At 70.5% G+C, this 57,671-nt stretch carries 50 protein-coding genes, 1 pseudogene and 1 riboswitch (1 of these 52 running past the window's edge); of the genes and pseudogenes, 36 read left to right on the forward strand and 15 right to left on the reverse strand.

Translation table 11 applies throughout. From position 1 onward, the window contains the following. Together ACIA8K_RS07360 and ACIA8K_RS07365 are read right to left on the reverse strand one after the other, a co-directional pair. Positions 1-398 carry the beginning of an ArnT family glycosyltransferase gene (locus ACIA8K_RS07360; RefSeq protein ID WP_396055994.1) on the reverse strand. Its footprint begins 1,267 nt before the window's first position, so the window shows 398 of its 1,665 coding nt (coding positions 1-398); its start codon is at positions 396-398; its stop codon lies beyond the left edge, outside the window. Positions 399-441: 43 nt separating this feature from the next. Next, entirely contained in the window at positions 442-984 is a 543-nt protein-coding gene (locus ACIA8K_RS07365; RefSeq protein WP_396055996.1) for a Uma2 family endonuclease, read from the reverse strand. Positions 985-1,119: 135 nt separating this feature from the next. On the opposite strand from ACIA8K_RS07365, the gene ACIA8K_RS07370 reads away from it, so the two are divergent. Genes ACIA8K_RS07370 through ACIA8K_RS07385 form a run of 4 tightly spaced genes read left to right on the forward strand, consistent with a single transcriptional unit; the run spans position 1,120 to position 4,845 of the window. Then, positions 1,120-2,352: an efflux RND transporter periplasmic adaptor subunit gene (locus ACIA8K_RS07370; protein WP_396055998.1), complete on the forward strand. Its 1,233-nt coding sequence runs from the start codon at positions 1,120-1,122 to the stop codon at positions 2,350-2,352. Further along, a complete protein-coding gene (locus ACIA8K_RS07375) occupies positions 2,349-3,086 on the forward strand; it encodes an ABC transporter ATP-binding protein (protein WP_396056000.1) in 738 nt (245 codons plus the stop codon). The genes ACIA8K_RS07370 and ACIA8K_RS07375 overlap by 4 nt, the downstream gene beginning before the upstream one ends. Then, complete coding sequence (locus tag ACIA8K_RS07380; RefSeq protein WP_396056002.1) at positions 3,083-4,279, forward strand: ABC transporter permease; 1,197 nt, start codon at positions 3,083-3,085, stop codon at positions 4,277-4,279. The genes ACIA8K_RS07375 and ACIA8K_RS07380 overlap by 4 nt, the downstream gene beginning before the upstream one ends. Before the next feature lie 11 nt (positions 4,280-4,290). Continuing rightward, positions 4,291-4,845: a hypothetical protein gene (locus ACIA8K_RS07385; protein WP_396056004.1), complete on the forward strand. Its 555-nt coding sequence runs from the start codon at positions 4,291-4,293 to the stop codon at positions 4,843-4,845. A 133-nt stretch (positions 4,846-4,978) separates the two neighbouring features. Here the strand turns inward: ACIA8K_RS07385 and ACIA8K_RS07390 are convergent, their stop codons facing one another. Next, entirely contained in the window at positions 4,979-5,329 is a 351-nt protein-coding gene (locus ACIA8K_RS07390) for an anti-sigma factor antagonist (RefSeq protein WP_396056006.1), read from the reverse strand. Positions 5,330-5,513: 184 nt separating this feature from the next. Here ACIA8K_RS07390 and ACIA8K_RS07395 point away from each other — a divergent pair, with 184 nt between their 5' ends. The 9 genes from ACIA8K_RS07395 (at position 5,514) to ACIA8K_RS07435 (ending at position 14,076) form a co-directional block, all read left to right on the forward strand. After that, positions 5,514-6,383 carry an STAS domain-containing protein gene (locus ACIA8K_RS07395; RefSeq protein ID WP_396056007.1) on the forward strand — a complete coding sequence of 290 codons (870 nt, stop codon included), beginning with the start codon at positions 5,514-5,516 and terminating at the stop codon, positions 6,381-6,383. Beyond that, the gene (locus ACIA8K_RS07400) at positions 6,383-6,805 is read left to right on the forward strand and encodes an STAS domain-containing protein (protein ID WP_396056009.1); all 423 of its coding nucleotides are present in this window, start codon (positions 6,383-6,385) and stop codon (positions 6,803-6,805) included. Before ACIA8K_RS07395 ends, ACIA8K_RS07400 begins: the two co-directional genes overlap by 1 nt. Before the next feature lie 2 nt (positions 6,806-6,807). Continuing rightward, entirely contained in the window at positions 6,808-7,227 is a 420-nt protein-coding gene (locus ACIA8K_RS07405; RefSeq protein WP_396056694.1) for an ATP-binding protein, read from the forward strand. Between the two features lie 37 nt (positions 7,228-7,264). Next, a complete protein-coding gene (locus ACIA8K_RS07410) occupies positions 7,265-8,260 on the forward strand; it encodes a SpoIIE family protein phosphatase (RefSeq protein ID WP_396056011.1) in 996 nt (331 codons plus the stop codon). Further along, positions 8,257-9,618 (forward strand): sensor histidine kinase, encoded by a 1,362-nt coding sequence (locus ACIA8K_RS07415; RefSeq protein WP_396056013.1) that lies wholly within the window; start codon positions 8,257-8,259, stop codon positions 9,616-9,618. The genes ACIA8K_RS07410 and ACIA8K_RS07415 overlap by 4 nt, the downstream gene beginning before the upstream one ends. Then, a complete protein-coding gene (locus ACIA8K_RS07420) occupies positions 9,618-11,174 on the forward strand; it encodes a SpoIIE family protein phosphatase (RefSeq protein WP_396056696.1) in 1,557 nt (518 codons plus the stop codon). Before ACIA8K_RS07415 ends, ACIA8K_RS07420 begins: the two co-directional genes overlap by 1 nt. Positions 11,175-11,327: 153 nt before the next feature. After that, complete coding sequence (locus ACIA8K_RS07425) at positions 11,328-11,864, forward strand: PadR family transcriptional regulator (RefSeq protein ID WP_396056015.1); 537 nt, start codon at positions 11,328-11,330, stop codon at positions 11,862-11,864. Then, a complete protein-coding gene (locus ACIA8K_RS07430) occupies positions 11,861-12,544 on the forward strand; it encodes an ABC transporter ATP-binding protein (RefSeq protein ID WP_396056017.1) in 684 nt (227 codons plus the stop codon). Before ACIA8K_RS07425 ends, ACIA8K_RS07430 begins: the two co-directional genes overlap by 4 nt. Beyond that, positions 12,541-14,076 (forward strand): FtsX-like permease family protein, encoded by a 1,536-nt coding sequence (locus ACIA8K_RS07435; RefSeq protein WP_396056019.1) that lies wholly within the window; start codon positions 12,541-12,543, stop codon positions 14,074-14,076. Before ACIA8K_RS07430 ends, ACIA8K_RS07435 begins: the two co-directional genes overlap by 4 nt. Before the next feature lie 3 nt (positions 14,077-14,079). On the opposite strand, the gene ACIA8K_RS07440 is transcribed toward ACIA8K_RS07435, so the two are convergent. After that, positions 14,080-15,339, reverse strand: coding sequence for an FAD-binding oxidoreductase (locus ACIA8K_RS07440; RefSeq protein WP_396056021.1), 1,260 nt, complete (start codon positions 15,337-15,339; stop codon positions 14,080-14,082). A 118-nt stretch (positions 15,340-15,457) separates the two neighbouring features. Between ACIA8K_RS07440 and ACIA8K_RS07445 the strand changes: the two genes are divergently transcribed. Together ACIA8K_RS07445 and ACIA8K_RS07450 are read left to right on the forward strand one after the other, a co-directional pair. Further along, positions 15,458-17,542 carry a S9 family peptidase gene (locus ACIA8K_RS07445; protein WP_396056023.1) on the forward strand — a complete coding sequence of 695 codons (2,085 nt, stop codon included), beginning with the start codon at positions 15,458-15,460 and terminating at the stop codon, positions 17,540-17,542. A gap of 53 nt (positions 17,543-17,595) precedes the next feature. Next, positions 17,596-18,171: a DUF4352 domain-containing protein gene (locus tag ACIA8K_RS07450; RefSeq protein WP_396056024.1), complete on the forward strand. Its 576-nt coding sequence runs from the start codon at positions 17,596-17,598 to the stop codon at positions 18,169-18,171. A gap of 99 nt (positions 18,172-18,270) precedes the next feature. On the opposite strand, the gene ACIA8K_RS07455 is transcribed toward ACIA8K_RS07450, so the two are convergent. Continuing rightward, positions 18,271-20,331, reverse strand: coding sequence for a SpoIIE family protein phosphatase (locus ACIA8K_RS07455; RefSeq protein ID WP_396056026.1), 2,061 nt, complete (start codon positions 20,329-20,331; stop codon positions 18,271-18,273). Between the two features lie 150 nt (positions 20,332-20,481). Here ACIA8K_RS07455 and ACIA8K_RS07460 point away from each other — a divergent pair, with 150 nt between their 5' ends. Together ACIA8K_RS07460 and ACIA8K_RS07465 are read left to right on the forward strand one after the other, a co-directional pair. Beyond that, positions 20,482-24,906 (forward strand): HAMP domain-containing protein, encoded by a 4,425-nt coding sequence (locus tag ACIA8K_RS07460; protein ID WP_396056028.1) that lies wholly within the window; start codon positions 20,482-20,484, stop codon positions 24,904-24,906. After that, positions 24,906-25,460 (forward strand): two-component system response regulator, encoded by a 555-nt coding sequence (locus ACIA8K_RS07465; protein WP_396056030.1) that lies wholly within the window; start codon positions 24,906-24,908, stop codon positions 25,458-25,460. Before ACIA8K_RS07460 ends, ACIA8K_RS07465 begins: the two co-directional genes overlap by 1 nt. A gap of 1,302 nt (positions 25,461-26,762) precedes the next feature. Here the strand turns inward: ACIA8K_RS07465 and ACIA8K_RS07470 are convergent. After that, positions 26,763-27,083: an STAS domain-containing protein gene (locus ACIA8K_RS07470; RefSeq protein WP_396056032.1), complete on the reverse strand. Its 321-nt coding sequence runs from the start codon at positions 27,081-27,083 to the stop codon at positions 26,763-26,765. A gap of 140 nt (positions 27,084-27,223) precedes the next feature. Between ACIA8K_RS07470 and hemL the strand changes: the two genes are divergently transcribed. The 6 genes from hemL to ccsB are packed head-to-tail and all read left to right on the forward strand — an operon-like array spanning position 27,224 to position 33,165. Then, positions 27,224-28,555: a glutamate-1-semialdehyde 2,1-aminomutase gene (gene hemL / locus ACIA8K_RS07475; protein ID WP_396056034.1), complete on the forward strand. Its 1,332-nt coding sequence runs from the start codon at positions 27,224-27,226 to the stop codon at positions 28,553-28,555. A 4-nt stretch (positions 28,556-28,559) separates the two neighbouring features. After that, complete coding sequence (locus tag ACIA8K_RS07480; protein WP_396056036.1) at positions 28,560-29,213, forward strand: histidine phosphatase family protein; 654 nt, start codon at positions 28,560-28,562, stop codon at positions 29,211-29,213. Then, on the forward strand, positions 29,213-29,788 hold the full coding sequence (locus ACIA8K_RS07485) for a TlpA family protein disulfide reductase (protein ID WP_396056038.1): 576 nt from the start codon (positions 29,213-29,215) through the stop codon (positions 29,786-29,788). Before ACIA8K_RS07480 ends, ACIA8K_RS07485 begins: the two co-directional genes overlap by 1 nt. Further along, positions 29,781-30,578 carry a cytochrome c biogenesis CcdA family protein gene (locus ACIA8K_RS07490; RefSeq protein WP_396056040.1) on the forward strand — a complete coding sequence of 266 codons (798 nt, stop codon included), beginning with the start codon at positions 29,781-29,783 and terminating at the stop codon, positions 30,576-30,578. The genes ACIA8K_RS07485 and ACIA8K_RS07490 overlap by 8 nt, the downstream gene beginning before the upstream one ends. A 47-nt stretch (positions 30,579-30,625) precedes the next feature. Next, entirely contained in the window at positions 30,626-32,155 is a 1,530-nt protein-coding gene (locus ACIA8K_RS07495; RefSeq protein WP_396056698.1) for a cytochrome c biogenesis protein ResB, read from the forward strand. Then, positions 32,155-33,165 carry a c-type cytochrome biogenesis protein CcsB gene (gene ccsB, locus ACIA8K_RS07500; RefSeq protein ID WP_396056042.1) on the forward strand — a complete coding sequence of 337 codons (1,011 nt, stop codon included), beginning with the start codon at positions 32,155-32,157 and terminating at the stop codon, positions 33,163-33,165. Before ACIA8K_RS07495 ends, ccsB begins: the two co-directional genes overlap by 1 nt. Before the next feature lie 88 nt (positions 33,166-33,253). On the opposite strand, the gene ACIA8K_RS07505 is transcribed toward ccsB, so the two are convergent. Beyond that, positions 33,254-33,904, reverse strand: a complete 651-nt coding sequence (locus ACIA8K_RS07505) for a hypothetical protein (protein ID WP_396056045.1) — start codon at positions 33,902-33,904, stop codon at positions 33,254-33,256. A gap of 180 nt (positions 33,905-34,084) precedes the next feature. Between ACIA8K_RS07505 and ACIA8K_RS07510 the strand changes: the two genes are divergently transcribed. The 3 genes from ACIA8K_RS07510 to ACIA8K_RS07520 are packed head-to-tail and all read left to right on the forward strand — an operon-like array spanning position 34,085 to position 37,045. Beyond that, positions 34,085-35,533 (forward strand): menaquinone biosynthesis decarboxylase, encoded by a 1,449-nt coding sequence (locus ACIA8K_RS07510; RefSeq protein ID WP_396056047.1) that lies wholly within the window; start codon positions 34,085-34,087, stop codon positions 35,531-35,533. After that, positions 35,530-36,426 carry a menaquinone biosynthesis prenyltransferase MqnP gene (mqnP, locus tag ACIA8K_RS07515; RefSeq protein WP_396056049.1) on the forward strand — a complete coding sequence of 299 codons (897 nt, stop codon included), beginning with the start codon at positions 35,530-35,532 and terminating at the stop codon, positions 36,424-36,426. The genes ACIA8K_RS07510 and mqnP overlap by 4 nt, the downstream gene beginning before the upstream one ends. Position 36,427: 1 nt before the next feature. Further along, positions 36,428-37,045, forward strand: coding sequence for a UbiX family flavin prenyltransferase (locus ACIA8K_RS07520; RefSeq protein ID WP_396056700.1), 618 nt, complete (start codon positions 36,428-36,430; stop codon positions 37,043-37,045). Here ACIA8K_RS07520 and ACIA8K_RS07525 read toward each other — a convergent pair. Then, positions 37,038-37,304, reverse strand: coding sequence for a BldC family transcriptional regulator (locus ACIA8K_RS07525; RefSeq protein WP_396056051.1), 267 nt, complete (start codon positions 37,302-37,304; stop codon positions 37,038-37,040). The two genes, ACIA8K_RS07520 and ACIA8K_RS07525, sit on opposite strands and share 8 nt — an antisense overlap. 224 nt (positions 37,305-37,528) lie before the next feature. Between ACIA8K_RS07525 and ACIA8K_RS07530 the strand changes: the two genes are divergently transcribed. Together ACIA8K_RS07530 and ACIA8K_RS07535 are read left to right on the forward strand one after the other, a co-directional pair. Continuing rightward, on the forward strand, positions 37,529-37,978 hold the full coding sequence (locus ACIA8K_RS07530; RefSeq protein WP_396056053.1) for an Lrp/AsnC family transcriptional regulator: 450 nt from the start codon (positions 37,529-37,531) through the stop codon (positions 37,976-37,978). Next, the gene (locus tag ACIA8K_RS07535) at positions 37,975-39,078 is read left to right on the forward strand and encodes a PLP-dependent cysteine synthase family protein (protein ID WP_396056055.1); all 1,104 of its coding nucleotides are present in this window, start codon (positions 37,975-37,977) and stop codon (positions 39,076-39,078) included. The genes ACIA8K_RS07530 and ACIA8K_RS07535 overlap by 4 nt, the downstream gene beginning before the upstream one ends. 76 nt (positions 39,079-39,154) lie before the next feature. Here the strand turns inward: ACIA8K_RS07535 and ACIA8K_RS07540 are convergent, their stop codons facing one another. Both ACIA8K_RS07540 and ACIA8K_RS07545 read right to left on the reverse strand, forming a co-directional pair. Beyond that, the gene (locus ACIA8K_RS07540) at positions 39,155-40,990 is read right to left on the reverse strand and encodes a DEAD/DEAH box helicase (RefSeq protein ID WP_396056057.1); all 1,836 of its coding nucleotides are present in this window, start codon (positions 40,988-40,990) and stop codon (positions 39,155-39,157) included. Positions 40,991-41,220: 230 nt separating this feature from the next. Continuing rightward, on the reverse strand, positions 41,221-42,225 hold the full coding sequence (locus ACIA8K_RS07545; protein ID WP_396056059.1) for a hypothetical protein: 1,005 nt from the start codon (positions 42,223-42,225) through the stop codon (positions 41,221-41,223). Between the two features lie 37 nt (positions 42,226-42,262). On the opposite strand from ACIA8K_RS07545, the gene ACIA8K_RS07550 reads away from it, so the two are divergent. Both ACIA8K_RS07550 and ACIA8K_RS07555 read left to right on the forward strand, forming a co-directional pair. Then, on the forward strand, positions 42,263-42,967 hold the full coding sequence (locus ACIA8K_RS07550; RefSeq protein ID WP_396056061.1) for a hypothetical protein: 705 nt from the start codon (positions 42,263-42,265) through the stop codon (positions 42,965-42,967). 135 nt (positions 42,968-43,102) lie between these two features. Next, on the forward strand, positions 43,103-43,702 hold the full coding sequence (locus ACIA8K_RS07555; RefSeq protein ID WP_396056063.1) for a hypothetical protein: 600 nt from the start codon (positions 43,103-43,105) through the stop codon (positions 43,700-43,702). A gap of 422 nt (positions 43,703-44,124) precedes the next feature. Here ACIA8K_RS07555 and ACIA8K_RS07560 read toward each other — a convergent pair whose 3' ends face one another. After that, positions 44,125-45,609, reverse strand: a complete 1,485-nt coding sequence (locus tag ACIA8K_RS07560) for a C40 family peptidase (RefSeq protein WP_396056065.1) — start codon at positions 45,607-45,609, stop codon at positions 44,125-44,127. A gap of 300 nt (positions 45,610-45,909) precedes the next feature. Between ACIA8K_RS07560 and ACIA8K_RS07565 the strand changes: the two genes are divergently transcribed. The 6 genes and pseudogenes from ACIA8K_RS07565 (at position 45,910) to ACIA8K_RS07590 (ending at position 51,538) form a co-directional block, all read left to right on the forward strand. Beyond that, the gene (locus tag ACIA8K_RS07565; protein WP_396056067.1) at positions 45,910-46,605 is read left to right on the forward strand and encodes a hypothetical protein; all 696 of its coding nucleotides are present in this window, start codon (positions 45,910-45,912) and stop codon (positions 46,603-46,605) included. Positions 46,606-46,672: 67 nt separating this feature from the next. Then, positions 46,673-47,005: a DUF4229 domain-containing protein gene (locus tag ACIA8K_RS07570; protein ID WP_396056069.1), complete on the forward strand. Its 333-nt coding sequence runs from the start codon at positions 46,673-46,675 to the stop codon at positions 47,003-47,005. 125 nt (positions 47,006-47,130) lie between these two features. Next, positions 47,131-48,426, forward strand: a pseudogene (locus ACIA8K_RS07575) (M14 family metallopeptidase); the annotation flags it as partial. Between the two features lie 85 nt (positions 48,427-48,511). Beyond that, a riboswitch (cobalamin riboswitch) is annotated at positions 48,512-48,555 on the forward strand. 93 nt (positions 48,556-48,648) lie between these two features. Beyond that, positions 48,649-49,587 (forward strand): ABC transporter substrate-binding protein, encoded by a 939-nt coding sequence (locus tag ACIA8K_RS07580; RefSeq protein WP_396056071.1) that lies wholly within the window; start codon positions 48,649-48,651, stop codon positions 49,585-49,587. Beyond that, positions 49,584-50,600, forward strand: coding sequence for a FecCD family ABC transporter permease (locus ACIA8K_RS07585; protein ID WP_396056073.1), 1,017 nt, complete (start codon positions 49,584-49,586; stop codon positions 50,598-50,600). Before ACIA8K_RS07580 ends, ACIA8K_RS07585 begins: the two co-directional genes overlap by 4 nt. 17 nt (positions 50,601-50,617) lie before the next feature. Further along, on the forward strand, positions 50,618-51,538 hold the full coding sequence (locus tag ACIA8K_RS07590; RefSeq protein ID WP_396056702.1) for an ABC transporter ATP-binding protein: 921 nt from the start codon (positions 50,618-50,620) through the stop codon (positions 51,536-51,538). Between the two features lie 59 nt (positions 51,539-51,597). Here ACIA8K_RS07590 and ACIA8K_RS07595 read toward each other — a convergent pair whose 3' ends face one another. The 4 genes from ACIA8K_RS07595 to ACIA8K_RS07610 all read right to left on the reverse strand — a co-directional run bounded on the left by ACIA8K_RS07595 (position 51,598) and on the right by ACIA8K_RS07610 (position 57,573). Next, a complete protein-coding gene (locus tag ACIA8K_RS07595; protein WP_396056075.1) occupies positions 51,598-52,353 on the reverse strand; it encodes a VOC family protein in 756 nt (251 codons plus the stop codon). Positions 52,354-52,403: 50 nt separating this feature from the next. Next, a complete protein-coding gene (locus ACIA8K_RS07600) occupies positions 52,404-53,657 on the reverse strand; it encodes a hypothetical protein (RefSeq protein WP_396056077.1) in 1,254 nt (417 codons plus the stop codon). 93 nt (positions 53,658-53,750) lie between these two features. Continuing rightward, on the reverse strand, positions 53,751-55,553 hold the full coding sequence (locus ACIA8K_RS07605; RefSeq protein WP_396056079.1) for a glycoside hydrolase family 15 protein: 1,803 nt from the start codon (positions 55,551-55,553) through the stop codon (positions 53,751-53,753). Positions 55,554-55,593: 40 nt separating this feature from the next. Continuing rightward, entirely contained in the window at positions 55,594-57,573 is a 1,980-nt protein-coding gene (locus ACIA8K_RS07610) for a HelD family protein (RefSeq protein ID WP_396056081.1), read from the reverse strand. Between the last annotated feature and the right edge of the window lie 98 nt (positions 57,574-57,671).

Raw genomic sequence — 57,671 nt, forward strand, 5'->3', positions numbered from 1 at the left:
AAGCAGAGCAGCGCGGGCAGCCGTACCGACCACCACCCGGTGCCGAGCACCCGCACGAACGGCGCGGCGAGGAATGCCTGAAGCGAGCCCATGAACCGCGCGCTGTCCAGGAAGAGCGGCAGCTCAGCCCCCTGGGCGATGCGCAACGCGGCCAGCCCCGCGGCCGCCTCGGCACCGTCGCCCGGCGGCACCTCGCCCCGCACCAGTGCCAGCCGGTAGCCGAGCCCGGCGAGCCCGAAGAACACGGCCCACCCGGCCGCCGCCTGCCGCACCGGACTGTCCGACGGCCGTCGATGCCCTCGCGGTATCGCGCGCCCAGTGAGCACCGGCACGCGCCCCGCCGGACGCTCGTAGTCGTCCCGGAGCGCGCCTTCCGGCACGGCCGTCACGGCGCTCACCGGTCGAGTTTGCCACACCCCACCGGCACATATTGAGGTTTGGCTATCGGTTGAGGAGATCGCCCATACGAAGCGTGACGGCGACCGGGTCGGTCATCTCAAGTGAGTCGGTGGTCAGCGCGTGCTCCACGTAATGATCACCGTCCAGTCGTAGCAACCGCATGCTCTTCGATTCGGGTTCCACCAGAAGGTACGTGGGGATGCCCGCGGCCGCGTAGAGCTGAATCTTGATGACACGGTCGGTAGCGGCGTTGCTCGGCGAAACGATTTCAACGAGCATCCGCACCTCGCCGGCCTCGACCGTGCCACCCTCCTCGTCCGTGTCCGCCACGACGATGTCCGGGATCACGATGCGGCCCGGCCGCAACCGCACGTTGATCGCCTCGATGACCAGCAGACCTGTGGCCTCGGCGGGCGGTTCCAGCAGATTGGCGAGCCGTCGCGAGATTATCTGGTGCTTTTTGCTGGCGGACGGGCTCACCAACAAACTCCCATCGATCAATTCGACGCGCGACGGGCTCTCGCCAAGCGCGAAATAGTCGTGTTCGGTCCAGGGGCCGTCGTGGTCCAGCACGGCTGCGGTCATGGATGTCGCCTTTCCCCGTGGCAGCGGGACCCGGCCAGTGTCGCATCCGCTCCCGATCAACAGGGGGAAGCGCTTCTCAGTCGGCTCCGAGGTTGTCATGGGGCTGTTTCGAGTGGGGGCGGCGACGCTACGCGCATGTCTGTGCGACGACCCTTCTTCGCCCGGCGCCCCTCCTTGATTGTCAATATCGGCCTCGGCCTGGCAATCGTCGGTGTCGGCGTGTGGGCCTATCTCTCCTTCGCCACGCCCGCGCGCAGCGAGGCGAGCACGAACACCGGCACGACGCGGACGCTCACCGTGCAGCAGGGCACCGTGACGTCGACGGTCAGCGCGGACGGGACCGTATCTAGCGCGATCACGGCGAGTGCGAGCTTCGGCACGTCCGGCACCGTCACCGAGATCAACGTCAAGGTCGGCGACGCGGTCAAGAAGGGCCAGGTGCTCGCGAAGATCGATCCGACCGCGGCGAACCGGGACCTGACGGCCGCGAAGGCGGATCTCTCGGCCGCGCAGGACGCGCTGTCCCGGGCCGAGGAGGAGGACGGCGACACGGCCTCCGCGGAGACGCAGGTGACCCAGGCCGAGTTGGCGGTCGAGGAGGCGGAGGACGCGGTGGCCGGCGCCACGCTCACCGCGACCATGGACGGCACCGTCATCACGATCAACGGCAGCGTCGGGGGTACGGCGAGCGGTTCGTCCTCGTCCAGCGGCTCGTCCGGAGCAGCTCAGGGTGGGCAGAGCGGCGGCAGTTCAAGCTCCAGTTCCAGCGCGTTCGCCGAGATCGCGGACCTGAGCACACTGCAGGTCACCGCCGCGTTCGCGGAGGCGGACGCCACCAAGCTTGAGGAGGGCCAGACCGCGACCGTCACCTGGAACGCGCTGACCGGCACCACCGCCACCGCGAAGGTCGCCTCGATCGACCCGAATTCGTCCAGCTCCAGCACCGGCGGCGGCAGCGGTAGCGGCGCGTCGGTCACCTACGGCGCCACGCTCACGCTCGACGAGTTTCCGGCCGGGGCGAAGTCCGGCCAGACCGTGTCGGTCTCGGTCACCACCGGCACCGCGGAGAACGTGGTGATGGTGAACTCGGCCGCGGTCACGTCCAGCGGGCGGGGGCACACGGTCACCACTGTGGTCGACGGCCAGCAGGTGTCCACGGCCGTGGAGATCGGCCTCGAGGGCGACACGATGACCGAGATCACCTCGGGTCTGGCCGTCGGCGACCAGGTGCTCTACACGATCGAGGAGAGCAGCAGCAGCGGCGGGCAGGGCGGCTTCCCGGGCGGCGGCACGGGCGGTCTGACCGGCGGCGGAGGCCCCGGCGGTGGCGGCTTCACAGGCGGCGGAACCCGGGGCGGCGGCCGATGACGACCGCCGCGACCTTCCGCTGGTCCGAGGGGACCGCGACCGTGACCAAGCCCGTGCTTGAGGTGCAGGAACTCCGCAAGGTGTACGGCGAGGGCGAGGCCACCGTGCACGCGCTGGCCGGCGTCTCGCTCACCGTGGACCGCGGCGACTACGTGGCGATCATGGGTTCGTCCGGCTCCGGCAAGTCCACGCTGATGAACATCCTGGGCTGCCTGGACATCCCGTCCACCGGCCGCTACCTGCTTGACGGTGTGGACGTCAGCCGGCTCTCCGACAAGCAGCTCGCGCTGGTCCGGAACCGCCTGATCGGCTTCATCTTCCAGTCGTTCAACCTGATCCCGCGTACCACAGCGCTTGCGAACGTGGAACTGCCGCTCGCCTACGCCGGCGTCAAATCGGCCGAGCGGCGGAAACGGGCGCTGGCGTCGCTTGACATGGTGGGCCTGGCGGACCGGGCGGGCCACGAGCCGAACCAGCTCTCCGGCGGTCAGCAGCAGCGGGTGGCGGTGGCCCGCGCGCTGGTCACCGAGCCGGCGTTGCTGCTCGCGGACGAGCCGACCGGAAACCTGGACAGCCGTTCCACAGAGGACGTGCTGAAGATCTTCGCCGACCTGAACGCGCAGGGCCGCACGATCGTCCTGATCACGCACGAGGCCGAGGTGGGTGCGCGGGCCAAGCGCCTGATCCGCCTCTTCGACGGCCGGGTCCGCTCCGACGAGAGAAACAAGCGATGAGCACCTGGGAGATCCTCACATTCGCGGTGAAGGGTGTGAGCGCGAACAAGCTCCGCTCCGCGCTCACCATGCTCGGCATCCTGATCGGCGTCGCGGCCGTGATCCTGCTGGTCGCGGTCGGTAACGGCTCCGCGCAGGCGATCACGAGCCAGATCTCCGCGCTCGGCACGAACACGATCACGGTGATGAGCACGAACCGCGGCGGCACCACGAACACCGGGCTTACCACCGAGATCGCGGAGGCGCTGCGTGACGAGACGCTGGCGCCGGACGTGAAGTCGGTCTCGCCGGTGGTCAGCGCGTCCGGCACGTTCACCTACGACGGCACCGACCACGAGGTCGGGCAGTTCATCGGCACCGGCACGAGTTATCTCGGCGCGCAGTCGTACCAGCTGAGCAGTGGTTCGGCCTTCACTGACGCGGATGTGAGCCAGGCCCGCCGGGTGACGGTGATCGGGCAGACCGTGGCGGAGGAGCTGTTCGAGCGTGTCGACCCGGTGGGGAAGCAGGTCACGGTCGGCGGCGCGCTGTTCACGGTGGTCGGCGTGCTTGCCGAGAAATCCTCGTCGGGCGTCCAGGATTCAAACGATCTGGCCATCGCGCCGCTCACCGCCGTGCAGCAGACGCTCGCCGGGTACGGCTCGCTCAGCTCGATCGTGGTAGAGGCGACCGCTGCTGACCGGGTCACCGCGGCGCAGAACGAGATCGGCACGATCCTGGACCAGCGGCTGAAGGTCTCCGACGGCGGCACCGCGCCGTACCGGATCCAGAACGCCTCGCAGCTGCTGGAGACGCAGACCGAGACCGCGGACACGTTCACCGTGCTGCTCGGCGCGGTGGCAGCCATCTCGCTGCTTGTCGGCGGCATCGGCATCACGAACATCATGCTTGTCACGGTCACCGAGCGGACCCGGGAGATCGGCATCCGCAAGGCGCTCGGCGCACCCCGCCGGGTGATCCTGACCCAGTTCCTCGCCGAGGCCACGATCCTCAGCCTGACCGGCGGCGGCCTGGGCGTGTTGATCGCGGTGATCGGCGCCCGGTTCGAGATCGTCGGCGTCCAGCCGGTCATCGTGCCGAGCTCGGTCTTCCTGGCGCTCGGCGTCTCGGTGGCGATCGGCCTGTTCTTCGGCGGCTACCCCGCGAGCCGGGCCGCGAGCCTCCGCCCGATCGACGCACTCCGCTACGAATGAGGAACTCAGAGATGGCCTTCAGAAGATCGAAGCACCGGGGTACGGCCGACAGCGGCGACACGGCAGTGCTTGCAAAGGTTCCCGCCGACACCAGCGGCCTGGCTGCGGAGCTGGCCGCCGCCGCACCGCAGCGCTACTGGAACAGATGGACCATCTACCTGGCCGGTGTGCTTCTGGTCGCGGGCGGTGTGATGGCCGGAGTCCAGATCCAGCAGCGGTGGGGCAGCACTGCCACCTCGGCAACGGGCTTCCCCGGCGGCATGCAGGGCGGCTTCGAAGGCGGCGGCCGCGGCATGCAGGGCGCCGGCGGGGTGCCGGCCACCGCGCAGGCCCAGCCCAGCGGCGGCAGTGCCACCGAGGGCACCGTCAAGCTTGTGAACGGCACCACGATCTACATCGTGACCTCGGACGGCCGGACCATCACGGTCAAGACGTCCGACGGCACCACTGTCAAGGTCGCCACGGACGGCACCCTCAGCGACCTCGCCGAGGGTGACACCGTCACTGTCGACGGCGCCGTCGCAGACGACAACTCGGTGACCGCGACCGCGATCACCGAGAAGTAGGACCGCCGGGGAGGTTCCGGCCGGCGCCCCGCACCGCCGGCCCGACGTCGCGAGGCCGCCCGGTGGACACCGATTCTCCGCAAGCGACGAGGTCGTTTGCGGAGAATCACCGTCTGCGGGCGGCGGCGTCGAACTAGGCTGACGCCGGGGCGCCGTCCACGGCCTCGTCGACCGTCGGGAACGTCTGCAGCACCTCGACGAGCCCGCTCACCTCGAGGATCCGCAGCACGCCACGCTGCGGCGCCGCGAGCCGGACCAGGCCGCCGCTGTCGTCAGTGCTGTTCTTGGCCCGGACGAAGACGGAGAGGCCGGTCGAGTCGCAGAACGAGACCTCGGCCAGGTTGAAGACGAGCCGGGTGCGGCCCTTCTCCAACAGGTCGGTGATCTGATCCTGCAGCTGCGGCGCGGTGGCCATGTCGAGCTCACCAGCGACCGACACGACGACCACGTCATCGCGCTGTTCGGTGTCAACCGTCAAGGACATTTACCCGACCTCCTGTTATGGGCGAAACGCTACTCCACCGACGGCGTGCTTGCAGTGCGAGGCCGATGCCAAATACTTGGCGTCACGCAACTAATGGTCGATGCTCCGGTGATAGTGTCCCACCGGTCGGTCAACGCGGTGATCCCCAGGTGACAGACCAGGGGCCCGGCACATGGAGGCGAACGTGGCGCTCAGCACGGAGTCGGCGGGTCGGCTCGTCGCGCTGCTCGACGCGCATCAGGACAAGATCTCCGAGCTGTGGGTGAGCCAGGTGGCCACCACCCTGCGCGGACGTCTCAGCCAGGGCGAGCTTGACCGACAGGTCCGGGAGCTGTTCCGGGCGCTCCGCGACGCCCTCGCGGGTGGCTCGGTGGATCTGCAGGCCGGCGACGGCGCCGAGATTCGCGCGTTGCTCGCCGAGTTGTCCCGCGCCCGCGCGCTGCAGGGGTTCACCTCCACCGAGACGTCGATCAGCGTCTTCGCGCTGAAGGATGCGTTCGGCACCGCTACTGACGTGTACAACGCGGACACCGAGGCGTTGCGGGACTTCATCGGCTTCGGCTCTTTCGTCGACGACCTGGGTCTCTTCACCTTCGCCGCGTACGCGCAGGCGCGCGAGGAGGTCATCGCGGACCAGGCCGAGCAGCTGCTCGAGCTGGCCACCCCGGTGGTCAAGCTGTGGGACGGCGTGGTCGCGGTCCCCCTGGTCGGCACGCTCGACTCGGCCCGCGCCCAGGTGGTGATGGAGCGCCTGCTGCAGACCCTGGTGGACACCGGCTCGCCGTACGCGATCATCGACATCACCGGCGTCCCGGCCGTGGACACGCAGGTCGCTCAGCACGTGCTCAAGACCGTGGTGGCGGCCCGCCTGATGGGTGCGGAGTGCATCATCTCCGGCATCCGGCCGCAGATCGCCCAGACGATCGTGGCGCTCGGCATCGAGTTCGGCGACATCGCGACCAAGGCGACGCTTGCCGACGCGCTGCGCCACGCCCTGCGCCGCAGCGGCTCGGCCGACCTGGCCCGCCGCGGCAGCGCCCGCCGGGAGCAGTGATGGACCGGGTTCCGGTCCTCAAGATCGGGGATTTCCTGCTGGTGTCGATCCAGGTCGACATGGAGGACCAGATCGCGATTCAGCTGCAGGAGGACCTCTCCGACCGGATCGTGACGACAGGCGTGCACGGTGTGATCATCGACATCACCGCGCTTGACATCGTCGACTCGTTCGTCGGCCGGATGCTCTCCACGATCGCCGCGATCTCCAAGGTGCTTGACGCCGAAACCGTGGTGGTCGGCATGCGCCCGGCCGTGGCGATCACGCTTGTCGAGCTGGGCCTGTCTCTGAACGGCATCCGCACCGCGCTGAACGTGGAGCGCGGTATGGAACTGCTTGCCCGTGCGCGCGAGGAGGAGTTTCTCGACCTCGGGGACGACGAGGAGGGGTCCGCCGAGGACGGGACGGCGGTGACGTCGTGACCATCGGCTTCGCCGGCGCCGCAGATGCCGGCGAGACGCTCGCCATCTCCGCCGACGAGGACGTGGTCCGCGTCCGGCAGCTCACCCGCACGGTCGCGGTGAAGGTCAAGCTTTCCCTGGTGGACCAGACGAAACTCGTCACGGCAGCCAGCGAATTGGCCCGCAACACATTGGTCTACGGTGGTGGCGGCACGGCCGAGGTGACCATCGTCGACAACGGGCGACGGCGGGGTGTACGAATAGTGTTCAGTGATCAGGGTCCCGGCATCGTGGACCTCGGCCTCGCCCTTACCGACGGCTACACCACCGGCGGTGGGATGGGGCTCGGGTTGAGCGGTTCCCGGCGCCTGGTGGACGAGTTCGACATCGAAACCGCGGTCGGCCAAGGCACCCGCATCACGGTGACCAAGTGGGCGCGCTGACGCGCCCCCTCGGGCGCTGAACGTCAGAGGGGCGCACATGTCCGACGAGGGCACCTGGTTTCGCATCGACAACGCCAGCGTGGTGTCCACGGTCCGGCGCGCCACCGACCGCCTCGCCGAGAGCCTCGACCTCTCCGAGAAGCGCACGGCCGACCTGGCCATCGTAGCGGCGGAGCTGGCCGGCAACCTGCTCAAGCACACGAACGAGGGCACGCTGCTGCTGCGCCCGGTGCGCAGCGGCGACGTCGCCGGCGTGGAGCTGCTCGCGGTCGACTCCGGCCCCGGCATGGCAGATCTGGCCCGCTTCATGCGCGACGGACATTCCACGTCCGGCACGCTGGGCATCGGGCTGGGCGCGATCGTCCGCCAGGCCGGCTGGACCGATGTCCACTCGGTGCCGGGCAAGGGCACCGCGTTCGCCGTGCAGGTGTGGCCGGCTGAGACTCCCGAGCCGGCCTGGGCCGCCGCGGTCACCCGCCCGATCACCGGCGAGGAGATCAGTGGCGACGCCTACGAGATCCGCGTCGCCGACGGCAGGCACCAGGTGATGGTCGCCGACGGCCTCGGGCACGGGCCGCTTGCGGCAGCCGCCAGCCATGCCGCGGTGAATTCGTTCCGTAACGCTCCGGCCGTACCCCCGGCTGCTCTGCTTGAGATCGTGCACCGTGAGATCTCGCACACGCGCGGCGCCGCGCTCGCCATCGCGGAGCTGGACGCGGCGGCCGGTGTGGTGCGCTATTCCGGGCTGGGCAACATCGCGGGCACCATCATCGAGGGCATCAGCCGGCGCGGCCTGGTCTCGCTGCCGGGCATCGCCGGTCACCAACGGCGGCAGATCCGGGAGTACGACTACCCGATCAGCCGCGGCGCCGCCCTGGTGATGCACTCGGACGGCGTCGTGGACCGCTGGCAGCCCGGCGACTACCCGGGCCTGAGCTCGTCCTCGCCGGTGCTGATAGCGGCGACAGTGATGCGCGATGCCGGCGTGCGCCGCGACGACGCGTGTGTGCTTGCCGCGAGGCTGCCGTCATGAGCAACGTGCTGCTCAGGATGGCCCTGCGCCGCGAGCACGACATCTTCGTGATCCGGCAGCGCGGGCGCGAGGTGGCGGCCGCGGTCGGCGTGGAGCACCAGGACCAGATTCGGCTGGCGACCGCGCTCAGCGAGCTCGGCCGCACGCTGCTCGCCGTTCCCGGCGGCGCGGACGTGGCATTTGTTGCGGAACCGGGTACACCTCCTAGGCTGGTGGTAGAGATTGTCGCCGGACCGGAGGCGGCCGCCGTACTTGCCGGCGTCCCGGTGGTGACCGCCGTAAGGCGTCTGGTGGACGGGTTGGAGACCGATGGTGGCGAGAGTGCGACGCGTGTGCGGCTGTCTCGCCGTCTCCCGATCGGCGCCGCGCCTTTGACCAGCGAGCGCATCGCAGCGCTGCGCGAGCAACTGGCCGCCAACGAGCCTGGCACGCCGCTCGACGAGCTGGCCGTGCAGAACCGTGAGCTGCTTGCCGCACTTGACGAGGTCCGCTCCCAGCGCGACGAGCTTGCCGAGACGAACAGCGGCGTCATGGCGCTCTACAACGAGCTGTCCCAGGAGCTCGAGGAGACCAACCGCGGCGTGGTCGCGCTCTACAACGAGCTCGACGAGAAGTCCGCGCAGCTCAAGGCCGCCAGCGAGGCGAAGAGCCGGTTCCTGGCGAACGTCAGTCATGAGCTGCGCGCACCGGTCACCGCTGTCATCGGCCTGACCCGGTTGCTCGCCGACTCCGGCTCCGACCCGCTGACGCCCGAGCAGGCGCGGCACGTGGATCTGATCCGCGGCTCCGCCACCGACCTGCTCACGCTCGTCAACGACCTGCTCGACCTGGCGAAGGCGGAGGCCGGGCGGCTGGAGCCGACCTGGACCGAGGTGGATCTGCGCGCGCTCTTCGGCCAGCTTCGCGGTACGTCCCGCGCGGTGATCACCCGTCCGGAGGTGGAGCTGCTGGTGGAGGACCCGCCGCCCGGCTCGATTGTCGTCTCGGACGAGGCACTGCTCGCCCAGGTGCTGCGCAACCTGCTTACCAACGCGATCAAGTTCACCGAACGCGGCACCGTCGAGATGTCGCTGCGCGCGGCGACCGGGCCGAACGACTGGGAGATCGAGGTCTCGGATACCGGCCGCGGCATCCCGGCGGAGCTGCACGAGCGTATTTTCGAAGAGTTCTACCAGGTGCCGGGCAGCTCAACCGGGCGCACCGGCACCGGCCTCGGCCTGCCATATGCGCGGCGGCTGGTCACGCTGCTCGGCGGCTTCCTGCGGATGGCGAGCGAGCCCGGCAAGGGCAGCGTGTTCACTGTCGTCCTGCCTCGCCGGCCCGCTGTGCCGGCGTCGGCAAAGCGCGACGAGGGGTGATAAGGGTGCAGGTCGATCCGGCGACGGTGCTTGTGGTCGATGACAACCCCACCAAGCGCTACCTGCTGGTGAGCTGGCTCAGCCGCGCCGGTTACACAATCGTGGAGGCGGAGACCGGTGCCGAGGCGCTGGTGATGGTCGATGCCAAGCCGATCGACCTGGTGGTGCTTGACGTGCGGTTGCCGGACATGTCCGGCTTCGACGTCTGCGAGCAGATCAAGGGCAATCCGAAGCACGCGGCGCTGCCGGTCGTGCACGTCTCCGCGCACGCGGTCGACGTGTCCGATCGCGCGCACGGCCTGAACCGGGGCGCGGATGCGTACCTGGTGGAGCCGATCGAGCCGGAGGAACTGGTCGCCACCGCGCAGGCGGTGCTGCGTTACTACCGCGCCCGCAAACAGGCCGAGCTGCTCGCCCAGCGGATGGCGCTGCTCGCCGAGACCACGCTCGCGATCAACTCCGCGCCCGACTTCCTCCGACTGCTCGAGGCCGCGGCCTCGGGCACCGCGAAGATCTTCGAGGGGCCCGCCGCGGTGGTCACCGCGACCGGCGACGGCGACTTCTGGGCGGCGACCAGCGACGGGCCGGAGCAGCAGCCGACACTGCGCCAGTGGACCCCGGAGCCGGGCCGGGAGCCCTCCGTCGGTACCTCGTTCCGCAGTGACCCGCCCGAGGCCTGGCCGCTGCTGGCCTGGCCGGAGAACGACGAGGTCGGCGTGGCCGCCACCCGCATCCGCCCGGACCGCCCGGCGGTCTACGTCGCGGTCCCGGCCTCCTACAACATCCCCGGTGCGCCGGTGCTGCGCCAGCTCGCCCAGGCGATCGCGGCCGCGGTGGAGGCACAGCGCTCCTACGACGAGGAGCACCGGATCGCCATCACGCTCCAGCGCAGCCTGCTGCCCCGCAGTCTGCCGATCGTCGCCGGCCTGGACCTGGCCCGCCGCTACGAGCCGGCCAGCGCGCACACCGAGATCGGCGGCGACTTCTACGAGCTCACGATGATCGACGGCCGCCTCCTGGTCGCGATCGGGGACGTGTCCGGCCATTCGCTGCACGCCGCCACCGTGATGGCGGAGCTGCGTCACGCGCTGCGCGCCTACGCGGTCGACGGACACGAGCCCGGCGCCGTGCTCACCCGGATCAACCATCTGATGCTGACGCTGCTCCCCGGCGAGGTCGCCACCGTCTGCCTCATGTTCATCGATCCGGCCAGTGGTCACGTCCAGATGGCCAACGCCGGCCACCTGCCGCCGCTGCTCATCGCGGACGGCCGCGCGACCTACATAGAGGAGCGCGGCCCACTGCTCGGGTTGCGCGCCGACCGCCCGGCCGACGCGGAGTTCGTCGTGCCGCCGGGCGCCACGCTCGTGCTCTACACGGACGGCCTGATCGAGCGGCGCGAGGCCGTCATCGACGAGGGTTTCAGCGCGCTTGCCGGGGTGGCGCTCTCCGGCATCGACGATCGCCTGGACGACTTCTGTGACAGGTTGCTGACCGAGCTGACCGGCCCGGAGATGAGTGACGACATCGCGGTCATCGCACTGCGCCGGCTTTGAGCGCTGCGCCGGCTTTGAGCGCTGCGCCAGCTTTGAGCACTGTGACATCGGCGTTGAGCACTGTGACATGGCGGCCTGTCGGGCCGCTGAGCTGCGCTTTCGTACCCCCGGATCGGTTGACAGCTTCTATTCGCTGAGTGAATAGTAGCGGCCATGTCCACAAGCCACGTGCTCCTGGGGCTGCTCGCCGAGGGACCCAAGCACGGATACGAGCTCAAACGCGCCCACGACGCCTGCCTGCCGCGGGCCAAGCCGCTGGCGTTCGGCCAGGTCTACGCAACGCTCGGCCGGCTCCAGCGGGACGGCCTGGTGGCCGAGGGCGACCGCGACCGGGACAGCGGCCCGGAGCGGACCAGTTTCGCGCTCACCGACCAGGGCCGCGAGCGGCTTGAGGCCTGGCTCGCCGAGGTGGAGGCGCCCGCCCCGTTCGTGGCGAGCGCGCTGCTGGCCAAGGTGATGGTGGCGCTGCTTGCCGCGGACGGGCGACAGGCGGGGCGCTACCTGACGGCGCAGCGGGCCGCGCACCAGCAACGGCTGCGCGAGTTGACCGCGGCGAAGCTCGACCCGGAGTCCGGCCTCGGCGACGTCATCGCCGCCGACTTCGCCATCTCTCATCTCGACGCCGACCTGCGGTGGATGGACACCACAATCGCGCGCGTCGCCGATCCGAACCGGGGTGTTCGATCATGAACGAGGCAATCCTCTCCGCACGCGGGCTGGTCAAGTCGTACGGCGCCTCGCCCGCGATGCGCGGTGTCACGTTCGACATCGCGGCCGGCGAGATCGTCGCGGTGACCGGCCCGTCCGGGTGCGGCAAGTCCACGCTGCTGCACTGCCTGGCCGGCATCCTCCGGCCGGACGCCGGCGAGGTCGTCTACCGGGGGCAGCGCGTCGACCTGATGCCCGAGTCGGCCCGCGCCCGGCTGCGCCGCTCCGACCTGGGCGTGCTGTTCCAGTTCGGCCAGCTCGTCGCGGAGCTCACCGCGGCGGAGAACGTGTCGCTCCCGCTTCTGCTCGCCGGCACGGGGCGGCGAGCGGCGCGGACCGCGGCGCTGACCTGGCTGGAGCGGCTCGGCGTGGCCGATCTGGCCGGCCAGCGCCCGGGTGAGGTGTCCGGCGGTCAGCAGCAGCGGGTGGCGCTGGCCCGCGCGCTTGTCACCGAGCCGCGCGTGCTGTTCGCGGACGAGCCGACCGGCGCGCTTGACACGCTCGCCGGCGAGCAGGTGATGGGCCACCTGGTCCGGCTGGCCCGCGCGCACCGGACCGCGGTCGTGCTCGTCACGCACGAGCCCCGGATCGCCGGGTACGCGGACCGCGAGATCGTCATGCGCGACGGCGAGCTGGCCGACGCGATGGCGGTGGTCCGGTGAGGCCCGGCGCCGCGGTCCGGCTCGCGCTGGCCGGCACCCGCACCGACACGCTCCGGGTCGCGCTGACCGGCGTCAGCGCCGCACTGGCCTCGGTCGCCGTGCTCAGCGCCGCGACCGTGCTCTCCATCCGTGGGGGCGACGCGCCCTGGTACCAGTCCGACCTGCTCCAGCAGCCCGGCCTGCGCCCGGGCGTCGCGATCGCGTTGTTGCTGCTCTGCGTGCCGGTGCTGGCGCTGGCCGCGCAGTGCACCCGGCTCGGCGCGCCGGCCCGCGACCGGCGGCTGGCCGCGATCCGGCTGGCCGGGGCAACGCCCGCGCAGACGCTCGCGGTGGTTACGGTCGAGGCCGGCCTGGCCACGCTGATCGGCACGCTCGCCGGTCTGGGGCTCTTCTTCGGCGGCCGGGTGGTCCTGGACCGGCGGAACGCGGCCGGCGAGCTGTGGCTGCCCACCGACGTGCTGCCGCCGGTCTGGGTCGTCACCGCGGTCGGCCTGGCGCTGCCGGCGATCGCCATGCTGCTCGGCGCGCTGCTGCTACGCCGTGTGCGGGTCACGCCGTTCGGCGTGGCCCGGCAGTCGGACCGGCTCCGGACGCCCCGCACCTGGCCGGCGCTGCTGCTGGTGATCGGCGTGGGTGTCGCCGCCGCGTCCGGGCCGCTGGCCTCGACGCTCGACCGTGGCGTGGTCGGCCGGATTCCGGCGCAGGTGATCCTGCCGGTGCTGTTCGCGGTGTCGGTGGGCCTGGCGGTCGGCGTGATCGCCGGAACCAGCTCCATCTCCTATGTGGTGGGCATCGTGCTGCGGCGCTGGGGGCGCACTCCGGCCATGCTGCTGGCCGGCAGCCGGCTGATGACCGATCCGTGGAGCGGCAGCCGGGTGCTCGCCGCGCTGCTGGCCGCCGTGCTTGTCGGCGGCGTCTCGATCGGCGTCCGTGCCCAGTTCGCCGCGCAGTACGCGGCCGACGTGGAGGCGGACCGGCTGTGGATGGCCGCGGTCGGCGAGACGATGATGGCGGACCCCGCGGCGAACGACTTCTACATGAACGCGATGGACCTGGTGAACCTGGCGATCGCGATGGCGGTAGGCATCGCGGCGGTCGCGCTGCTGGTCGCGGCCGGGGAGAGTCTGGTCTCGCGCCGCCGCGCCTACGCCTCCCTGGTCGCCTCCGGCGTGCCGCGCGGCGTGATCGGCCGGTCGGTCGTCTGGCAGCTCTTCGCGCCGGCAGTGCCGTCGGTGCTGATCTCGGCAGTGGTCGGCTGGCTGATGACGCGAAGCACCGGGAACACTGTGACGTCCGGCGGTACGAACGGCACGATCTGCCTGACCGAGGGTCCGGTTTGCAGTGACCCGGTGCTTGGCGCGCCCTACCTACGGGAGGTCGACCTGGACCTGATCGTGCACGCGGTCCCGGTACCCGTGGAGGGCCTTCTGCTGCTCACCGGCGGCGCGCTTCTCGCGGTCCTGGCGACCGTCGCGGTCAGCATGTTCTTCCTGCGCGCCAGCACCGCGGCCGACGAGCTGCGGGCCGCGTGACGGTCAGGGTCCGCACGGGTTGACGACCGCGCGGACCGGAGCCGGGGCGGAGAGCACGGTGCAGGAGCCGTCGCGGGCCAGCAGGATGCCGCGGAGCACGTCGATGAGGGCGGAGACGCGTGCGGGCGTCAGGCCGGCGGGGAGGGCGGCGTGGATGACGCCGACGCCGGCCCGGCCGCGGACCGGCACCGGGGCGCCGAGCGCGTCGCGCAGTGCGTAGACCGCGGCGTGCAGGTCGGCTGGTGGCACGTCGATGCGCAGCCCGATCTCGCCGGTGTCGAACGGCACCCGGCCCCACCAGTGCGGCGGCGCGCCGGACGTCTTCGCATCGCCGCCGAGCAGGTCGACAAGGACCGCCGAGCGGACGCCGACCGGCGCCGGATCGCCCTCAAGCAGGATCGAGAGCGTGCCGGCGATGTCGCGGGTGCCGCGCTGGCGGGGGATGCCTGCGGGCCGCCCGGCCGGCAGGTCCAGCTCGACGGCGTCCGGATGGACGGGCGAGGCCCGGATGCCGAGGACCAGGTCGCGCGCCTCAAGCGGGCTGGACACGGTGCGGGAGACCCAGAGCCGGGCGCCCGGGCGGGGCAGCACCCGCAGCGTGGCGGCGGTGATGATGCCGGGTAGCGGGTCGGCGCAGCCGGACAGACGCGCGGGGCGACGGGGATAGCCGCCGAGCAGGCCCGCGTGACCGAACGCGCCGGGAAAGCCGCCCGCGTCGCCGAACGCGCGGAGCGCATCGCCGGTCAGCTCAAGGAACTCGCCGTCGAGCGTGACGCAGCGGAGGCTGAGCACCTGCTCGCGCGGGGAGCCCCAGCGGTGCCGGAGCGGGCCGGTCTCGTCCGCGGCCAGGACGCCGCCGATCGTGGGCCCTTCGGACGGTGGGTCGAGGGCGAGGCGGCGGCCGACGCCGGCCAGCACCGTCTGGACGGAGCGCAGCGGCGTGCCGGCGCCGACCTCGACCAGCAGATCGGCCTCGGCGTGGCGGCGCAGACCGGCCAGCCTGCCGATGTCCAGGACCAGATCCAGACCGTCCGGCGGTACGCCCCAGTCGATCTTCGTGCCGGCGCCGCGTGCGGCGACCGAGAGGCCGTCCCGGGCGGCCTGGCTCAGCAGGTCCCCGGTGGCCTCCGAGTGCGGTGGGGCCGCGACCCAGCGGGGTTCGACGCCCGCGACCGCGTCGGCGGGGCCACCGGCGCGGGCGAACTGCGGGCCGCAGATCTCCAGCAGGCGGCGCAGCACGGTGTCACCGGTGCTCGCTCCCATGACCATCCCCCACCCGTCGGCAACCGCGGTTTATCGTACACGTGTTCGAACGACTTTCCGCAAGATCTCTGTGCACGGTTCCGGGCGCGCCCGTGCACGGCCGGTAACGTGGGGAGGCGTGACCACCGAGACACCCCGACCGCCGATCGCGAAGCGCGTGCCCACCGAGCGCACGCACCACGGCGACACGGTCGTGGACCCCTATGCCTGGCTTACCGACAAGGACGATCCGGAGACGATCGCCTACCTCACCGCGGAGAACGAGTTCACGGACGCGGCCACCGCGCACCTGGCCGGGCTGCGCGAGAAGATCTTCACCGAGATCAAGGACCGGACCCAGGAGACTGACCTCTCCGTGCCGTCCCGCAAGGGCGAGTACTGGTACTACACGCGCACCGCGGAGGGCAGCCAGTACGGCATCCACTGCCGCCGCGCGGTCGCGCCCGGCGAGACCGTGCCGCCTGATGGTGGGCCGCTCGACGGCGAGGAGGTGCTTCTCGACGGCAACGTGCTGGCCGAGGGGCACGAGTTCTTCGCGCTCGGCACGTACGACGTGAGCCCGGACGGACGCCGCCTGGCCTACTCGGTGGACTTCGCCGGTGACGAGCGGTTCACGCTGCAGGTCAAGGACCTGACCACGGGCGAGCTGCTTGCCGACGCCGTGCCGGAGGTGTCGTACGGCAGCGCCTGGTCCGCAGACGGCTCCGTGCTGTTCTACATGACCGTCGACAGCGCCTGGCGGCCGTACCGTGTCTGGCGGCACGTGATCGGCACGCCCGCGACCGACGACGTGATCGTGTTCGAGGAGCCGGACGAGCGGTTCTGGGTGGGCGCCGGTCTGACCCGGTCGGAGAAGTTCATCCTGATCGAGGCCAGCAGCAAGATCACCAGCGAGGTACGGGCGATCCCGGCCCATGCGCCGCTGAGCGAGCCGGTGCTTGTCGCGCCGCGCCGGCAGGGCGTCGAATATTCGGTGGAGCACCACGGCCACCGGTTCCTGATCCTGCACAACGACGGCGCGGAGGACTTCGCGCTGGCGTACACGTCGGCCGACAACCCGGGTGACTGGGTGCCGATGATCGCGCACGAGCCCGGCACCCGGCTGGAGTCGGTCGACGCGTTCGCCGGCCACCTGGTGGTGTCGCTTCGCAAGAACGGGCTGACCGGCGTGCGCGTGCTTCCGGCCGGCGGTACGGACAGCTTCGACCTGGAGTTCCCGGAGCCGCTCTACGACGTCGGCCTCACCGCGAACCCGGAGTACGACACCACCGAGATCCGGCTGCACTACGCCTCGTTCGTCACGCCGGGCTCGGTCTACGACTACGACCTGATCACCCGTGAGATGACGCTCCGCAAGCGGCAGCCGGTGCTTGGCGACTTCGACCCGGGGGCGTACGAGCAGCACCGCGAGTGGGCCACGGCCGAGGACGGCACCCGCATCCCGATCTCGCTCGTGGCGCGCAAGGGCATCGCGCGGGACGGTACCGCGCCGCTTGTCCTCTACGGTTACGGCTCCTACGAGTCCAGCATGGACCCGTACTTCTCGATCGCCCGGCTGTCGCTGCTCGACCGCGGCGTCGTCTTCGCGATCGCGCACGTGCGCGGCGGTGGTGAGATGGGCCGCAGGTGGTACGAGGAGGGCAAGACGCTCACCAAGCGGAACACGTTCACCGACTTCGTGGCCTGCGCCGAGCACCTGACCAAGGCCGCCTGGACCTCCAGCGACCGGATGGTGGCACGGGGCGGCTCGGCCGGCGGCCTGCTGATGGGCGCGATCGCGAACCTGGCGCCGGAGGCGTTCACCGGCGTGGTGGCCGAGGTGCCGTTCGTCGACGCGCTCAACTCGATCCTCGACCCGTCGCTGCCGCTCACCGTGATCGAGTGGGAGGAGTGGGGCAACCCGCTCGAATCGGCCGAGGTCTACCACTACATGAAGTCGTACACGCCCTACGAGAACGTGACGCAGCAGGCGTACCCCCAGATTCTGGCCATGACCGGTCTGAACGACACCCGCGTGCTCTACCACGAGCCGGCGAAGTGGGTGGCCCGTCTGCGGCACGTGGTGCCGGACGGGACGTTCCTGCTCAAGACGGAGATGGGCGCGGGTCACGGCGGCCCGAGCGGCCGCTACGACGCGTGGAAGGAGGAGGCGTTCGTCCTCGCCTGGATCCTGGACCGGCTGGGTCGCGCGAACGCATCCTGACACATAGGGCAGAAGCCTAGAATCGGACTGTCACCGACAGCCCGGGAGGCGGGATGAGCAGCCACGACAAGCAGCCGCTCATCCCGTTCTCCAGCCAGGGTGCCAAGATTGCGCTGATCGTCGGCCTCGCCGCGGCAGTGATCTCCGCCTGTTGCTGCCTCGGCGCCGGGCTCGCCGTGATCACCTGGGGCCGTGACCTGCACCGGACCGCACTGAACAGCCTGCTGCCAAGCGCCGGCCTCAACCAGCCGGTCCGCGACGAGCGGATCGCGTTCACAGTGCACGGCGTGCGCTGCGGCCTCGACGCGCTCGACGGGCTCTTCTCCAGCCAGGCCGCGACCGGCCAGTTCTGCCTGGTCGAGCTGAGCGCAAGCAACCTCGGCACCCGCCGCCTGACCATCTCCGACGCCGCCCAGCGCGCCGTGCTCTCCTCCGGCCGGATCTGCGCCGCGGACACCGTCGCCGGCCTGATCGCCAACGGCGACCGGCAGGTCTTCCCGTCCGACCTGCGCCCCGGCCGCTCCGTCACCGGCCTGATCGTCTTCGACATCCCGCGCGGCACCGGCATCCACCGTCTGGAACTGCACGAGAGCACATCGTCCGGCGGCGTCCGCGTCACGCCGCGTTGACCCCATCACAGTCAGATTTTCCCACTCGGTGGGTGGTCGCGGCCCGCACGCTCCCGCGGGCTCACCACCCGTGGGTGGTCCCGAAAAACCGGCGGGCGTCTACGGCTCGTTCCGGAGCACAAGAATCGCGATGTCGTCCCGCGGCGGATCTATCGAGAAGCCGATCGCTGTGGAACGGAGGCGGGCCGCGACCACGTCCGCCGAATAGCCGGCCAGCGGGCCCGCTGCGGTGCGGAGACGCTCCGGGCCGAACAGCTCGCGGCCACGGCGGCGTTCCGTGACGCCGTCCGTGTAGAAGACAAGCGCGTCGCCCGGGCGGATCTGCACGTCAGTAGCCGGTGACGCGATCGCGTCGATGAGGCCGAGCGCGGTGCCGCCGGTCCCGATGAACTCGGCCCGCCCGTCCGACCGGATCAGCACCGGCCGGTCGTGCCCGGCGAGGTAGAGCGTCGTGTCGAGCAGCCCGGACGCGTTCTTCCCGATCGCCGCGAGCGCAAGCGTGCAGTAGCGCCCGCCGCCGCGTTCGACAAGCGTGTCGTTGAGCCGGGCCAGCACCTCCGGCAACGGCTTCCCGTCCCGGGCGAGCACCCGGATGACGTCCCGCACCAGCCCGGTCACGGCCGCGGCCTGGACGCCCTTGCCGGACACGTCACCGACCACGACCAGCCAGCGGCCGTCCGGCAGCGGCATCACGTCGTAGAAGTCGCCGCCGACCTCGGTGTCCGAGCCGGTCGGCACGTACTCCGCGGCGAACCCGATGCCGGGCACCACGGGCAGCACCGGCGGCAGCAGCGACTGCTGGAGCGTACGCGCCACCCGCCGCCGTTCGTCGTGGATGCGTGCGTTGTCGATGGCGAGCCCGGCGCGGCGGGCCACGTCCTCAAGCACCGCGACCTCGTCCGGATCGTGGCGCTGGCGGTTGTGCCGGCCGACCGCGAGCGTGCCGAGCGCCTGACCACGGGCGATCAGCGGCAGCGCGATGCCGTCCGTGGGCGCGCCGAGCGCCGCCTGCCCTCCGGTACGGGACACCTCGCGCAGCCGGGCGAGCGCGGAGTCCGGCCCGCTCTCCTTGAGCGCGGCATGCAGTTGCGGGAGCGCCGACTCGTCCGCGTGGATTGCGGTGGCCAGCTCCAGGCGCCCCCACTCGTCAGTGGTGTGCACCGCGCACCACTGCCCGAGGCGCGGCACCACAAGCTGCGGGATCAGCGCCATGGTCAGCTCGACGTCGAGCGACTGGGCGAGCAGCTCACTCGCCTCGGCCAGGAACGTGAGCCAGGTCTGCCGGCGCAGGTCCGCGCGGCGGAGCCGGTCGTTCTCCAGGTGCAGCGAGAGACGTTCGGCGACGAGCGTGGCGAGCGGTGCGGCGTACCCGGACGGGGCGGTGTCGAGTTCGAGTTCACCGCTGTAGGGCCTGTGCACCGCGAGCGGCACCCGCACGGTGGGCGTGTCCGGCCGGGGTGCGCGGCCGTACCGCGCGAGCAGCTGCTGGCCACCGCCGTCACCGCGGTCGAGCCGGACCACACCGCCGGCGGCACCGACCAGTTCGCACACGCGGGCGAGCAGATCTGTGGCGAAGTCGCCGAGCGCGTCCTCGCCGTACGGGTCGGGCGCGGACTGCAGCAGCGTGGCGAGCGCCTTGGCACTCGGCGCCGCGCCGTCACCGACCGCGCTCTCCGGCGGCCCGATCTCCGGCAGCCGGCCGTCGGCCGCGGACGCCGGCGCGTGCCGGTCGAGGCGGAACCAGACGCCCTTGCCGTGCCGCAGATGGGTGGTGCCCCACCGGCTGGAGAAGTGGTCGACGAGCAGTAGGCCACGCCCGCGTTCGGACACTTCCGAAATATCGGTTTCCTCGGTACGCGGACGCGCGGCAAGCGTCTCCAGCTGCCCGGCCGCGAAGTCGGTGACCGTGACGGTCAGCCCGTGGCCGTCCGCGACGACCTCTATCTCCAGCTCGGTCCGGGCGTGCACCACCGCGTTCGTGGACAGCTCGGTGGTCAGCAGCAACGCCTCGTTGAGCAGCTCGTCAAGGCCGCCCTCGCCGAGGACCGCCCGCACGACGGCCCGCGCCGCGGCGGGTGTCCGCCGGTCCGCGGGCAGCCTTACCCGGCGCACGTGCTCCTGGCGGACCCGGTCCGGCCCGCCACTGGCCTCGGCTGACACGCTTGCATCCTCCACTGAAAGGGTGGCCCTCTCCAAGCCGGACGCTCGCACCCGAAGGGTGAAAGGCGCAATGATGACATGGTCGACCCCGCGCCCGGCGTGGTAAGACGCCCGGAACATCCCCATCCGCCAGCTTGCGAGGACCTTTCCATGACTACGGCGAAACAGACCCGCGCTGCCGCAGTCGCGGCTGACCCTGTGAGCACTCTCACGCCCCCGTCCGAGGAGACGGCGTTCCTCGCCGAACTGGCGGACGCGCTCCGCGACGTGCGGATGGGCGATCTCAAGGTCCGCCTGCCCCGGCGCAGCGGGCTGTCCGGGGAGGTCGCCGACGCGTTCAACGACGTGGTCTCGCTCCAGGAGCGGCAGAACCTTGACGTACGCCGGATCAGCCGGATCGTCGGCCGGGACGGTCAGCTAGCGGAGCGGCTCGACGACGAGGCGTACGAGGGCGACTGGGCCAAGTGGGCGCGGGCGATCAACTCGCTGATCGACGACCTGGGCCGCCCGACGACTGAGATCGCCCGGGTCATCGTGGCCGTGGCCGAGGGTGACCTGTCGCAGCACATGGCGCTGGAGATGGACGGCCGCCCGCTGCGCGGCGAGTTCCTCCGTATCGGCCGCACCGTGAACACGATGGTGGATCAGCTGAGTTCCTTCGCTGACGAGGTCACGCGCGTGGCCCGTGAGGTGGGCACCGAGGGCAAGCTGGGCGGCCAGGCGGACGTGCGCGGCGTCTCCGGCACCTGGAAGGACCTGACCGACTCGGTCAACACCATGGCGTCGAACCTGACCCACCAGGTGCGGTCGATCTCCGACGTGGCAGGCGCGATGGCCCGTGGCGACCTGTCCCAGAAGATCACCGTCTCCGCAAAGGGCGAGGTCGCCGACCTGGCGTCCACGATGAACGGCGTGACCGACACGCTCCGGCTCTTCGCCGAGCAGGTCACCCGGGTGGCCCGCGAGGTGGGCACCGAGGGGAAGCTCGGCGGCCAGGCCGAGGTGCCGAACGTGGCCGGCACCTGGAAGGACCTCACCGACTCGGTGAACTCGATGGCCTCCAACCTGACCGCCCAGGTCCGCAACATCGCCCAGGTCTCGACCGCGGTGGCGAACGGCGACCTGTCCCAGAAGATCACCGTGCAGGCCCAGGGCGAGATCCTGGAGCTGAAGGACACCGTCAACACGATGGTGGATCAGCTGTCCTCCTTCGCCGACGAGGTCACCCGGGTGGCCCGCGAGGTCGGCATCGAGGGCAAACTCGGCGGTCAGGCCCAGGTCCGCGGCCTGGCCGGCACCTGGCGCGACCTCACCGAGAACGTGAATCAGCTGGCCGGCAACCTGACCTCCCAGGTCCGCAACATCTCCCAGGTCTCCACCGCCGTGGCAAAAGGTGACTTGTCGCAAAAAATCACAGTTGATGCTCGCGGCGAGATCCTCGAACTGAAGAACACCGTGAACACCATGGTCGACCAGCTGAGCAGTTTCGCCGACGAGGTCACCCGCGTGGCCCGCGAGGTCGGCACCGAGGGCAAGCTCGGCGGTCAGGCCCAGGTGAAGGGCGTGAGTGGCACCTGGCGCGACCTGACCGACAACGTGAACTCGATGGCCTCCAACCTCACCGCCCAGGTCCGCAACATCGCGTCCGTCACCACCGCAGTGGCCAAGGGCGATCTCGGCCAGAAGATCACCGTCGACGCCCGCGGCGAGATCCTTGAGCTGAAGTCCACCGTCAACACCATGGTCGACCAGCTGAGCAGTTTCGCCGACGAGGTGACCCGAGTCGCCCGCGAGGTGGGCACCGAGGGCAAGCTCGGCGGCCAGGCCCAGGTGCGTGGCGTGGCCGGGACCTGGCGCGACCTGACCGACAACGTGAACTTCATGGCGTCCAACCTGACGTCCCAGGTCCGTAACATCTCCCAGGTATCCACGGCCGTCGCGCGCGGTGACCTCTCCCAGAAGATCACCGTTGACGCGCAGGGCGAGATCCTTGAGCTGAAGTCCACCGTGAACACCATGGTCGACCAGCTGAGCAGTTTCGCCGACGAGGTGACCCGAGTCGCCCGCGAGGTGGGCACCGAGGGCAAGCTCGGCGGTCAGGCCCAGGTGAAGGGCGTGAGTGGCACCTGGCGCGACCTGACCGACAACGTGAACTCGATGGCCTCGAACCTGACCTCCCAGGTGCGAAACATCGCGTCAGTGACCACAGCCGTCGCCCGCGGCGATCTCTCCCAGAAGATCACCGTCGACGCGCAGGGCGAGATCCTGGAACTGAAGTCCACTGTCAACACCATGGTCGACCAGCTCTCGTCGTTCGCGGAGGAGATCACCCGGGTCGGCCGGGAGGTCGGCATCGAGGGCAAGCTCGGCGGCCAGGCCCGGGTGCGCGGTGTGGCAGGTACCTGGCGCGACCTCACCGAGAACGTCAACCAGCTCGCCTCCGCGCTCACCACCCAGCTGCGCGCGATCGCCCAGGTCTCCACGGCCGTGACCCGCGGCGACCTGTCGCAACGGATCGCGGTCGAGGCGATGGGCGAGATCGCGGAGCTGAAGGACAACATCAACCAGATGGTGATGACGCTCCGGGACACCACGAAGAAGAACGCGGAGCAGGGCTGGCTCGACTCGAACCTCGCCCGCATCGGTGGTCTGCTTCAAGGCCAACGGGACATCAGCGAGGTCTGCCGCATGATCATGCACGAGGTGACGCCGCTTGTGGAGGGCCACGTCGGCGCGTTCTTCATGATCGATCACGGCGACGCGAACCACAACGACGCGGCCACCCGGCTGCGGCTGATCGCCTCCTACGGCTACGTGGCCCGGGACAACGAGGTCACGTTCGCGCCCGGTGAGGGGCTGGTCGGCCAGGCCGCGATCTCCCGCGAGATGATCAGGGTCGGCGCCGCCGCGGACCAGCGCCTGGTCATCCGCTCCGGGATCGCCCAGACGCCGCCCGCCGACCTGGTGATCACCCCGGTGATCTTCGAGGGCGAGCTGCTCGGCGTGATCGAGTTCGCAGCCGTCAGCCCGTTCTCCGAGCTGCACCTGTCGTTCCTGAGGCGGCTGGTCGGCACGATCGGCGTCGCGCTCAACACGATCCAGGCGAACCGGCGCACCGAGCAGCTGCTGGCCCAGTCCCAGCGCCTCGCGCACGAGATGCAGGAACAGTCGGCGGAGCTGCAGCGGACGAACGCGGAGCTGGAGGACAAGGCGAAGCTGCTGTCCGAGCAGAAGGGCAACATCGAGACGAAGAACCGCGAGATCGAGATGGCCCGGATCGGCCTTGAGGAGAAGGCGCAGCAGCTGTCCCGGGCCTCCGCCTATAAGTCGGAGTTCCTGGCGAACATGAGCCACGAACTGCGTACCCCGCTGAACTCGCTCTTGCTTCTGGCCCGTCTGCTCGCGGACAACTCGGAGGAGAACCTGACCGCGAAGCAGATCGAATTCGCCCGGACCATCCACAGCGCGGGCTCGGATCTGCTCTCCCTCATCGACGACATCCTTGACGTCTCGAAGATCGAAGCGGGACGGATGGACGTGCAGGCCACCGAGCTGGCGCTGGACGAGGTGTGCGGCTACGTCGAGCAGGCGTTCAAGCCGCAGGCCGAGGAGAAGGGGCTGGACTTCTCGGTCGCGCTCGCCGGCGACCTGCCCACCTCGATCATCACGGACGCGCAGCGGCTCCAGCAGATCCTCCGCAACCTGATCTCCAACGCGGTGAAGTTCACCGACGCGGGCGCGGTCAGCCTCGGCATCGGATACGCCCCGGCCGAGCTGCGGTTCGAGGTGCCGTCGCTGATGGCCGCGGACCGGGTGATCGCGTTCTCGGTGACTGACACCGGCATCGGCATCTCCGACGACAAGCTGTCGCTGATCTTCGAGGCTTTCCAGCAGGCGGACGGCACGACAAGCCGCAAGTACGGCGGCACCGGCCTCGGCCTGTCGATCAGCCGCGGCTTCGCGAACCTGCTCGGCGGCCTGATCACGGTCTCGTCCGCACCCGGCCACGGCTCCACGTTCACGCTCTACGTACCGGACGTGCTGGTCCCGGACTCGGTGGTGCCCGCGCCGCCGCCGCAGCAGCCGGTCCAGGCGCTCCCGGCCGGCCCCGCGCTGCCGCCGATGCCGATGCTCACCATGCCGATCGAGGAGGAGCGCGGCAATCAGCCCGGCAGCCGCCAACTCGACGGCGCCACCGTGCTGATCATCGACGACGACGTGCGTAACGTCTTCGCGCTGACGAGCGCGCTGGAGCTGCACGGCATGACAGTGCTCTACTCGGACAACGGCGCCGACGGGGTACGCCTGCTGGCCGAGCACCCGGAGGTCGACATCGTCCTGATGGACGCGATGATGCCGGACCAGGACGGGTATGAGACCACCCGCAGCATCCGGCGCAACCACCGGTTCGCCGAGCTGCCGGTCGTCTTCCTCACGGCGAAGGCAATGCCCGGCGACCGTGAGTCGGCGCTGGCGGCCGGGGCCAGCGACTACATCACCAAGCCGGTCGACCTGGACGAGCTGATCTCGCTCATGGCCGCCTGGGTCAACGGCAGCGGGCGGGAGATCAACTGATGACGGACATGGCGAGGGCCCTGCTTGTGGACGACCGCCGGGAGAACCTGCTGGCACTGGAGGCGATCCTGCAGGGCATCGCCGTGCACCCGGTGGCGGTGGAGAGCGGCGAGGCCGCGCTCAAGCAGCTGATGATGGACGATTTCGCGGTCATCCTGCTCGACGCCCAGATGCCCGACATGGACGGCTTCGAGACCGCCGCGCACATCAAGCGCCGCGAACGCACCCGGCACGTCCCGATCATCTTTCTCACCGCGGCCGACCGCGACTCCCACCTGGCCGTCCGCGGCTACTCCGTCGGCGCCGTCGACTACCTGACCAAGCCCCTGGACCCGTGGGTGCTGCGCGCCAAGGTCTCCGTCTTCGTCGACCTGTGGTCCAAGAACCGCCAACTCCAGATGCAGGCCGAGACGGTACGCGAGCGCGAGTCCCAGTGGGCCGCCCTCACCGACGCGGTCGACGAGTCCCTGACCGCCCTCCGTGACGCCCACACCAACCCCGAGGCCATCACCCGCGCCGTCCGCATCCTCGAAAAGGCCCGCTGGGGCAGCTGACGTGGGCTGATCCGGGGACGCCCCACAGACCCGGCCCTGCCGCCCTCGGGCCGGGTGGCTGGCTGTCCGGCTTTGCGAAGATCCAGATCATGTTCCCGCTTCCAGCGTGGTGCGGCCCGCATGCTCCCGACTCTGCTGCCCATTCGTGTGCGGCGGTCTGGAGCCTCGCGATCGAAGGGCCGGAATCGAGGCCAGGAGTCTGGTGGGTTGGTCCGGCCGGTAGGCGGTCTCGCCGCACGCGGGGCAGCGCGGTCATCGTCTAGCGGCGGCTGGTCTGGGCGGCTGCGGTTTGGCGGTCGCAAGGGCCAGCGCCGAAGCCGTGAGCTGCCGAAGAGCCAGTCGATCTTGGCTCTCATGTGTCGCCGCGCCAGGGCAATGGCAGCTCGGGCGCTTCGCGCCGAGATTGGTTCGTTGTTCGGGATCTCGCGTCCATCTGGCGGGATGCAAGATCCTTGCGGTTCTGGTGGCCCTTATCGCGTTCGGATAGGGGCCACCAGAACCGCAAGGATCTTGACGCGGGCCTTACTGATCTCTCGGCGTCAGGATGAACGCACAAGACGACGTCTATATGTCGAAATGTCGGGCGCTCAGCGCTCGAACGCCGACATTGACCGCGAACCTGCATGAGGCGGGTCGTGAGCATGGCTGTGTCCTGACATCTTCGGATCCGGTGTGGCTCTGCATTGGTGCCCGGCCTTGAGACCTGCCGAAGTGCCGCGACCGACCCGCATACCTGCGAAACTCGCGGCCTCGGTGCCGGTCTTGAGGCCTGCCGAAGTGCCGCGGCCGGCCTGCATACCTGCGAAACTCGTGGCCTCGGTGCCGGTCTTGAGGCTTGCCGAAGTGCCGCGACCGGCCCGCACATCTGCGAAACTCGCGGCCTCGGTGCCGGTCCTTGCGCCCACCAGGCCGCAGTCGCCTCGGCCCGCAGCCGCTGAGGCGACGGCCGGTGCTGCTCTCGTGCTCCCCAAGTGCAACGACCAGCCGAAACGACTCACCACGCCCAGCCCTCTTCGATCGTGGTTCCCCAGAACGGCCGGCCGCGAATGGCAACAGAGTCGCTCCCGCGGGCGAGCCTCACCAAGCACCAAGACTCCGCTGGCGCTCCGCTTTACGCCCGGCATCGGAGCCGGTTTCGCGCGGCGGGGGAGAAGAACACGCGACTTCCGTCGTCCTCGCGTTTAGCGGCGCGACCCGCTGCCACGCGTGGGGTGGTGATGGCGCGGTCGGGCCGAGTTTCCGCGTCTCAGGCGGGATTGAATCGCGAGATCGAGGTCACGCGGGAGGGCTGAACTCAACCGATCAGGCTTGGATCATCAGGGCGGATCGCAGCCCGGTGATGTCGAGGACGCGCATCAGGAAGTCGCCGACGTTCGTCAGGATCAGCACACTCTGAGCGAACGACGCCTTCCGCGACAGCACGACAAGCGTTCCGAGACCCTGAGAGTCGCAGAACGTGATGCCGCCCATGTCGAGGATGATGCGCGGTGGCGGATCGGCCACCATCTCATTTACGATGCTCGATAGTCGACCGACCGTGAGCATGTCGATCTCCCCGGCGAGCTTGAGCACGACCTCGCCGGGGGTGCGCTGTACCGCGATGGACAGCTCAGGACGCTCCACGCGGTCAGACTATCGCGATCTGCTCTCGCTAGCCTGTTGAGAAACCCGTCCGGGGTGTCGACGGCACCCGGTGACGCGGACAACTCCTGGTCAGGGGTGGTTGCCCGGGTTGCGCCGGGCGCTGACAGAATGGGCGAACCGTGAGCGACTCACACATTGCCGAGACCGGCCGCCACCCGGCCGATGCTCCGGCCTCAGAGGCCCTGTTCGACCGCGCCAAGGCCATCGTGCCGGGCGGGGTCAATTCGCCCGTGCGCGCGTTCCGGGCGGTGGGCGGCACGCCGCGTTTCATGGTCCGCGGCGAGGGTCCGTGGATGTTCGACGCGGACGGCCGCCGCTACGTCGACCTGGTCTGTTCCTGGGGTCCGTTGCTGCTGGGCCACGCGCACCCCGAGGTGATCGCGGCGGTGCAGGCAGCGGCGGCGAAGGGCACCAGCTTCGGCACGCCGACCCCGGGTGAGGTGGAGTTGGCCGAGGAGATGGTCGCGCGCACCGGCGTGGGCGCGATCCGCCTGGTCAACTCCGGCACCGAGGCCACCATGTCCGCGATCCGGCTGGCCCGCGGCTTCACCGGCCGTTCCAAGATCGTCAAATTCGCGGGCTGCTACCACGGCCACGTGGACGCGCTGCTCGCCGCGGCCGGCTCCGGCGTGGCCACGCTTGCGCTGCCGGACTCGCCCGGAGTGACAGGCGCGTCGGCGGCCGAGACGATCGTGGTGCCCTACAACGACATCGCGGCCGTCGAGGAAGCTTTCACGAAAAATCCGGACATCGCGGCCGTCATCGCCGAGGCGGCGCCGGGCAACATGGGCGTGATCAAGCCGAAGAGCGGCTTCAACCGGCAGCTCGCCGAGATCGCCCACCGTCACGGCGCGCTGCTGATCGTCGACGAGGTGATGACCGGCTTCCGGCTCTCCCGCAACGGCTGGACCGGGCTCGACCCGGTCGACGCGGACCTGTTCACCTACGGCAAGGTGATGGGCGGCGGCCTGCCCGCGGCCGCGTTCGGCGGTCGCGCCGACGTGATGGAGAAGCTCGCGCCCGCCGGCCCGGTCTACCAGGCCGGCACGCTCTCCGGAAACCCGCTCGCCTGCGCCGCGGGCCTGACCACGCTGCGGCTCGCGGACGACGCGCTGTACCGGAAGCTGGACGCCACCGCGGAGACGATCGGCGGCCTGGCCACGAAGGCGTTGTCCGAGGCAGGCGTCCCGCACCGGCTCTCCACGGCCGGCAGCATGTTCTCGATCTTCTTCACCGACGCGGAGGTCACCGACTACGCGTCCGCGAAGACGCAGGACGGCGACGCGTTCAAGGCGTTCTTCCACGAGATGCTCGCGCTCGGCGTGTACCTGCCGCCAAGCGCGTTCGAGTCGTGGTTCGTCTCGGGCGCGATCGACGACGAGGCACTGGAGATCATCGCTGCGGCGCTCCCGCAGGCCGCCCGCGCGGCCGCGGCGAGCCAGAGGGGATAGAGGCGTGACGAGCAGCAAGACCGTCGTGCATGTGCTGCGGCACGGGGAAGTGCACAACCCGGCAAAGATCCTCTACGGCCGTCTCCCCGGCTACCACCTCTCCGAGCTTGGCGTCCAGATGGCGAAGGCGGCCGCGCAGGCCGTCGCGGACCGGGACATCACGCACGTGGTGGCCAGCCCGCTTGAGCGCGCCCAGCAGACGGCCGAGCCGATCGCCGGCCAGTTCGGGCTGCCGACAGCTGTCGACGACCGGCTGATCGAGAGCGCCAACTGGTTCGAGGGCAAGCGCGTCTCGGTCGGCGACGGCTCGTTGCGCGACCCACGGAACTGGTGGGTGATGCGCGACCCGGTGACCCCGTCCTGGGGTGAGGCGTACACGGTGATCGCCAAGCGGATGTACGCCGCGCTTGAGGCCGCCAGGGTCGCAGCCGAGGGGCACGAGGCGCTCTGCGTCTCGCACCAGCTGCCGATCTGGACGCTTCGCAACCACGTGGAGCGCAAGCGGCTCTGGCACGATCCGCGCAAGCGTCAGTGCGGCCTGGCCAGCCTCACCTCGTTCCACTTCGAGGGCGCCAAGATCGTCGGCGTGATGTACAGCGAGCCGGCCGCGCACCTGGTCGCCATGTCGCCCACGGCCCGGACCGCCAAGGGCGCCTGATGCCGGCGCTGGGCAGGACGAAGACAGTTGCCGCGGGTGTCGCGCTGCTCATCGCGGGCGTGACGGCGGGCAGCCTGCTCGCCGGCCGCGGCGACTGGGCCGACTCCTGCGCCACAGGCGAGAACGGCGTGATCGAGTGCGCGTCCGGCGACCGCCCGGACGCACCCGAGGCCGCCGGCGAACTGCTGAACGGCACCGCCTACGACCTGGCCTCGGCCCGGGGCACGGTCGTGGTGGTCAACTTCTGGGGCTCCTGGTGCTCGCCGTGCCGTGCGGAGGCGAAGGAGCTGGAGCAGACCTACCAGGCCACCAAGGCGTCAGGCGTCGAGTTCCTCGGCATCAACAACCGGGACGACCGGGATGCGGCGATCGCGTTCGAGAAGGGCCGGGTCACCTACCCGAGCCTCTTCGACCCGGCGAACCGGCTCGGCCTCGACTTCGAGATCCCGCCGGGCGCCACGCCGTCCACGGTGATCCTGGACCGGGAGGGCCGGATCGCGCTTGTCATCCGCCGGTCCGTGCTGGCCAGCGAGCTGACGCCGCTTGTGCAGAGGGTGGCCGCGGAGAATGGGTGACACCTTCGCGAACACCGCCGCGAGCGGCCCGCTGGCGCTTGCGGTGCTGGCGTCGGCGCTTGCCGGCCTGGTCAGCTTCCTCTCCCCGTGCGTGCTTCCGCTGGTCCCCGGCTATCTGTCGTTCATCACCGGCCTGACCGGCGCCGACCTGGAAGCCCCGGGCAGCACTCCGGCGGCACCGGGGACAACCCACACCACGAGCGTCGCGAGGGTACGCGGACGCGTCGTCCTCGGCACGCTGTTGTTCATCGCGGGCTTCACCACCGTGTTCACGCTCAGCGCGGTGCTGCTTGCCCAGGCCGGCTCCGTCCTGCTCGACCACCAGCGCGCGCTGGAGATCGGCGCGGGCCTGCTTATCGTCCTGCTCGGCCTGTCGTTCATGGGCCTGATCCCCGGGATGCAGCGCGAGTTCCGGATCAACAAGCTGCCGGACGCGGGCCTGATCGGGGCACCGATCTTCGGGGCGGTCTTCGCGCTCTCCTGGACGCCGTGCATCGGCCCGACGCTCGGCGCCGTGATGTCGCTGGCGCTTGTCAGCGGCGAGAGCGACCGGGCGGCAGTGCTCGGCATCGCGTACGGCCTCGGGCTCGGCGTACCCTTCCTGATCTTCGGTCTGGGGTTCAAGCACCTACTCGGGCTCTTCAAGGCCGTGCGGCGTAACAGCCGCTGGGTGACCCGGATCGGCGGTGGCCTGCTGGTGCTTGTCGGCGTCGCGCTCGTCACCGGGGCGTGGAACCAGTTCCTGATCTGGCTGCTGACCAACGTGGGTGTCGGAGACGTGCTGCTGTGAATCCTGTCCTGGCCCTGCTGCGCAACTCGTGGCGGCAGCTGACCAGCATGCGTACCGCGCTGACGTTGCTCTTCCTGTTGGCGATCGCGTCGATTCCCGGCTCCGTCTTCCCGCAGCGGAACGTGAGCGCCGAGCAGGTCTCCGCCTACTTCCGCGAGCACCCGGACCTGGCTCCCACGCTGGACAGGCTCGGGGTCTTCGACGCCTACGCGTCGTTCTGGTTCTCCGCGATCTACGTGCTGCTGTTCGCGTCGCTGATCGGCTGCATCATCCCGCGCCTCCGCGACCACTGGCAGGCGGTCCGGATGACGCCGCCGGAGGCGCCGCGCCGCTTCGACAGGCTGCCCGTGTCCACGCCCGCGGAGGAGACCGCCGGCACGCCCGCGGAGGCCGCCGAGCGGATCCGGGCGATGCTGCGCGGGGGCCGCTGGCGCACGGCCACGCGCGAGCAGGCGGACGGTTCGTGGACGGTCAGCGCGGAGAAGGGCCACCTCAAGGAGTCCGGCAACCTGCTCTTCCACGTCGCGCTGCTGTCCGTGCTGGCCGGCGTCGCGTTCGGCAGCTGGTACGGCTGGCACGGCAACCGCATCCTGGTCGCCGGCGAGGACACCGCGTTCTGCAACAGCGTGCCGCAGTTCGACGAGAGCGGTCTCGGCGCCCGCGTCGACGAGTCAGACCTGCCCGGCTTCTGCCTTGAACTGACCGACTTCCAGGCGGACTTCCTGGACACCGGCATGCCCAGCCACTTCGAGGCCACTGTCACTGTGGACGAGGACGGCGCCGTCAGCGAAGGACGGCGATTCGCCGTGAACTCACCGCTGCGGCTGCACGGCGCGAGCGTCCACCTGCTCGGCCACGGCTACGCGCCGATCATCCGGTACACCGACAGGTACGGCGTCTCGCAGGTACGGGTCACCCCGTTCCTGGCCACCGACTCCATGCTGACAAGCGACGGCGTCGCGAAGTTCCCGGACGCCAATGTGGACCCGGCGACCGGGCAGCGCCAGGACGACCAGCAGATCGGCTTCCAGGGCATCTACGTGCCGACAATGCCGGACGGCGGCATGGTCGTCCAGTCGGTCTTCCCGGCCGAACGGAACCCGGGTCTGACGCTCATCGCCTACCGCGGCAACCTCGGTGAGGACGCCGGCATCCCGAACTCGGTCTACTCGATCAACCAGGCACAGATCGACAAGGGCAAGCTGACCCAGGTCGGCGAGGCGAAGCTGCTCAAGCCCGGCGAGTCGTGGACGCTTGACGACGGCGGTGTGGTCACCTTCCTGGGCACCCGCGACTACGCGACGATCGCGATCCGCAGCGACCCCGGTCAGCTGTTCGTGCTGTTCAGCAGCGTGCTCGGCCTCATCGGACTGACCCTGTCGCTGAACGGCAGGAGACGGCGCGTGTTCTTCCGCATCACCGCGGCCGACCTGCGAGAATCGTCCACGACAACAGGTAGTAGTTTGTTGGAGGCCGGTGGGCTGCCGCGCACCGACTATCCGGGCTTCGCCGACGAGTTCGCGCAGCTGGTCGCCGCGACCAGGCCGGGCGGCGGCACCGCTGAAGGGACCGAGTAATGGCTGAGCTCTCCGATCAGCTGCTGGTGGTCACCGTCCTGGCCTATCTGGTGGCGATGATCTGCCACGCGGCGGAGTACGCGTTCGGCACCAAGAGCCACATCGGCCGCGCCGCACTGCGCCCCGAGCGTGAGCTGAGCATGGCCGGCGGTCCGCCCCTCGCTCCCGGACAGCCCGAGATGCTGCCGATCGATCGGGTCGAGCCGGTCGCGCCGGCGGATCCGGTCGACCCCGTCGAGCCGAACGCGTGGCGCTCCGCCGCGATCGGCCGCGCCGCCGTGATCATCACCGCGCTCGCCGCCGCCGCCCACATCGGCACGCTCATCACCCGCGGCCTCGCCGCCGAGCGGGTGCCGTGGGGCAACATGTACGAGTTCATCCTCTCGGCCACCTTCATCGGCATCGCGGCCTGGCTGTTCGTCCTGACCCGGTGGCCGCACCTGCGTCATCTCGGCCTCTTCGTGGCGCTGGTCCAGGTGCTGCTGCTCGGCGTGGCCGGCATGGTCGCCTACACGCCGGTCGGCCCGCTGGTCCCCGCGCTCGACTCGGCCTGGTTCATCGTCCACATCGCCGCGGTGTCCACCTCGTCCGGCATCTTCCTGCTCGGCTTCGTGCCGGCCGCGCTCTACCTGATGCGCGCCGGTTACGAGAATGGCAAGCGCTCGTTCCCATACACGCTTGCCAAGAACGTGCCCGCCGCCGCCACGCTTGAGCGCCTGACGTTCCGCCTGCACGCCTTCGCGTTCCCGATCTGGACGTTCGGCGCCCTCATCGCCGGCCCGATCTGGGCCGAAGCCTCCTGGGGCCGCTACTGGGGCTGGGACCCCAAGGAGGTCTGGGCCTTCATCTCCTGGATCGTCTACGCCGGCTACCTCCACGCCCGCGCCACCCCGAGCGTCAAGCGCAACGTCGCCACCTGGATCGCCATCATCGGCTTCCTGACCATGCTGATGAACCTCTTCGGCGTGAACCTCTTCTTCGGCGGCCTGCACTCCTACGCGGACGTCTGAGAATCCAGATCCAATTCATCTTCCCGCTCCCGCGGTGGTCCGGCCCGCATGCTCCCGCGGGCACCGGCTCCGCGGTGGTCACGCCACCTCAACACGTCCCCGCCGACCAGAACGTGTAGCGCGCCTGCCATTCGACGCAGTACTCGTCGTCGCCCTCGCCTGTGGTGCTTGGTGCGGTGTCCGGCGTCCAGGGCAGCTCCCGATCGCCGGTACGCACCCGGGCGTAGTCGACCTCCGCGTGCGGTACGTGCATCGGCTCGTCGCTGTCGTCGTGGTAGATCTCGACGTACTGCTCCATCCGCCCGGTGGGCCCGATCGGGAGCTGCTTCTCCGCAAGCAGATGCCAGGCGCTCTGCCACCACGCCCAGGCCTGCCACCCACCGTCCCCGGTGGGCCGCAGGTCGATCCAGACCTCGTCGCCCGGGGACAGCCGGAACTTGTCGTGGAAGGTCCAGGTCGCGGACCCGCTGTCGTACGTGTAGAGCCGCTGCCGGCCGTCACCGCCCCACCCGGTCTCGGCCCAGCCGGCCTCCAGCCAGGTGACGCCGTCCGGGCTCTCGCGTTTGGCGAGCAGGCGGGCCGCCACGAAGTCGTAGGTGCCGGGCCGGACGTCCGGGTCGGTGATCGTGAAGCGCGCGGAGGCGCCGGACCACTCACCGACCGTGGTGGCGCCCAGGTGGTGGTACCCGGCCGTCCTGCCGCTAGCCGGAGTGGGCGCCGGCGGCCTGTCGTGCGCCACCGATGGCGTCAGAGCCGCCAGAATGACCAAAGCCGCCAGTCCCTGCATACCGCTCCCCGTTCCCTCATCCGGGTCAACTCCGGCGTGAACGTATAGTTACGCTCGGTGATTATGTGGCGCGCGACCGGTTATGGGACCGCCCGCGCGACCTGGACGGCGGAGTGGTCCAGACTGGTGGTCATGGCGGCGTATACGGATCTGAAGGACTTCCTCGCCGCGCTGGAGAAGTCCGGCGATCTCCGCCGGATCAGCGCGCCGGTCGACCCCACGCTTGAGATGAGCGAGATCGTCAACCGCACGGTCCGCGCGCACGGGCCGGCGCTGCTCTTCCAGCGCCCCACCCGCGGCGACATGCCGGTGGCGATCAACCTGTTCGGCACCCCGGAACGTACCGCGATGGCGTTGGGTGTGAAAACGCTCGACGAGATCGGTGAGCGGATCGGCAACATGCTTAAGCCGGAGCTGCCGATGGGCTGGTCCGGGATCCGGGACGGCATCGGCAAGGTGCTGCAGCTCAAGTCGATGCCGCCGAAGAAGCTGAAGACCGCGCCCTGCCAGGAGCTGGTCTTCAAGGGCGACAAGGTCGACCTGAACATGCTGCCCGGCCTGCAGATCTGGCCCGGCGACGGCGGCATCTTCCACAACTTCGGCCTGACCCACACGAAGCACCCGGAGAGCGGCAAGCGCAACCTGGGCCTCTACCGGCTCCAGCAGCACTCGCACAACACGCTCGGCATGCACTGGCAGATCCACAAGAACTCGACGGCGCACCACGCGGTCGCGGAGCAGCTCGGCCAGCGGCTCCCGGTGGCGATCGCGATCGGCGCGGACCCGGCGGTCTGCTACTCCGCGTCCGCGCCGCTGCCTGCCGACATCGACGAGTACCTGTTCGCCGGCTTCCTGCGCAACGAGCGCGTCGAGATGGTCGACTGCCTGACCGTGCCGCTGCAGGTCCCGGCGAACGCGCAGATCGTGCTGGAGGGCTACCTGGAGCCGGGGGAGCGCGCGCCGGAGGGGCCGTTCGGCGACCACACCGGCTTCTACACGCCTGTCGAGCCGTTCCCGGTGCTGCACATCGAGGCGATCACCATGCAGCGCGACCCGATCTACCACTCGATCGTCACGTCGCAGCCGCCGCAGGAGGACCACGGGCTGGGCAAGGCCACCGAGCGGATCTTCGCGCCGCTGCTGCGCTTCATGATCCCGGACATCGTGGATTACGACCTGCCGGCCGAGGGCGTGTTCCACAACGCCGCGATCGTCTCGATCCGGAAGCGCTACCCCAAGCACGCACAGAAGGTGATGAACGCGATCTGGGGCGCGCACATGATGTCGCTTACCAAGCTGATCATCGTGGTGGACGAGGACTGCGACGTGCACGACTACTCCGAGGTGGCGTTCCGCGCGTTCGGCAACGTCGACTACTCGCGGGACCTGCTGCTCACCGAGGGACCGGTCGACCACCTGGACCACTCGTCGTACCAGCAGTTCTGGGGCGGCAAGGCGGGCGTGGACGCGACCCGCAAGCTCCCCACCGAGGGCTACACCCGCGGCTGGCCGGAGAGCATGGTCATGTCCCCGGAGATCGTGCAGAAGGTCGACAGGCGCTGGAAGGAGTACGGGCTGTGACAGACACCGCCGCGCGGCCCAACCCGGTCAAGGGCTTCCTCCGGCTGGTGATGATCGAGCACTCGATCTTCGCGCTGCCGTTCGCCTACCTGGCCGCGCTGACCGCCATGAGGTCACAAGGGCCGCATGTCCAGTGGGGTACGTTGGTGCTGATCACCGTCGCGATGGTCTCCGCCCGGACCGTGGCGATGGCCGCGAACCGGATCATCGACGTCCGGATCGACGCGCAGAACCCGCGCACCGCCAACCGCGAGCTGGTCACCGGCGCGATCTCGATGCGTGTGGCCTGGGCCGGTCTGCTCGTCTCGCTCGCCGTCTTCTTCGCGAGTGCCGCCGCGCTCAACCCGCTCTGCCTGCTCCTGTCGCCGCTCGCGCTGTTCGCGCTTGTCATCTACTCCTACGCCAAGCGCTTCACCAACTACCCCCAGGTCTTCCTGGGCGCCGCGCAGGCCGTGGCCCCGGCCGGCGCCTGGATCGGCGTGACCGGCGAGTGGTCCTGGCCGGCGGTCGTGCTCGGCCTCGCGGTCGGCACCTGGATCGGCGGCTTCGACTGCATCTACGCCTGCCAGGACGTGGAGATCGACAGGCAGATCGGCGTCGGCTCGGTCCCGGTCAAGCACGGCGTCGCGGGCGCGCTGCGGATCGCCTCGATCACCCACGTGGTCACGGTCGCCCTCTACGCCTGGTTCGGCTACCTGACCGGGTACGGCTGGTTCTGGTGGGCCGGCCTGATCGGGATCGCCGGCGTGCTGATCTACGAGCACCGGATCGTGCGCCCGGACGACCTGTCCCGGGTGAACCGGGCGTTCTTCACGGCGAACGGCCTGATCGCTGTCGCGCTCTTCGCGTTCGCGCTGCTGGACCTGGTGATCCTGCAGGGCCTTCGTGGCTGAGGTGCGTGAGCCCTGGGTGGTCGGCGTCTCGGGAGCCTCCGGGACGCCGTACTCCGCCGCCGTGCTCCGGGCCCTGTTCGACGCCGGCGAGTCAGTGGACCTGATCGTGTCCCGCGCCGCCCGCCTGACGATCCTGGACGAGACAGGGGTGTCGTTCCGCGACGGGCACTGGAAGGACGACCTGGCCGCCTGGCTTGGTACGCCGCCCGGCGACGTCACGTACTGGCCGGCCGGTGATCTCGCCGCGGGCCCGAGCAGCGGCTCCTACCCGGTACGCGGGCTGGTGGTGGTCCCCGCGTCGACCGCGGCCTGCGCGGGCATCGCCATCGGGCTCTCCAAGGACCTGCTGCAACGCGCGGCCGAGGTGTCGCTCAAGGAACGCCGCCGAGTGGTCGTCGTGCCCCGCGAGACGCCGGTGACCAGGTCGCACCTGGAACACCTGATCGCGCTGCACGACGCGGGCGCGGTGGTGCTCCCGGCCAGCCCCGGTTTCTACGGGGCCGGCGCGGGAGCATCTGCACAACAACTCGTCGATTTCGTGGCGGGAAAGGTGCTTGACGCGCTGGGCGTGCCGCACACACTCTTCCGCCGCTGGACCGGTGAGCTGAACGCTAGTTGAGCGACGTCGGGTTGTTGTACCCGCCGTGCCCACCTCCGTTGCCGTTACCCTCGGGCGGCAGGTCCCGGTTCAGCTCCTCCAGGGCGCCTTCGCCCTCGAGTAACTGCCGGACCTCCGACTCGCGGAAGCGGCGGTGACCGCCGGGTGTTCTGATGCTTCCGATCCGGCCGGCGGCCGCCCAGCGAGTGACCGTCTTCGGGTCGACGCGGAACAGCGCAGCCACCTCGCCCGGCGTCAGCAGACGATCTCCAGTGTCCACGACCCCTCCTAGCGTCGATCGATGCTTCGGGGGTTCTTGATTACTTTCCGTGTCCACACCGAAGCACTCTAGGGACGTACGGCCATTGAAGCACCGCCCGCGAAGCGTGTCCGGAGAACATGGAAAACGCACTGCTTGGGCCGTTCGGCGGTACTATCTGCGAGCAAAGTTCTGATTTACGATGGATCGCCGCGCGAGAGCGAGGGCGATAGTGTTTACACACCGTGGATACAACTGACCTGAAAATAGTGGAGCTGCTGCGTGGCAACGCGCGCATCTCGTACGCGGAGCTGGCCCGCCAGGTCGGCCTCTCCGCCCCCGCCGTGCACGAGCGGGTCGGCAAGCTCGAAGCCAACGGAGTCCTTCGCGGCTACCAGGCCGAGGTCGACCCGGATGCCGTCGGTCTTGGCGTCACCGCCTTCATCGGCGTCGTCCAGGACTCCGGCGGCGACACCGACGACGTTGGCGCCGCGCTGCGCGAGATGCCGGAGATCGAGGACTGCTACTTCATGGCCGGCGTCGAGTCGTTTCAGATCAAGGTCCGGGTCGGCTCGATAGCCGAGCTGGAGCAGATCGTGGTGCGCATCGGCCGGGTGCCCGGCGTTGCCAGCACCCGCACCGCAATCGCGCTCTCCACCAAGTGGGAGCACCGACCGCAGCCGGTGGTGAGATGACCTCCTTCGCCCGGACCGACGAGCCGGCGCGGGCCTGGGTGACCGAGGCGATTCGCATGGTCGAGGCGGATGCGAACCGGTCCGCGGACACCCACCTGCTGCCGTTCCCCCTCCCGCCCGAGTGGGGCGTCGACCTCTACCTCAAGGACGAGTCGGTGCACCCCACCGGCTCGCTCAAGCACCGGCTGGCCCGCTCGCTGTTCCTCTACGGGCTGTGCAACGGCTGGATCGGGCCGCAGACCGCCATCGTCGAGGCCTCCTCCGGGTCGACAGCGGTCTCCGAGGCGTACTTCGCACGCATGCTCGGGCTGCGGTTCATCGCGGTCATGCCGGCCACCACGTCCCCCGAGAAGATCAACCTGATCCAGTTCCAGGGCGGGACCTGCCATCTGGTCGACAGCCCGTCCGCCGTGGTGATCGAGGCCCGGCGGCTCGCGGACGACCTCGGCGGCCACTTCATGGACCAGTTCACCTATGCCGAGCGGGCGACGGACTGGCGCGGGAACAACAACATCGCCGAATCGATCTTCGCCCAGCTGTCGCTGGAACGGCACCCGGTCCCGGCCTGGCTGGTCACCGGCGCGGGCACCGGCGGCACCAGCGCCACACTCGGCCGCTACGTCCGCTACCGCCGCCACGACACCCGCATCTGCGTCGTCGACGTGGAGAACTCCGCGTTCTTCCCCGCCTACCGCGACGCGGACTGGACCGTCGAGACCGGCCTCGGCTCCCGCATCGAGGGCATCGGCCGTCCCCGCGTCGAGGCAAGCTTCCAGCCCGCCGTGGTCGACCGCATGCTCGCTGTCCCGGACGCGGCCTCACTTGCCGCAATGCGCGCCGGCAGTGCGGTCCTGGGCCGCCGGGTGGGCGGCTCCACCGGCACGAACCTGTGGGGCGCCTTCCAGCTCCTGGCCGAACTGCGGGCGGAGGGCCGGACCGGCTCGGTCGTCACGCTGCTCTGCGACGGCGGCGAACGCTACGCGGACACCTACTACTCCGACGCCTGGGTCGCCGAGCAGGGCTTGGACCTCGCCCCCTACCTCGACCAGGTCGAGAAGTTCCTCGTCACCGGCGCCTGGCCCGACTCCACAGCGGTCTGACCCGACGCACGAGAAAGGGCCGCCACCCGCTCGGGGTGACGGCCCTCTCTCAGATCAAAAACTCAGATCCAAAACCTCAGTGGGTACGCGCCGCGGGGCGCCGGTGCGGGCGCTCGCCACCACTCGGGCGGTCGTCGCGCGGCCGGTCGTCACGGGGACGCTCGTCACGCGAACGCCAGCTCGGACGCCGGTCGGCACCGAAGCCACCGCCGGTCGAGCGGTCACCGCTGTAGCCACCGGCCGGGCGGTCGCCGCCGCCGGAACGGTCGCCGTTGTAGCCGCCGCCGGAACGGTCGCCGCTGTAACCACCGCCGGAACGGTCACCGCTGTAACCGCCGGAACGGTCGCCGCTGTAGCCGCCGCCGGAACGGTCGCCGCTGTAACCGCCACCCGTCGGGCGGTCGCCGCCGAAACGACGCTCGCCACCGGCCTGGCCGCCCTCGCGAGGACCGTCGAAGCGGCGCGGCGCACGGTCGCCGTCGAAGCGACGCGGGCCGCGGTCACCGTCGAAACGGCGCGGGCCACGGTCACGGTCGCCACCGCCGCCGAAGCGACGGCTGCCACCACGGCCACCCTCGGACCGACGCGGCTCCGGCTCCTCGACCACCGGGATGCCGGACGGCTCCTGCGCGCCGACCAGCTCGGTCAGCTGCGGGTCGCCCGAGCGGACGCGGGTCTGGGACGGGCTGACGCCGGCCTTCTCCAGCATGCCGAGCGTGGTGCGACGCTGCTTCGGCAGAACCAGCGTGGCGACCGCGCCGGACTCACCGGCGCGCGCCGTACGGCCGGCGCGGTGCAGGTAGTCCTTGGGGTCCTTCGGCGGGTCGACGTGCAGCACAAGCGAGATGCCGTCCACGTGGATGCCGCGTGCGGCAACGTCCGTGGCGACCAGCACGTTCGTCCGGCCTTCCTTGAACTCCGCAAGCGTGCGGGTGCGGGCCCGCTGCGTCTTGCCGCCGTGCAGCGCGCCGGCGCGGACGCCGACCGCGTGCAACTGCTCGACCAGCCGGTCCACGCCCATCTGGGTACGCGCGAAGATGATCGTGCGGCCCTTGCGGGCGGCGATCTGCGCGGTCACCGGGAACTTGTCCTGCGGCGGGATCAGCAGCATGTGGTGATCCATGGTCGTCACGGACGCGACGGTGGGCGCGGTGGAGTGCGTCACCGGGTCGACCATGAACCGGCGAACCAGCGAGTCCACGTCCTTGTCGAGCGTCGCGGAGAAGAGCAGCCGCTGGGTGCCCTGCGGCGTCTTGGACAGCAGCTCGGTGACCTCGGGCAGGAAGCCCATGTCGGCCATCTGGTCAGCCTCGTCCAGGACCGTGACCTCGATCTTGTCCAGGCTGCAGACACCACGGTTGATCAGGTCGCCGAGGCGGCCCGGTGTGGCGACGATGACCTCGACGCCGCGGCGGAGCGAGTCGATCTGACGGTCGTACGGCACGCCGCCGACCGCGGTCTTGATGAACACGCCAAGCGGCTTGCCCAGCGGCATCAGCGCGTCCGCCACCTGCATGGCGAGCTCGCGCGTCGGCACCAGGATCAGGGCCTTGGGGTAGTGCGGCTCGGCGCGGCCGCCGGCGGCGACACGGGCGAGCACCGGCAGGCCGAACGCCAGCGTCTTGCCGGAGCCGGTCTGGCCACGGCCGAGAACGTCCTTGCCGGCCAGCGCATCCGGCACGGTGACGGCCTGGATCTCGAACGGTGTGGTGATGCCCTCACGGGCGAGCGCCTTGACCAGGCGGCTGGGAAGACCGAGGTCCTCGAAGCTTGGGCCCTGCGGCGCGGTCTCCTCCTCCACCTCCACGGCGGGGGAAGAGGTCTCCGCGGTAGCGGAGACGGACTCGGCGGAAGGATCCGCGGACGAGTCGAGGAGGGACGGGGACGTGCTGGGATCAACGAAAGTCGTCAAAGAAACCTCTCAACGGGGCGCATGCTCGCTAAGTGGCCCCGCCGCGGCGAGGGGAGTCGCCGCGAATGCCCTGCAAGAACGCCCTGCGGCAGGCGCTGAGCACGCCGACCGGAACCAATGGATGAATACAGCTTACCCGTCAACCTGCGACGGTCCGGGGGCATTCCTGGCCTGTAGTGGCGGGGCTCACTGTGGAACCTGCCTGGCGTAACGCACGAATCGTTCTTGCGTTACTGCCCGAACAACCCCTTGACCAGGTCACCGAGCACGATCGAGGCGATGATTCCGACGACCAGGATGGCCGCGGCGACGCCACCAAAGATGACCACCACACGGGTGGAATTATTCGAATTGGAATTGTTGGTCCACCGTTGCGGCGACAGGATGTGCCCGGTCAGTGACCCGGTGTTCTCGATCGCCGGATTGACCGGCACACCCCGCCCGGACGTGTCATCCCGACGCGCCGGCGGCGAGTACACGGTGCCGGACTCGCGGCGCTGACCGCGGGCCCACTGATTGTATTCCGCGGACGCGGCCACCCCGTGCGGGTCGTCCGGGCTGTCCGTCGAATACCCACGCGCGACAGGCGTCACATTAGCGTCACTGCGCTGCGGCCACTGACGCCCGGCCGGACCCGTCTCGGACACCGGCCAGGTGCTGTTCGGCATGTCTCCGGACCGGACCTGCGAGTGCGCGGCCGACGACGACGTCCAGGTGGTCCCGACCGCGGGCGGCGGCGGGAACGGTGGCAGCGGGGACGGCGACGGGAACGGCGGGCCGGGCGGCGTCGGAGGAGCGGGCGGCATCGGCACCGGCGGCCCCGGGTGCGGGCCCGGCTGACCGGGCCGGTTCGGGTCCGGGAACGGCGTCGGCACTGGACCAGGCCCGGGTGCGGGCGGTTCGGCCGGCTGCGGCGGCTCCGGCGGACGCGGCGGCTCCATCGGATCCGGCTTCTCGTCCGGCTCGGTCCCGTTCGGCGACCCGGCCCGGTAGACACGCGGATACCCGGTACCCGAGGTGCCCCCGCTCACGGCGCCGCCTGGCGCATCCGGCGTGATCCGATTCATCCCGGGTACGGACGCGCGCGCCCGGGTCGGCTCACCCGGCACGGCACTCCCGGACCGCTGTGCGGGAAGCGAGTAGTCAGGCTGCACCGGCGCCGAGGCCGCCCCGGCCGCGGACAGTCCGTAGGAGGTCGGCGACGCGGCCCGGAACGCGGGCGGCCCACTCGTCACGGGCGGCGAGGAGACCGGCGCCGCGTAGTCCGGCGCCGTGGACGCTGGCGGCCCTGAGACCGACGCGCTGCCACCGAACGCCGGAAAGGGTGTGGAGCCCGGCGCGCCGCCGGAGAGCGGCACGGGCGAATCCGAGGCCGGCGTGCTGCCGAACGCGGGGAAGGGTGCGCCGCCGGAGGCCGGGTTCGTGGCCGCGGGCGGTCCGGAGACCGGCGTGCTGCCGAACGCGGGGAAAGGCGTGCCGGAGACCGGATTCGTGGACGCGGGCGGTCCGGAGACCGGCGTGCTGCCGAACGCAGGGAAAGGCGTGCCCGACACAGGTGCGTCGCCCGAGTCCGGCGTCGTGGACGCGAAGGGCTCGGAGACCGGTGTGCTGCCGAACGCGGGGAAGGGTGTGCCGGAGGCGGGTGCGCCGCCGGAGACCGGGTTTGTGGACGCGGGCGGTCCGGAGACCGGGTTTGTGGACGCGGGCGGTCCGGAGACCGGCGTGCTGCCGAAGGCCGGGAAGGACGTTGCTGCGGGCGGCCCGGAGACCGGGGTGCTGCCGAAGGCCGGGAACGGCGAGGGGGAGAGCGTTGCGCCGCCCGAGTCCGGTGTCCGGAAGGCCGGAGCCCCGCCCGAGACCGGCGCCGGGGAAGAGGCCGGAGGCGCCGACACGGGTGCGCCGGTGTCCGCCGCCGACGTAGACGCGGGCGGCGCGGACGGAACTGGAGGCGCCGACACCGGCGCCGGGTCGTCGTGACCGAAGGCGAGCGCGCTCGGCCACGCCGCGGGCTGCACCCCGAGCGGTGACGCGGACGCGGCTGCCGAGATAGGCGCCGCAGCATCCGTGGACACCGGGCTGTGCCCCGGCACAGTGCCGGGAGAAGCGGGAACGATGACCGGGGAAGCCGTGGAGTCGTCGCCGGTGGAGGAGGCCGACCCGGCGCGCGCCGACGGGCCGGCGAGAGGAGCCGAGCCGGCGGACACCGGCGAGTCCGCAGAAGGCGTCCTGCCCGTCGAGGGCAGCGAGTCATCGGGACGCGCCGTGGCGTCCAGAGGCGCGGTGCGTGGGGTCGGCACGCCGACGTCCACCGCGCGATCCGCCACCGCATCAGCGGCAGACGGGGCGGGAACGGACGAAACCGGCTTATCGGCCTCCCGGATCGGGGACGGCTCGCTCTGGGCGGTAGCGACCGCCGCGTTCAGCGAGGCGTCGGCGGTCTCCCGCTTCGGCATGGCGAAGTTCGACCAGGCGGACGCGCCGCCACCGGACCCAGCGGCTGCGCCGCCACCCGGAGCGGCGGTGCCACCGGAGGCGAGCCCACTGGAGGCAAGCCCACCGGAGGCAAGCCCACCGGAAGCGAGCCCGCCAGAAGCGACGCCATCGGAAGTGATGCCACCGGAAGTGAGCCCGCGGGAGATGACGCCACCGGAGGCGTCGGCGCTGCCGAAGGCGCCGCCCGCCGGCGCGTCGGCACCACTGGAGGCGGCCTGACCCGGCCCGTCCCCGGAGAAGTCGGCGAAACCGGGAGCCGAGGGCACGTCCGGCGTCGTGAACGCCAGCACCGGCGCGGGCGTTATCGACCCTGATGCCGGTTTCAGTGCCGTACCCGCCGACAGCTCGCCGGAGGGCGCGGACTGCTCGTCGGACGCCTCCGCCGGAGTCGCCAGATCGCCGGCCCGGTAGGTCCGCCCCTCGGCCGGCTGCCGGACCGGAAGGGCCCCGAAACCTGCCGGGTCACCTGCGGCCGTACCAGCCACGGAAGCGCGTCCCACCTGGGCACGTGCCACCGCCGCCGGGCTGCTCTCGGACGTGTCAGCGCCCTGCACCCGATCCTCGCTCATGACCATTGCCTCCCACGCTCACCCTCGCATAAACGTGCCATACCCGCGAGCCACGGGACAGGCGACCCGGGGTCAGCCGTTCGCGGACGATGAGGCCGCGGCGGAGGCGCTGCCGGATGCGGAGGACGACGCGCTGCTGGAGGCCGCCGCGCTCCGGCTGGCCGACGCGCTCGCCGAGGCGGAGGCGCTGGCCGATGCGCTTGCCGACGCGCTGTTGGACGGCTCCACCGAGGGGTTCGACGGGGGACCGCTGGGCGTGACGGACGCCGACGGCGTCGGGGACGGCGGGTTCGGGTTGGTCGGCGGCGCGGTGGTCGGTGTCGGAGTGCCCGGCGTCGGCGTCGGGGATCCGGGCGTGGGTGACTTCGTCGGGTTCGGCGCCGGCGTCGGGGTGGGCGTCGGCTTCGGCGTGGTGTCGCCCTTGTCGGGCGCCTCGACCGCGCCGAACACGCGGGTGGCGGCGAAGAACCGGGACCAGTGGATCGACTGCACCTTCACCACCTCGCCGGTGGTCGGTGCGTTGATCATCTTGCCGTCGCCGACGTACATGCCGACGTGGTAGACGTCGCTCCACCGGTTGCTGGTGCTGAAGAAGATCATGTCGCCGGGGAGCAGCGCGCTCTTCGAGACGGTCTTGCCACGGGTCGCGTAGTACTGGTCGTTGGCGACGCGGGGGAGGCCGTAGTAGCCGACGCTGCGGTAGGCGGCCCACATCAGGCCGGAGCAGTCGTAGGTCTCCGGGCCCTCGGCGGCCCACTCGTACCACTTGCCGCGCTGTGCCATGGCGAACGCGAGCGCGGCGAGCGCCTTGGGGTGGGCGGTCATGCCGTCGGTGGTCGTGTTGTCCACGTAGTCGGCGCCGAGTGCGGCCTCGGCCGCGTCCTGCTGGGCCGCGATCGCGGTGAGCTCGTCCTCGTGGGTCTTGCGGAGCGTGAGCAGCGACTGCTCAAGCGCCTTGAGGCTGTCCTGCATCGAGGTGAACTGGGCGCGGATCTGTGTCTCGGCGGCCAGCGCGGCGTCGCGCGCCGTCATCGCGGCGAGCGCGGCGTCCTGCGCGCGGGCCAGGTCGCGCGCGGCTCGTTCCGCGTCGTTGTCCGAGTCGCGCGGCACGCGCCAGAGCGAACCGATCTTGTAGAGGTCGGAGCCGAACGTGCCCGGCGGGAGCGCCGCCTCCTCCTTCAGCGCCTCGCTCGCGGCGCTGTCCGTCGCGGCCTGCGCGGTGGCGAGCGCGGCGCTCGTGGCGGTGACCTGCTGTTCCGCAGCAGTGACCGCGGCGGTGGCCTGGCTTACCTGCTCTTCCATCGCCAGCAGTCGCTGACCGGTCTGGTTGACCTCGGTCTGCTTGGCCTCGAGCTCGGCCGCTATCGGGTTGCCGGTGAGCGACGTGTTCTGCGTGACGCCGCCGGGAGTGGTGGTCGCGGCGCCGGGGAGCGACAGCGCGCCGGTGGCTGCGGGACGGGAGCCGGCGTCCGGGATGCCGGGGATCGGTGGTGCCGCGTACGCCGGCGAGCTGACCACCGCGGCGAGCGTCGCGCTTACCACCGCGGTGAAAATCACCGGTCGCAGCAGCGGAGAGGGTGCGGCCCGATGGCGTCCCACATGAGAGTTCTGACGCATACCAATCCCCACGTGCTCGCCGGCCGATCCCTGAGGATCATCCCGGCTCGTCCCGTTCCCCCTAAGGGTGTACCTCACACTGCCATAGAGTGTCGATCGCTCTATGCCGATACGTCGCTGTGAACTCGCTGAGATTCGCGCGATTTGCACGGATAAATCGGAAAGATCGTCGCGATCGGACGGAGGCGGAGCCCCTGCGGCCGCCTGATCGTTCAGGTTCCGGCCACGTACGCTCGGGGCATGGAATCCGGGTTGAAGAGTGCGCTTGAGCAGAGGGTCTACGCCGGCGAGCGGCTCACTCGAGATGACGGAATAGTCCTCTTCGGTACTGACGAACTCGCCTGGCTGGGCAGGTTGGCACACCACCGCCGGACGACGTCGTACAACGATCGGGTGACATTCGCCGTCGATCGTCCCATCGACTCACGTGAGATCGCCTACGGCGCCGCCGGCGACCCCGCCGCGCACCTGGTGGACTCAGTGCTAAACCTTCGTGAACTCTCCGGCGGCGTCACCGCGGTGCTCGTCAAGGAGGACGGCGCCCCGGCCGACGCGCTGCGCACCTTTGCGGTGGCCCGCCTCCTGCTCGACCCGGCCGCACACCTCACCGTCGACTACGCCTCGCACGGCCCGGCCCTCACCCAGCTGCTGCTCAACTACGGCGCCGACGACCTCAGCGACATCCCGGCCGCCGCGGAGGAGGCAGCGGAGGCCGTGGAAGCGAAGACGGCCGCGGCGGAGACCAACGGGCCGCGATGGCGCAGCGCGGACAAGAACGCGCTTGAGCTGGACGCCGAGCGTGAACTGCTGGAGATGATCTGGGACGCCGGCCTGCGCCCGGTCGAGCGCGACGCCGCGTTCGCCGTGCTTCACGAGCACGACGCCCCGGTCCCGCTCGCCGACCGCCGCGCCGAACCGCAGCGCATCTGGGCCTGAGCGGCGGTGCGCGGCCGCTGCCGTACCCTCGAAGGGTTGTGACTTTCGGCTGAGGAGATGGGGCGCTGTGGCTGCGATCAAGTACACGGCCGGCCGGATCGTTCTCTTCGCGGCGTTCTTAGCGGCGTTGTGGTTCGTCGACCTGGACATCTTCATCAAGCTGATCGTCGCGTTGCTGCTCTCCGCGGTCGCGTCGTTCTTCCTGCTCGGCCGCTGGCGCGACGAGATGGCGGTCGATCTGGCCGGCCGTGCGGACAAGCGCAAGGCCGAGCGCGAGCGCCTCCGCGCCGCCCTGGCCGGCGAGGACGAACAGCCCGGCGACAGCGAACAGCCCGGCGAAGCCGACCAGGCAGGCCGTCCGGTCGAAGGCCGCCCGGAGAAGGCCGATAAGGCCGGGTAGCGCGGCGCCGGACGACCATGTCACCGGCGGGATGATCGCTTTGGGATATCGAAGCGTATTGAGACGATCACGGTACGGATGGTGGAGTACCCGGAAGCACCTCCACACCCCCAGGAGGCTCCACCGTGTCCAGATCCCGCTTCCGCCTCGCCGTGGCCGCCGCTGCCGCCGTGGCGCTGGTGCTCACCGCGACCGGGCCCGCGTCCGCGCGCCCCTCGGAGCCACAAACCGGCCCGTCCACGCAGTACACAGTGAGTGGTGTGCGCACACCTGACGCGCGTAATGCGGTCGCCCGGACCGGCGCGGCGATCGACGCCGTCCAGGAGCACGGCGTGCTCACCGTCTCCGCCACCGCGGCCGAGCTGCGGTCGATCCGCGCGCTCGGCTTTACGGTCACGGCCGTGACGCCGCCGGCCGGGAGCGAGGTCGGCACGCTTGACTTCCCGTCCGCCGACTCGGCCTACCACAACTACGCGGAGCTGATCGCCGTCGTGAACCAGGTGGTCGCGGATCACCCGGCGATCGCCCGGCGGACCAACATCGGCACGTCCTACGAGGGCCGCGCGCTGCCGGTCATCAAGATCTCGGACAACGTGGCGACGGACGAGAGCGAGCCGGAGATCCTCTTCAACTCGCAGCAGCACGCGCGCGAGCACCTCACCGTCGAGATGGCGATCTACCTGCTCAACCTGTTCACCGACAACTACGGCACGGACACGCAGATCACCAACCTGGTCAACTCGCGGGAGATCTGGATCGTGCCGACCGTCAACCCGGACGGCAGCGAGTACGACATCGCCACCGGCTCCTACCGGTCGTGGCGCAAGAACCGGCAGCCGAACAGCGGCTCGTCGTACGTCGGCACCGACCTGAACCGCAACTGGGGCTACAACTGGGGCTGCTGCGGCGGCTCGTCCGGCTCGCCGTCGTCGCTGACCTACCGCGGCCCGTCCGCCTTCTCCGCGCCGGAGACGACCGCGCTGCGCAACTTCGTCAACGGCCGGGTGGTCGGCGGCGTGCAGCAGATCAAGGCGAACATCGACTTCCACACGTACTCGAAGCTGGTGCTCTGGCCGTACGGCTACACCACGGCGAACACCGCGACCGGCATGAACGCGGACCAGTACAACACGTTCGCCACGCTCGGCACGCAGATGGCGAACCTCAACGGGTACTCGCCGGAGCAGTCCTCCGACCTCTACATCACGGACGGGGACAGCCTCGACTGGATGTGGGCGACGCACAAGATCTTCGCCTACACGTTCGAGATGTACCCGGGTGAGAGCGGCAGCGGCGGCGGTTTCTACCCGCCCGACGAGGTGATCCCGGCGCAGACAGCGGTCAACCGCTCGGCCGTGCTGCTTCTTACCGAGTACAGCGACTGCCCATACCGGATCATCGGCAAGCAGTCCACCTACTGCTGACCCCGGCGGTATGACGCAGGTCCCGGCCGCATCGGCCGGGGCCTGCACTAGCGTCTGGGGTAAGAAACCGTCCCGCAGCGAAGTCCGGTGTGAATCCGGCGCTGTCCCGCAACTGTGAAAGCCAGGTCGCCTGCGGAGCACGGTTGCGATCATCGCCCTCGCGGAACCGGGGCGCATCGCGTGATGCGTGCCCGCTCCGCCGTCGAACCGGAGGTGGCTGTGGCGCGCGGACGTCGTACCCTCGCAGCGTTTTCGTTGATTTTCGCCCTGACAGCGGCGGGCGGGTGTGCCGGGGACGACGGGCGGACCAGCCCCGCGGAACCGGGTCCGTCGCAGGCCGGGGCGTTTCCGGTCACGGTCGGGAGCGTCACGCTCGACGCACGGCCGGAGAAGATTGTTTCGCTGTCGCCGACCGCCACCGAGGTGCTGTTCGCGATCGGGGCCGGGCCGCAGGTGACTGCCGTCGACGACCAGTCCGACTTCCCGGCGAACGTGCCGGTCACCGACCTGTCCGGCTTCCAGCCGAACGCGGAGGCGATCGCGGCCAAGTCGCCGGACCTGGTGGTGATCTCCAACGACATCAACGAGGTGGTCAAGGCGCTGACCGCGCTGAAGATCCCGGTCTACCTGGCCCCGGCCGCGACCTCGCTCGACGACGCCTTCCGCCAGTGGCGCGAGCTTGGCGCGCTGACCGGGCGGCCCACCGACGCGGAGTCCCTGGTCCACAGCGCGGACACGCAGATCACCACGCTTGTCGACGCGCTTCCGAAGCGGGAGAAGCCGCTCACCTACTACTACGAGCTCGGCCCGGAGCTGTACTCCGCGACGTCTACCACGTTCGTCGGCGCGCTGCTCGGCCGCGCCGGGCTGACAAATGTGGCCGATCCGGCCGACACCAACGGTTCCGCCGGCGGATATCCGCAGCTCAACCAGGAGTTCCTGGTCAAGGCGAACCCCGACCTGATCTTCCTGGCCGACGTCACCTGCTGCGCGCAGAACGCGACGACGGTCGGCGCCCGGCCCGGCTGGAACACGATGACGGCAGTGACGGCGAAGCAGGTCGTGGGCCTCGACGACGACATCGCGTCCCGCTGGGGCCCGCGCGTCGTCGACCTGGTCCGCGCGGTCACCGACGCGGTGGCCGCGGTTCCGGCGTGAGCCGTTCCCGGCCGCTCTGGTGGGCGGCCGGCCTGATCGCGGTGGTCGGCGCGGGCCTGGCCGGTCTGGCGTTCGGGCCGGTGCCGCTGCCACCCGCCGCTGTCGCGACGGAAATTCTCAACCTCATCCCGGGGGTACGGGTGGAGAGCGGCCTGAACCCACGCGAGGCGGCCGTGCTGCTGCAACTGCGGCTTCCGCGCGTGGTCCTCGGCCTGCTCGTCGGCGCGATGCTGGCGCTGGCCGGCGGCGCCTACCAGGGCGTGTTCCGGAACCCGCTCGCCGATCCCTACCTGCTCGGCGTGGCGGCCGGCGCCGGGCTGTCCGCCACCGCGGTGATCGCGCTGGACGGCCCGCGCACGCTGCTCCCGGCCGCCGCGTTTGCCGGCGCGCTGGCCGCGATCGGGCTCACCTACCTGCTCGGCGCGGCCGGCGGCGGCGACCGGTCACCGGCCGCGTTGATCCTGTCCGGCGTCGCGGTCGCCGCGTTCCTGCAGGCCGGGCAGGTTTGGCTGATGCAGCGGCACGTGGAGGACCTGCGCGAGATCTACTCCTGGCTGCTCGGCCGGCTCGCCACCGGCGGCTGGGGCGACGTGCGCCTGCTGCTGCCGTACGTGCTTGTCACAGCGGTCGTGGTGCTGGCACACCGGCGCGAGCTGGACGTGCTGACCGTCGGCGACGAGGAGGCGGCCGGGCTGGGCCTGCACCCGCAGCGCTCCCGGCTGATCCTGGTCGCGGCCGCGTCGCTCGGCACCGCGGCCGCGGTCTCCGTGTCGGGCCTGATCGGCTTCGTCGGCGTGATCGTGCCGCACGCGGTCCGGCTGCTTGTGGGCGCGTCGTACCGGGCGATCCTGCCGCTGTCGATGCTCTTCGGCGCCGCGTTCCTGGCGCTTGCCGACCTGATCGCCCGCACCGCGGCCGCGCCTGCCGAGGTGCCGATCGGCGTGGTGACCGCGCTGTTCGGCGCCCCGTTCTTCGCGCTGGTGCTGCGGACGAACCGGCGGGTGGCGCTGTGACCGGGGGCGGGGCGGTGATCGCCGTTCGCGGGCTGCGAGTGGTGCTCGGCGGTACGGCCGTGCTTGACGGCGTCGATCTGACCGTGGCGGCCGGCGAGTGGGTCACGATCATCGGGCCGAACGGCGCCGGGAAGTCCACGCTGCTGCGCGCGCTGACAGGTCTCGTGCCCTACTCGGGAAGCATCTCACTGGGCCCGATTCCGGCGGATCCTGGTGATTCGCCGGACGGCACCTCCCGGGACTCTGCCCCGGCATCTCCAGGTGTTCCGCAGGGCGGCGTCCCGGTAGGCTCTGTTGCCCCGGACCGCGGTGTCCCGGTGGGCTCTGTTGCCCCGGACCGCGGTGTCCCGGCGGGCGGCATCGAGGTCACCGCGTTGCGACGGCGCGACCGGGCCCGCCGGGTGGCCACGGTCGCCCAGAGCCCCGCGGTCCCGCCCGGCATGACGGTCCGCGAATACGTGCTGCTCGGCCGCACCCCTTATGTGCCGCCGCTCGGCCGCGAATCCGCCGCCGACCTCGCCGTCGCCGACGAGGAGATCGCCGCCCTCGACCTGACCGCGCTCGCGACCCGTCCGCTCACCACCCTCTCCGGTGGTGAACGGCAGCGCGCCTTCCTGGCCCGCGCGCTCGCCCAGCGTGCCCCGTTGCTGCTGCTCGACGAGCCGACAAGCGCCCTCGACATCGGGCATCAGCAGGACGTTCTCGACCTCGTCGACCATCTGCGCCGCGCACGCGGGCTGACAGTGCTCGCCACCATGCATGACCTGTCGATCGCCGGCGAGTACGCCGACCGGATGGTCCTGCTGGCCGCCGGTCGCGTCGTGGCGGCTGGAACCCCGGCCGAGGTTCTCACCGAGGAACTGCTGGCCGTGCACTACCGCGCCCGCGTCCGGGTGCTGCCCGGCGAACACGGGCCCCTGGTCGTCCCGATCCGCTGAGCAGATCGTCAGCCCTGGAAGCCGTTCCAGCCCTGAAGCGGTTTCAGCCGTGAAGCCGTTCAGCCCTGGAAGATCGAGAAGAACGCGCCCTGTGGGTCGTTGAGGGTGGCGAAGCGGCCCCACGGGATGTCGGTCGGCTTGACCGCGACTGTGGCGCCGAGCGAGGTCGCCTGGGCCACGCTCGCGTCGCAGTCCGCGACGCCGAAGTAGACCATCCAGCGCGCGGGTGCGGGCTCGTCGACCGGCACCAGGCCGCCGATCGGGCGCCCGGCCGAGTCCCAGGTGATGTAGTCGCCGTCGGACGCGGTCCAGCCGAAGACGTCGCCGTAGAACCGCTTCGCGAGCACCGGGTCGGGGGTGGACAGCTCGTTCCAGGCGAGCGCGCCCGGGACGTTGAACACGGCGGCACCGGCCATCTCACGGGGCTCCCAGGCGGAGAACTCGGCGCCGGACGGGTCAAGGAACACGGCGGTACGCCCCTGCGTCATCACGTCGTACGGCGGCTTCTGCACGGCGCCGCCGGCCGTGGCCACCCGGTGCGCGGTCTCCTCCACATCGTCGGTGAGCAGGTAGGTGCACCACTCGTTCTCCTCGTCGAGCCCGTGCAGCGGCCCGGCGCCGGCGACCGGCGCGCCGTCCAGCAGGAACATCGTGTACCCGCCGCCGCCCGGCACCTCGGACGCGGTCCAGCCGAAGAGCGCGCCGTAGAAACGCACCGCCTCCGCCACGTCGGGGGTACTCAGATCGGTCCACACGGGCGTGCCCGGTCCCCAGGCCGCGCGCCCCTGACCGGGGTGAACGCTGTTATCCGTCATGTCCCCATGATGGACGAAGGCCCCCGGCGCCGGGGGCCTTCGCGGCGAAATCAGAGCAGGTGGGCGTAGCGGTCCGGGGGTCCGCTCCAGGCGACGTCCGGCTCCAGCAGGACGGCCCAGTCCGGGCGCCACTGCGGGGAACGGCGGGTCATCTCCGCGTTCAGCTGGTCCAGCCACGGGCCGGTGATGCCGTCGTACTCCCACCAATCCGGCCAGGAATCCCAGCGCCGTTCCGTGTGGTACCTGTCCGCGGTCGTCTCCAGGCGCAGGAACAGCCAGCGGCCCCGCCCGCCCTCGTCCTCGGCCGACCACAGTGCGCGGGCCAGGTCGCTCGCCTCGCGGAACAGCCGGAACGAGTCCTCACCCTCGCGGGTCGCGGGCGCGTGCTCGCCGGGCTGCTCGCTGGCGCCGTCGATCTCCAACTGGAACTTGACCGAGCAGCGCCCGTCGCCGGCCGGGGCACGGCCGCGCGCCCACTCGACCAGCTCGGTCAGCTGCGCCGGTGGCGGGTAGATCGGCTCCTCCGGCCGGTGCAGCTCGCCGGACTGGCGCATCGCGGTCCAGACCAGTTCCTGGTGCTGCTCGTCGCTGAGCCGGCGGGCCCGGCGGCGAACCGGCCGGGCGGGCGTGGCCGGCGCGAACGGGGCGGTGCTGCCAGGTGTGCCACCACCCAGCGCGGCCGCGGCCACACCGGCGCGCGGGTCGGGGCGCACCGCGGTGACCCGGCCGAGCAGGTTCACAAGCAGACCCTCGTGCACCGAGCGCTGGTACGCGCCCGCCAGCAGCTGATCCGCGGCGACGTTCACCTCGACGCGCTCCCGGACCGGGTCCGCCGGGAAGTGCCGGCCCCAGCTGAACACGATCTCGCGAAGTGCCAGCAGCGCCTGCTCGTCGTCGATGACCTCGCGGATCGTGGCGAGCAGGCCGTCGTCACCGAGGTCCGGCGGGTAGGCGACGCGGTGCCAGGCCTTCTCGTACCAGTAGACGTAGCCGAGTTGGTTGACGTTGACGGCCCGGGTCAGATCCGCGTACGGCAGCCACTCGGGCGCGCCGGCCAGCAGGTCGATCGGAGGGCTGTGGTCCACGGTCCGGCTGTACTCGTGGTCGTACCCGAAGAGCACCGCCCGTTCGCCGTCGATCAGCATCAGCCGGGACCAGTTGCCACCGTGATCGTCGTGATGCGCGCCGGCACCGTCGATCCAGTACACGTCCCGGTATCCGATCGTCGCGAGCGCGGCCGCCTGCGCGACCCACCGCGCCCACAACTGTGGGGGCGCGTCGAGGTCAACAGTAGTGATCTCCATGTGTACAAAGGTGCCACGGAACATCGACCGAACGGACACCCGCCCGTCGCGTTGGCGACTTCGATGCCTTCCGGGCGGGGGCCGAGGGCGGCGTTACCTGTCCAGCGCCGCGTCCAGGTTGACCGCCGCGGAGATCAGCGCCAGGTGGGTGAACGCCTGCGGGAAGTTGCCCAGCTGCTCGCCGGACGGCCCGATCTCCTCCGCGAACAGGCCGACGTGGTTCGCGTAGGTAAGCATCTTCTCGAAGATCATCCGGGCTTCCCGGACCCGGCCGGCCCTGGTCAGCGCCTCGACGTACCAGAAGGAGCAGAGGTTGAACGTGCCCTCCTGCCCGGCCAGCCCGTCGTGGCCGGTGTGCGCGTACCTGTGGACCAGACTGTCCGACGCCAGCTCGTCCGAGATCCGGTCCAACGTGGACAGGAACCGGGGATCCGTCGGGCCGGAGAACTTGACAAGCGGCATGACGAGCAACGACGCGTCAAGCAGCTTGCTGCCGGGGTGCATCACGTACGCGCCGATCTCCCGGTCCCAGCACGAGTTCTGCACGAACCGGTACGCCTGGTTGCCGAGCTTCCGCCACCGTTCGATCGGCGCTGGAAGCCCCCGGTCACGGGCCAGACGGCAGGCCCGGTCGTACGCCACCCAGGTCATCAGCGCGGAGTAGGTGAACCGCTGCCGTGGCCCCCGGATCTCCCAGATCCCCTCGTCCGGCTCCTGCCAGTGGGTGGCCAGCCAGTCGAGCCGCCGGGACAGGTGCGTCCACAGGTCGTAGGAGATCGGCACCTCGCGGTTGTAGAGGTAGACCGAGTCCATCAGCTCGCCGTACACGTCGATCTGCCGCTGGTTGACCGCGTTGTTGCCGATCCGGACCGGCGCGGAACCCCGGTACCCCTCCAGGTGGTCGAGGGAGAACTCCGGGATCTCCGGGCTGCCGTCCACCGAGTACATGATCATGAGGTCGCGGTCCCGGTCGCGGTCCGCCTCCTCGCACCGTTTCTGCACCCAGTCCATGAACGACGCGGCCTCCTCCAGGAAGCCGAGCCGCATCAGCGCGTAGATGGTGAACGCGGCGTCGCGCAGCCACGCATACCGGTAGTCCCAGTTCCGGATGCCGCCCAGCTCCTCCGGAAGCGACGTGGTCGGCGCCGCCACCAGCGCGCCGGTCGGGTGGTAGACAAGCAGTTTCAGCGTCAGTGCGGAGCGTTGCACGGTCTCCCGCCAGCGCCCCCGGTACTTGCACTGACTCAGCCACTTCTGCCAGAAGTCCGAGGTGCGCACGAACAGCTCCTCGTTCTCGCCGTCGGTAAGCGGGCGCACCTCGCCCTTCCACTCCAGCTGGATCTCCACGGTCTCGCCCTCGTCAAGCGTGAACGTGGCGCCGACGCCGTTCTCCTCGATCTTCAGCGGCACGCTCGTGCGCAGCACGAACCGGCCGGCCGCGGACGTGAACACCGCACCGACGCCGCTGACCAGCTCGACCGTGTGCGACACCCGGCCGTAGTCGAACGCCGGATGGCAGGCCAGCTCGAACGTTGCCCGCCCGCGGACCGCGCGCGCCCTGCGTACCAGCAGGTCACGAGCGGCCGCGGTCTCCGACGTTTCCGGAACCATGAAGTCGACCACCTCGCCGACGGCTTCCGCGCCGACGAAGCGGGTGACAAGGATGTTCGTCTCCGGCAGGTAGAGCTGTTTCGGCCGGGCCGAGGCCCGGCTCCTGATCGAGAAGAAACCACCCTTGCGGGAGTCGAGCAGGGAGGCGAAGAGCGACGGCGCGTCGAACCGGGCCGGGCAGTACCAGTCGATGGTCCCGTCCGTGCCCACAAGCGCGACGGTGCGCAGGTCACCGACGATGCCGTGCTCCTCGATCGGGAGATAGCCGTTGCGGGGGAGTGTCATTGTCAGTCCTCTCGCTGGGGCTCGCTCCCTAAACCATCGCTCAGGTCAGCGCCTCCGGCAGCGGAACCGCATGAATGACAGTGAGTCGTGAGACCGCTCGCGTGAGCACGACATAGAGCCTGTTCAATCCACGTGGCTCCGCGGCGACGATGTCCGCGGGCTCGACGACGATCACGTGGTCGTACTCGAGTCCCTTCACGATCGACGCGGGCACGATCTCGACGCGTGGGCTTTCGTCAAGCGCCTTCCTGATCGTCTCGACGGCGGCGTCCGCCGCGATGACCGCCACCGACCCCTCGTGCTCAAGCGCCTTGCGTACCTCAACCGCCAGATCAAATTCAAGATCATCCGTCGCGTGTACGTCGAGGAAGCCGTCCCGCCGCATCGACTCGGCCGGCAGGACGTTGACCTTGAGGCTCGGCAGCAGCCGGTTCGCAAGCGCGATCACCGTGGCCGGCACCCGGAAGCCCACGGTCAGCGGTACCACCGGCGCACCAGGCTTGCCCAGATGCGCCAGCGACACCGCCCAGTCCGAGGACGCCCACGGCGCGGTGCCCTGCGCCAGATCGCCGAGCAGCGTGATCGACCCGTGCTCGCTCCGGCGTGCGATCGCCCGGCACTGCATCGGGGAGAGATCCTGCGCCTCGTCCAGCACCACGTGCCCGAAGCTCGGCATCCGGTCCAGCAGGCCGGCGATCTCGTCAAGCAGCACCGTGTCGGCAGCGGTCCACTTCGTGGATTTCGGGGTCTTGGCCGGCTTCCGCTGCGTGATCAACTCCTGTTCCTCGTCGGTGAGGAGGCCCTGTGCGCTCTCCCGCAGCCTGTCCCGGTCAGTGAGCAGTGCGAACAGCAGCCCTTCCGGTGTCAGCGCCGGCCAGACCGCGTCCAGGAACTCGGTCACCGGCTTCGACTTCGCCATCCGCCGCTGCCATGCCTCGGACGGCGAGTCGCCCCGGTGTGCCTCCGACTGACGCAGCAGCAGCGACACCACCCGGGCCCGGACCCGCTCACGGCCCACCGCGTAGGGCAGACCCTCCCGCCGTGCCTCGTCCACCACCCGGCGCAGCGGCTCCTCACCCACCCGCCAGCGGTACGACGCGTCCGGCACTGTCATCGGCGAGTCCGGCCGGCCGACGTGCGACCAGACCGCGCGCCGCAGCACCTCCGCCATCCGTACGTCGTGCTTGACGATCGCGGCCGCCGTCTCGTCCACCGCCGTGACCTCGCCGCGCCTGATCAGATCCTCGACCGTGCTCTGCGCGACCTCCACCTCGCCAAGCGCCGGAAGCACCGCCGCGATGTAGCCGAGGAACGCCTGGTTAGGCCCGACGATCAGCACGCCGGAGCGCCGCAACCGCTCCCGGTGCAGGTAGAGCAGGTAGGCGGCCCGGTGCAGGCCCACCGCGGTCTTCCCGGTGCCAGGCGCGCCCTGCACGCAGAGCGAGTCGCCCAGATCCGCGCGGACCAGCTCGTCCTGCTCCGGCTGGATCGTCGCCACGATGTCCCGCATCGGGCCCACACGTGGACGCTCGATCTCCTGGGTCAGGATCTTCGACGCGGTGCCCAGCTCCTCGCCGCGGTCCAGGTGCTCGTCCTCGAACGAGGTGATCGCACCCGCCACGAAGCCGAACCGGCGCCGTACCGCCACGCCCTGCGGGTCCTTCACGCTGGCCCGGTAGAACGAGCGCGAGATCGGCGCCCGCCAGTCCAGCACCATCGGCTCGCCGGCCTCGTCCGTGACGTGCCGGCGCCCCACGTGGTACTCGTTCCCGGCGTGTTCCCCGTCGCCGAAGTCCAGCCGCCCGAAGAACAACGGCGTCGACGGGTCGTCGGCGAGCTCCACCACCCGCCGGGCCATGTGCCGTCCGAGCTGCTCCGCCGTGTACGAATCGCCTGCCACCTTGTCGCCGGTCGCGAAGAGCGCCTGCGCGTGCTCCCGCATCCGCCGCAACGCCGCGCGCGACTCGGTCAGATGGGCGCGTTCACCATCAAGCTCACGATCCAGATCTCCTGCGGGCACGCTGCATCCTCACCAAATGAATCCGTGGCTCGCTCGCGTATCCAGACCCCGTCTCCACCGGGCCCCGGCGCGTACGACGTCCGCTTCGGTGCCCTCCC

It is taken from the genome of Catenuloplanes sp. NPDC051500, assembly GCF_044454585.1.
Classification (GTDB): domain Bacteria; phylum Actinomycetota; class Actinomycetes; order Mycobacteriales; family Micromonosporaceae; genus Catenuloplanes.

Coding starts and splice junctions, on each gene's coding strand:
- ACIA8K_RS07365 (WP_396055996.1), bottom strand. CDS start 984: ATGACCGCAGCCGTGCTGGACCACGACGGCCCCTGGACCGAACACGAC.
- ACIA8K_RS07370 (WP_396055998.1), top strand. CDS start 1,120: ATGTCTGTGCGACGACCCTTCTTCGCCCGGCGCCCCTCCTTGATTGTC.
- ACIA8K_RS07375 (WP_396056000.1), top strand. CDS start 2,349: ATGACGACCGCCGCGACCTTCCGCTGGTCCGAGGGGACCGCGACCGTG.
- ACIA8K_RS07380 (WP_396056002.1), top strand. CDS start 3,083: ATGAGCACCTGGGAGATCCTCACATTCGCGGTGAAGGGTGTGAGCGCG.
- ACIA8K_RS07385 (WP_396056004.1), top strand. CDS start 4,291: ATGGCCTTCAGAAGATCGAAGCACCGGGGTACGGCCGACAGCGGCGAC.
- ACIA8K_RS07390 (WP_396056006.1), bottom strand. CDS start 5,329: ATGTCCTTGACGGTTGACACCGAACAGCGCGATGACGTGGTCGTCGTG.
- ACIA8K_RS07400 (WP_396056009.1), top strand. CDS start 6,383: ATGGACCGGGTTCCGGTCCTCAAGATCGGGGATTTCCTGCTGGTGTCG.
- ACIA8K_RS07410 (WP_396056011.1), top strand. CDS start 7,265: ATGTCCGACGAGGGCACCTGGTTTCGCATCGACAACGCCAGCGTGGTG.
- ACIA8K_RS07415 (WP_396056013.1), top strand. CDS start 8,257: ATGAGCAACGTGCTGCTCAGGATGGCCCTGCGCCGCGAGCACGACATC.
- ACIA8K_RS07425 (WP_396056015.1), top strand. CDS start 11,328: ATGTCCACAAGCCACGTGCTCCTGGGGCTGCTCGCCGAGGGACCCAAG.
- ACIA8K_RS07430 (WP_396056017.1), top strand. CDS start 11,861: ATGAACGAGGCAATCCTCTCCGCACGCGGGCTGGTCAAGTCGTACGGC.
- ACIA8K_RS07440 (WP_396056021.1), bottom strand. CDS start 15,339: ATGGGAGCGAGCACCGGTGACACCGTGCTGCGCCGCCTGCTGGAGATC.
- ACIA8K_RS07450 (WP_396056024.1), top strand. CDS start 17,596: ATGAGCAGCCACGACAAGCAGCCGCTCATCCCGTTCTCCAGCCAGGGT.
- ACIA8K_RS07460 (WP_396056028.1), top strand. CDS start 20,482: ATGACTACGGCGAAACAGACCCGCGCTGCCGCAGTCGCGGCTGACCCT.
- ACIA8K_RS07465 (WP_396056030.1), top strand. CDS start 24,906: ATGACGGACATGGCGAGGGCCCTGCTTGTGGACGACCGCCGGGAGAAC.
- ACIA8K_RS07485 (WP_396056038.1), top strand. CDS start 29,213: ATGCCGGCGCTGGGCAGGACGAAGACAGTTGCCGCGGGTGTCGCGCTG.
- ACIA8K_RS07490 (WP_396056040.1), top strand. CDS start 29,781: ATGGGTGACACCTTCGCGAACACCGCCGCGAGCGGCCCGCTGGCGCTT.
- ACIA8K_RS07495 (WP_396056698.1), top strand. CDS start 30,626: ATGCGTACCGCGCTGACGTTGCTCTTCCTGTTGGCGATCGCGTCGATT.
- ccsB (WP_396056042.1), top strand. CDS start 32,155: ATGGCTGAGCTCTCCGATCAGCTGCTGGTGGTCACCGTCCTGGCCTAT.
- ACIA8K_RS07510 (WP_396056047.1), top strand. CDS start 34,085: ATGGCGGCGTATACGGATCTGAAGGACTTCCTCGCCGCGCTGGAGAAG.
- ACIA8K_RS07535 (WP_396056055.1), top strand. CDS start 37,975: ATGACCTCCTTCGCCCGGACCGACGAGCCGGCGCGGGCCTGGGTGACC.
- ACIA8K_RS07555 (WP_396056063.1), top strand. CDS start 43,103: ATGACCGGGGAAGCCGTGGAGTCGTCGCCGGTGGAGGAGGCCGACCCG.
- ACIA8K_RS07565 (WP_396056067.1), top strand. CDS start 45,910: ATGGAATCCGGGTTGAAGAGTGCGCTTGAGCAGAGGGTCTACGCCGGC.
- ACIA8K_RS07595 (WP_396056075.1), bottom strand. CDS start 52,353: ATGACGGATAACAGCGTTCACCCCGGTCAGGGGCGCGCGGCCTGGGGA.
- ACIA8K_RS07600 (WP_396056077.1), bottom strand. CDS start 53,657: ATGGAGATCACTACTGTTGACCTCGACGCGCCCCCACAGTTGTGGGCG.
- ACIA8K_RS07605 (WP_396056079.1), bottom strand. CDS start 55,553: ATGACACTCCCCCGCAACGGCTATCTCCCGATCGAGGAGCACGGCATC.